The organism is Vibrio ulleungensis (assembly GCF_016900875.1).
In the GTDB taxonomy this organism is placed as follows: Bacteria; Pseudomonadota; Gammaproteobacteria; order Enterobacterales; family Vibrionaceae; genus Vibrio; species Vibrio ulleungensis.
The window spans coordinates 737,274-794,944 of sequence record NZ_JAFEUM010000001.1 but is presented as its reverse complement, the minus strand read 5'-3'; the positions used below and the strand labels follow the sequence as shown (position 1 = coordinate 794,944).

50 protein-coding genes (1 of these 50 only partly in view) are annotated in these 57,671 nt (G+C 44.2%); 18 read left to right on the top strand and 32 right to left on the bottom strand.

The features are described 5' to 3' along the window. Positions 1-679, bottom strand: the 5' portion of a protein-coding gene (locus JQC93_RS03650) for a LysR family transcriptional regulator (protein WP_205157089.1). It extends 233 nt beyond the left edge of the window; 679 of the gene's 912 nt are visible here — the first part of the coding sequence; it begins with the start codon at positions 677-679; its stop codon lies beyond the left edge, outside the window. Positions 680-830: 151 nt separating this feature from the next. Between JQC93_RS03650 and gntH the strand changes: the two genes are divergently transcribed. The 3 genes from gntH (at position 831) to JQC93_RS03635 (ending at position 4,064) form a co-directional block, all read left to right on the top strand. Next, positions 831-2,279 carry a guanitoxin biosynthesis MBL fold metallo-hydrolase GntH gene (gntH, locus tag JQC93_RS03645; protein WP_205157088.1) on the top strand — a complete coding sequence of 483 codons (1,449 nt, stop codon included), beginning with the start codon at positions 831-833 and terminating at the stop codon, positions 2,277-2,279. Between the two features lie 58 nt (positions 2,280-2,337). After that, positions 2,338-2,772, top strand: a complete 435-nt coding sequence (locus JQC93_RS03640; RefSeq protein WP_205157087.1) for a hypothetical protein — start codon at positions 2,338-2,340, stop codon at positions 2,770-2,772. Positions 2,773-2,867: 95 nt separating this feature from the next. Beyond that, positions 2,868-4,064 (top strand): DUF3179 domain-containing (seleno)protein, encoded by a 1,197-nt coding sequence (locus tag JQC93_RS03635; RefSeq protein ID WP_205157086.1) that lies wholly within the window; start codon positions 2,868-2,870, stop codon positions 4,062-4,064. A gap of 172 nt (positions 4,065-4,236) precedes the next feature. Here JQC93_RS03635 and JQC93_RS03630 read toward each other — a convergent pair whose 3' ends face one another. The 4 genes from JQC93_RS03630 to JQC93_RS20490 all read right to left on the bottom strand — a co-directional run bounded on the left by JQC93_RS03630 (position 4,237) and on the right by JQC93_RS20490 (position 7,162). Beyond that, the gene (locus tag JQC93_RS03630; protein WP_205157085.1) at positions 4,237-5,160 is read right to left on the bottom strand and encodes an arginase family protein; all 924 of its coding nucleotides are present in this window, start codon (positions 5,158-5,160) and stop codon (positions 4,237-4,239) included. A 105-nt stretch (positions 5,161-5,265) separates the two neighbouring features. Then, entirely contained in the window at positions 5,266-6,051 is a 786-nt protein-coding gene (locus JQC93_RS03625) for a hypothetical protein (protein WP_205157084.1), read from the bottom strand. A gap of 69 nt (positions 6,052-6,120) precedes the next feature. Beyond that, positions 6,121-6,678, bottom strand: a complete 558-nt coding sequence (locus JQC93_RS03620; RefSeq protein ID WP_205157083.1) for a hypothetical protein — start codon at positions 6,676-6,678, stop codon at positions 6,121-6,123. A gap of 265 nt (positions 6,679-6,943) precedes the next feature. Then, complete coding sequence (locus JQC93_RS20490; protein WP_205157082.1) at positions 6,944-7,162, bottom strand: hydrogenase/urease maturation nickel metallochaperone HypA; 219 nt, start codon at positions 7,160-7,162, stop codon at positions 6,944-6,946. 154 nt (positions 7,163-7,316) lie between these two features. Here JQC93_RS20490 and JQC93_RS03610 point away from each other — a divergent pair, with 154 nt between their 5' ends. Continuing rightward, complete coding sequence (locus tag JQC93_RS03610; RefSeq protein ID WP_205157081.1) at positions 7,317-7,955, top strand: TetR/AcrR family transcriptional regulator; 639 nt, start codon at positions 7,317-7,319, stop codon at positions 7,953-7,955. 20 nt (positions 7,956-7,975) lie between these two features. On the opposite strand, the gene JQC93_RS03605 is transcribed toward JQC93_RS03610, so the two are convergent. The 8 genes from JQC93_RS03605 to JQC93_RS03570 all read right to left on the bottom strand — a co-directional run bounded on the left by JQC93_RS03605 (position 7,976) and on the right by JQC93_RS03570 (position 19,898). After that, positions 7,976-8,452: a GNAT family N-acetyltransferase gene (locus JQC93_RS03605; protein WP_205157080.1), complete on the bottom strand. Its 477-nt coding sequence runs from the start codon at positions 8,450-8,452 to the stop codon at positions 7,976-7,978. A 41-nt stretch (positions 8,453-8,493) separates the two neighbouring features. Then, positions 8,494-8,862, bottom strand: coding sequence for a VOC family protein (locus JQC93_RS03600; RefSeq protein WP_205157079.1), 369 nt, complete (start codon positions 8,860-8,862; stop codon positions 8,494-8,496). A 192-nt stretch (positions 8,863-9,054) separates the two neighbouring features. Beyond that, positions 9,055-11,178 (bottom strand): Ig-like domain-containing protein, encoded by a 2,124-nt coding sequence (locus tag JQC93_RS03595; RefSeq protein WP_236009277.1) that lies wholly within the window; start codon positions 11,176-11,178, stop codon positions 9,055-9,057. Between the two features lie 11 nt (positions 11,179-11,189). Continuing rightward, complete coding sequence (locus JQC93_RS03590; RefSeq protein ID WP_236009275.1) at positions 11,190-12,257, bottom strand: glycoside hydrolase family 16 protein; 1,068 nt, start codon at positions 12,255-12,257, stop codon at positions 11,190-11,192. A 107-nt stretch (positions 12,258-12,364) separates the two neighbouring features. Continuing rightward, positions 12,365-14,272, bottom strand: a complete 1,908-nt coding sequence (locus JQC93_RS03585; RefSeq protein ID WP_205157078.1) for a hypothetical protein — start codon at positions 14,270-14,272, stop codon at positions 12,365-12,367. 100 nt (positions 14,273-14,372) lie between these two features. Beyond that, positions 14,373-16,724, bottom strand: coding sequence for an immunoglobulin-like domain-containing protein (locus tag JQC93_RS03580; RefSeq protein ID WP_205157077.1), 2,352 nt, complete (start codon positions 16,722-16,724; stop codon positions 14,373-14,375). Between the two features lie 171 nt (positions 16,725-16,895). Further along, positions 16,896-18,260: a carbohydrate porin gene (locus JQC93_RS03575; RefSeq protein ID WP_205157076.1), complete on the bottom strand. Its 1,365-nt coding sequence runs from the start codon at positions 18,258-18,260 to the stop codon at positions 16,896-16,898. Between the two features lie 75 nt (positions 18,261-18,335). Then, a complete protein-coding gene (locus tag JQC93_RS03570; RefSeq protein ID WP_205157075.1) occupies positions 18,336-19,898 on the bottom strand; it encodes a glycoside hydrolase family 16 protein in 1,563 nt (520 codons plus the stop codon). Between the two features lie 790 nt (positions 19,899-20,688). Here JQC93_RS03570 and JQC93_RS03565 point away from each other — a divergent pair. Together JQC93_RS03565 and JQC93_RS03560 are read left to right on the top strand one after the other, a co-directional pair. Then, positions 20,689-21,693 carry a LacI family DNA-binding transcriptional regulator gene (locus tag JQC93_RS03565; protein ID WP_205157074.1) on the top strand — a complete coding sequence of 335 codons (1,005 nt, stop codon included), beginning with the start codon at positions 20,689-20,691 and terminating at the stop codon, positions 21,691-21,693. Positions 21,694-22,198: 505 nt separating this feature from the next. Then, on the top strand, positions 22,199-23,203 hold the full coding sequence (locus tag JQC93_RS03560) for a LacI family DNA-binding transcriptional regulator (protein WP_205157073.1): 1,005 nt from the start codon (positions 22,199-22,201) through the stop codon (positions 23,201-23,203). A 28-nt stretch (positions 23,204-23,231) separates the two neighbouring features. Here the strand turns inward: JQC93_RS03560 and JQC93_RS03555 are convergent, their stop codons facing one another. Next, positions 23,232-23,828 carry a pentapeptide repeat-containing protein gene (locus tag JQC93_RS03555; RefSeq protein WP_205157072.1) on the bottom strand — a complete coding sequence of 199 codons (597 nt, stop codon included), beginning with the start codon at positions 23,826-23,828 and terminating at the stop codon, positions 23,232-23,234. A gap of 150 nt (positions 23,829-23,978) precedes the next feature. Here JQC93_RS03555 and JQC93_RS03550 point away from each other — a divergent pair, with 150 nt between their 5' ends. Beyond that, the gene (locus tag JQC93_RS03550) at positions 23,979-25,061 is read left to right on the top strand and encodes a mechanosensitive ion channel family protein (protein WP_205157071.1); all 1,083 of its coding nucleotides are present in this window, start codon (positions 23,979-23,981) and stop codon (positions 25,059-25,061) included. A gap of 63 nt (positions 25,062-25,124) precedes the next feature. On the opposite strand, the gene JQC93_RS03545 is transcribed toward JQC93_RS03550, so the two are convergent. Beyond that, positions 25,125-25,760 carry a DUF3299 domain-containing protein gene (locus JQC93_RS03545; protein WP_205157070.1) on the bottom strand — a complete coding sequence of 212 codons (636 nt, stop codon included), beginning with the start codon at positions 25,758-25,760 and terminating at the stop codon, positions 25,125-25,127. Between the two features lie 239 nt (positions 25,761-25,999). Here JQC93_RS03545 and yghU point away from each other — a divergent pair, with 239 nt between their 5' ends. After that, entirely contained in the window at positions 26,000-26,854 is an 855-nt protein-coding gene (yghU, locus tag JQC93_RS03540) for a glutathione-dependent disulfide-bond oxidoreductase (protein WP_205157069.1), read from the top strand. Positions 26,855-26,911: 57 nt separating this feature from the next. On the opposite strand, the gene JQC93_RS03535 is transcribed toward yghU, so the two are convergent. Then, positions 26,912-27,787, bottom strand: coding sequence for a DMT family transporter (locus JQC93_RS03535; RefSeq protein WP_268980141.1), 876 nt, complete (start codon positions 27,785-27,787; stop codon positions 26,912-26,914). 23 nt (positions 27,788-27,810) lie between these two features. Then, the gene (locus tag JQC93_RS03530) at positions 27,811-28,797 is read right to left on the bottom strand and encodes a zinc-binding dehydrogenase (protein WP_205157067.1); all 987 of its coding nucleotides are present in this window, start codon (positions 28,795-28,797) and stop codon (positions 27,811-27,813) included. Positions 28,798-28,988: 191 nt separating this feature from the next. On the opposite strand from JQC93_RS03530, the gene JQC93_RS03525 reads away from it, so the two are divergent. Further along, a complete protein-coding gene (locus tag JQC93_RS03525; RefSeq protein WP_205157066.1) occupies positions 28,989-29,888 on the top strand; it encodes a LysR family transcriptional regulator in 900 nt (299 codons plus the stop codon). On the opposite strand, the gene JQC93_RS03520 is transcribed toward JQC93_RS03525, so the two are convergent. From JQC93_RS03520 to JQC93_RS03470, 11 genes are all read right to left on the bottom strand, one after another. Further along, complete coding sequence (locus JQC93_RS03520; protein WP_205157065.1) at positions 29,885-31,843, bottom strand: sensor domain-containing diguanylate cyclase; 1,959 nt, start codon at positions 31,841-31,843, stop codon at positions 29,885-29,887. The two genes, JQC93_RS03525 and JQC93_RS03520, sit on opposite strands and share 4 nt — an antisense overlap. Beyond that, the gene (locus JQC93_RS03515; RefSeq protein WP_205157064.1) at positions 31,840-32,376 is read right to left on the bottom strand and encodes a YfiR family protein; all 537 of its coding nucleotides are present in this window, start codon (positions 32,374-32,376) and stop codon (positions 31,840-31,842) included. Before JQC93_RS03515 ends, JQC93_RS03520 begins: the two co-directional genes overlap by 4 nt. Continuing rightward, positions 32,366-34,459 (bottom strand): TonB-dependent receptor plug domain-containing protein, encoded by a 2,094-nt coding sequence (locus tag JQC93_RS03510; RefSeq protein ID WP_205157063.1) that lies wholly within the window; start codon positions 34,457-34,459, stop codon positions 32,366-32,368. Before JQC93_RS03510 ends, JQC93_RS03515 begins: the two co-directional genes overlap by 11 nt. Positions 34,460-34,548: 89 nt before the next feature. Further along, the gene (locus JQC93_RS03505) at positions 34,549-36,918 is read right to left on the bottom strand and encodes a putative bifunctional diguanylate cyclase/phosphodiesterase (protein ID WP_205157062.1); all 2,370 of its coding nucleotides are present in this window, start codon (positions 36,916-36,918) and stop codon (positions 34,549-34,551) included. 62 nt (positions 36,919-36,980) lie between these two features. Beyond that, a complete protein-coding gene (locus JQC93_RS03500) occupies positions 36,981-38,000 on the bottom strand; it encodes a polyamine ABC transporter substrate-binding protein (RefSeq protein WP_205157061.1) in 1,020 nt (339 codons plus the stop codon). A gap of 118 nt (positions 38,001-38,118) precedes the next feature. Then, complete coding sequence (locus JQC93_RS03495; RefSeq protein ID WP_205157060.1) at positions 38,119-39,324, bottom strand: hypothetical protein; 1,206 nt, start codon at positions 39,322-39,324, stop codon at positions 38,119-38,121. Positions 39,325-39,331: 7 nt separating this feature from the next. Further along, positions 39,332-40,033, bottom strand: a complete 702-nt coding sequence (locus tag JQC93_RS03490; RefSeq protein WP_205157059.1) for an ABC transporter ATP-binding protein — start codon at positions 40,031-40,033, stop codon at positions 39,332-39,334. Positions 40,034-40,052: 19 nt separating this feature from the next. After that, positions 40,053-41,285 (bottom strand): ABC transporter permease, encoded by a 1,233-nt coding sequence (locus tag JQC93_RS03485; protein WP_205157058.1) that lies wholly within the window; start codon positions 41,283-41,285, stop codon positions 40,053-40,055. Further along, complete coding sequence (locus JQC93_RS03480) at positions 41,275-42,504, bottom strand: ABC transporter permease (RefSeq protein ID WP_205157057.1); 1,230 nt, start codon at positions 42,502-42,504, stop codon at positions 41,275-41,277. Before JQC93_RS03480 ends, JQC93_RS03485 begins: the two co-directional genes overlap by 11 nt. A gap of 19 nt (positions 42,505-42,523) precedes the next feature. Continuing rightward, positions 42,524-43,213: an outer membrane lipoprotein-sorting protein gene (locus JQC93_RS03475; protein WP_236009351.1), complete on the bottom strand. Its 690-nt coding sequence runs from the start codon at positions 43,211-43,213 to the stop codon at positions 42,524-42,526. 92 nt (positions 43,214-43,305) lie between these two features. Continuing rightward, on the bottom strand, positions 43,306-43,962 hold the full coding sequence (locus JQC93_RS03470; protein ID WP_205157055.1) for a TetR/AcrR family transcriptional regulator: 657 nt from the start codon (positions 43,960-43,962) through the stop codon (positions 43,306-43,308). 378 nt (positions 43,963-44,340) lie between these two features. Here JQC93_RS03470 and JQC93_RS03465 point away from each other — a divergent pair, with 378 nt between their 5' ends. Then, positions 44,341-45,243: a porin gene (locus JQC93_RS03465; protein WP_205157054.1), complete on the top strand. Its 903-nt coding sequence runs from the start codon at positions 44,341-44,343 to the stop codon at positions 45,241-45,243. A gap of 54 nt (positions 45,244-45,297) precedes the next feature. Here the strand turns inward: JQC93_RS03465 and JQC93_RS03460 are convergent, their stop codons facing one another. Then, entirely contained in the window at positions 45,298-45,804 is a 507-nt protein-coding gene (locus JQC93_RS03460; RefSeq protein WP_205157053.1) for a DUF3087 domain-containing protein, read from the bottom strand. A 307-nt stretch (positions 45,805-46,111) separates the two neighbouring features. Between JQC93_RS03460 and JQC93_RS03455 the strand changes: the two genes are divergently transcribed. After that, complete coding sequence (locus tag JQC93_RS03455) at positions 46,112-46,735, top strand: glutaredoxin domain-containing protein (RefSeq protein WP_205157052.1); 624 nt, start codon at positions 46,112-46,114, stop codon at positions 46,733-46,735. A gap of 305 nt (positions 46,736-47,040) precedes the next feature. Further along, positions 47,041-48,951, top strand: coding sequence for a methyl-accepting chemotaxis protein (locus JQC93_RS03450; protein ID WP_205157051.1), 1,911 nt, complete (start codon positions 47,041-47,043; stop codon positions 48,949-48,951). Between the two features lie 44 nt (positions 48,952-48,995). Here the strand turns inward: JQC93_RS03450 and JQC93_RS03445 are convergent, their stop codons facing one another. Continuing rightward, the gene (locus tag JQC93_RS03445) at positions 48,996-49,868 is read right to left on the bottom strand and encodes a LysR family transcriptional regulator (RefSeq protein WP_205157050.1); all 873 of its coding nucleotides are present in this window, start codon (positions 49,866-49,868) and stop codon (positions 48,996-48,998) included. A 165-nt stretch (positions 49,869-50,033) separates the two neighbouring features. Between JQC93_RS03445 and JQC93_RS03440 the strand changes: the two genes are divergently transcribed. Together JQC93_RS03440 and JQC93_RS03435 are read left to right on the top strand one after the other, a co-directional pair. Next, positions 50,034-50,747 (top strand): NAD(P)-binding oxidoreductase, encoded by a 714-nt coding sequence (locus JQC93_RS03440; RefSeq protein WP_205157049.1) that lies wholly within the window; start codon positions 50,034-50,036, stop codon positions 50,745-50,747. Between the two features lie 204 nt (positions 50,748-50,951). After that, positions 50,952-52,145 (top strand): MFS transporter, encoded by a 1,194-nt coding sequence (locus JQC93_RS03435; RefSeq protein ID WP_205157048.1) that lies wholly within the window; start codon positions 50,952-50,954, stop codon positions 52,143-52,145. Between the two features lie 11 nt (positions 52,146-52,156). On the opposite strand, the gene JQC93_RS03430 is transcribed toward JQC93_RS03435, so the two are convergent. Continuing rightward, positions 52,157-53,185, bottom strand: a complete 1,029-nt coding sequence (locus JQC93_RS03430) for an aldo/keto reductase (RefSeq protein ID WP_236009272.1) — start codon at positions 53,183-53,185, stop codon at positions 52,157-52,159. A gap of 321 nt (positions 53,186-53,506) precedes the next feature. Here JQC93_RS03430 and JQC93_RS03425 point away from each other — a divergent pair, with 321 nt between their 5' ends. From JQC93_RS03425 to JQC93_RS03410, 4 genes are all read left to right on the top strand, one after another. Further along, on the top strand, positions 53,507-54,268 hold the full coding sequence (locus tag JQC93_RS03425) for a polysaccharide lyase (protein WP_205157047.1): 762 nt from the start codon (positions 53,507-53,509) through the stop codon (positions 54,266-54,268). 154 nt (positions 54,269-54,422) lie between these two features. Beyond that, positions 54,423-55,337: a lipid kinase YegS gene (gene yegS / locus JQC93_RS03420; RefSeq protein ID WP_205157046.1), complete on the top strand. Its 915-nt coding sequence runs from the start codon at positions 54,423-54,425 to the stop codon at positions 55,335-55,337. A gap of 78 nt (positions 55,338-55,415) precedes the next feature. After that, the gene (locus JQC93_RS03415) at positions 55,416-56,222 is read left to right on the top strand and encodes an AAC(3) family N-acetyltransferase (protein WP_205157045.1); all 807 of its coding nucleotides are present in this window, start codon (positions 55,416-55,418) and stop codon (positions 56,220-56,222) included. A 143-nt stretch (positions 56,223-56,365) separates the two neighbouring features. Further along, positions 56,366-57,007 carry a GyrI-like domain-containing protein gene (locus JQC93_RS03410; protein ID WP_205157044.1) on the top strand — a complete coding sequence of 214 codons (642 nt, stop codon included), beginning with the start codon at positions 56,366-56,368 and terminating at the stop codon, positions 57,005-57,007. Positions 57,008-57,164: 157 nt separating this feature from the next. On the opposite strand, the gene JQC93_RS03405 is transcribed toward JQC93_RS03410, so the two are convergent. Continuing rightward, positions 57,165-57,596, bottom strand: a complete 432-nt coding sequence (locus tag JQC93_RS03405) for an MAPEG family protein (protein WP_205157043.1) — start codon at positions 57,594-57,596, stop codon at positions 57,165-57,167. Positions 57,597-57,671: the final 75 nt, after the last annotated feature.

Genomic DNA, 57,671 nt, shown 5'->3' with positions numbered 1-57,671 from the left:
TTGAGTCGCATTTTACCCACACTTTACGCGGCTCAAGTCGATGCTCAGTGAGTGAATTGATTTCATGTAATCCCGAGCGGTTCTCTTTAATCCCGACATGTACCTCTTCATAATACTGCGTCAAACTGATATTGCCTTGCACTCGGGGATGGTCGTTTGCACAGGTTAGAAGCATCCTCTCTTTGTGGATCGGCTGTACATGAAAAGAGTGGTGGTTGACACTACCGACGGTGATAGCTAAATCAGCTTTTTGTAGGCTGATTTGATCCAGCATCTCGTGCTGATCGGCTGGGGCTAATACAAACTGAATGTTGCATGCCCCCAAGGATTTATCTTCGTTTAGAAGGGGTTGAAGTAGCATTAGCATAGGTTCAGTGACAAAAATGGTAAACAAGCGAGGCTTGGTTATGTCGAAGGTTTTAACGTTTTCGAGCGCGCTATTTATACCATGCATTAAAGGCTGAATATCGCTTGCAAGTTGGACGGCCACGGCCGTAGGCCGGATGCCTCTACCTTCACGAATAAACAGTGGTTCATCTAACTGCTCAGTTAACCTTTTTAAGATATTGCTGACCACTGGTTGTGTGGTGTCTAGAGCTTCTGCTGCCTGTGTTATTGAGTTTAATCGGTACACTTCCATGAACACCGACAGCAAATTCCAATCTATTTTATTAAGCATATCTCATCCTATTACATCGCCAAATACATATTAATTCTACATGTATCACATTCCTTATTCATTATTTTTCCACATGCAAGTTGCGTTCATAATTCAACCATCAAATAGCAAAGGCTATTTATACGCTCCGATTAACCGTTAGGAAAAGATTATGAATAAGGTCACTCAATCAGTATTAATCAGCATGCTGCCACTCATGTCGGGAAGTGTGCTTGCCAACTCAGCGGTGGTGCCAAAGCAAACGCCCTCTTCACCAGAACAAATACAGACCGTATTGTCAGGAGGGATATCTGGCGACCGCTGGACAGAAGGGTTGATGTATGAAGGTGTCATGCCCATGCCATGGCTTAAATCTGCAGCCAATTGGTTTCCGCGTACAGAAGATGTGCAACCCGAAGAAATGCGCGTTACCTTTATGGGGACCTCGCCTATGATTCGTCCAGGGCAGATGAATACGTCGATATACGTCGAGCTGGGGAATGGCGACAATTTTGTGTTTGATATCGGTGAAGGATCGGTCGCAAACTATGTGGCCGCGGGAGTCGCACTAAACGAAATCAAGCATGTATTTTTGACTCACCTGCACGTCGACCACTTTGGCGGTCTACCTTACCTATGGATGTTTGGTACTTGGAATGGCGGCTGGCATGAACCTCTCACTGTACATGGTCCAAGCGGTAGTGAACCTCAATACGGTACACAAGCCATGGTCAATGGGATGACCGACATGCTTGCATGGCATAAGGACTCGTTTAGCCTATTTCCCGTTGGGTCAGGCCATGACTTACAGGTCAATGAATTTGATTTTCGTAATAACGGTGGCGTCGTGTATGAAGAAAATGGCGTCAAAATCACTCATTGGCAGCGCTCACACGGAAAAGACGGTTCATCGGCATACCGATTAGACTGGAACGACATGTGTTTTACATGGACTGGTGATGGTCGCCCAACTGAGCTCGATATTCAGTACGCGGAAGGGTGTGATTTATTCATTACCGAACTGCAAACCGAGCTGGTAGAAATTGGTTCAGCCGTTCAAGGCGTACCACCATTTCTTACGCGCTACACCATTGATACCCACCACACTCCTGCATACGGAGCTGGATACTTGGCCAACGCGATACAGCCTCGCATGTTTATGACGACTCATATGAGTTACGACCCGTACCAAACAGAAGAAACGGTTGCCGAAGTACGTGAGCACTGGAAAGGGCCGTACCACTTTGGGGCACCGGACGGCATCGTCGTTAACATGACCAAAGATGCAGTATGGGTACGAGAAGGCGTACTGCCTGATTACCCTAACTCAAAGCCACCACAATTTGACTTCACAAACGGTCAACTTGTCATACCTGAGCCGCCAAGAAAACAAGTAGATATTCAAGAGCAATTTATTCGTGACCAACACATTGAGCCAAGCAAATATTACCCTGAGGGCATGATGCCAGACATGATTGTCGAATGGCCTGTTGATGGAGATTTAGTTGTCCCAGAAGAGATGCTACCCGACAACCTTCGTAATTCGATGGGTGCTAATTGGGACCTACAACAAAAACGCGATGAGTACTTTGATAACAAAACGAAACAACAATCCAAATAACCGTTTTTTACTTAAAAGCACTCACACGTATCACCTGTTAACTATTAGGACTATCACAATGAATTCGACCACTAAAACACTCACAGCCATACTCCTATCTGCTGCTATCTCGACCGCCGCTTTCGCCGGCCCCGGACACGATGATGAATTTGCCTTGGAGTCTGATAACACCCAAACAATCTCATTTTGTGCAGCGGCATCGCTGCAACTACCAGGAATGACCAATGACACCAATATATTCTACAGCGCACTGCAAGCAATTACCGACAACGCACACGCCACTGATCGTCAAGCCGGTATCGTTGAAGGTGTAGGCATTGGCCAAGTTGGCGTATTTGTCGCTGAAGGGGGCAATGTGTTGAGCAACTATTACCAAGGCTATTGCCAGCCAATGCTTGAAAAATTGGACGAGTTTGCCAAACAGATCGACACCTCGTTTATTGAAAATGAAATTTTTGTCACTGAAGACTCGCACCACGGTCATCACCACTAAAGCCTGACGGTATTCATCTGCAACAGCTAATGAATACCGCGGTTCTCCTCTTTATTGGTATCACACCTAATCAAAATTTTATAAAGGTACATTCTATGGAAGCTCTATTCTGGATTGCCCTCATCACCGCAATGGTGGCAAATGTTCGTATTTTTTGGGACTTATCTGACTTTAGTCAATTGCTTAATATTCGCGCATTCCCCCGCTCTACATTTATGAAAACGTGGTATATGCGTAACTCATTAAAATGGACATCAATTGTTGGTGGCTTAGTGGCCATTGGCATCAATTTTCAGGCTCACATAATGCCTTGGACGTTGCTGGGAAGCATTCTTTTCGTTGGTTTTCTGTTCTATTACGCTGGACTCATCAACCCTAAATTCATGATGCCGCAGAAAATGGATGACGGCCAATTTGTCGACATTAAGCAAGGTGCGAAGAAAATTCGCCCGCACAATGAAGTAATGGTGATGGTCAACAACGGTCACGCGCGAGCACACGCCGATTTCGAAATGTGGCGCCCACACATTGCGGGTAATAAAGAGAAAGGTTTGGGTGGTGAAGATATTGTAATGACCTACTGCTCTTTATCGAACGTTTGTGTGGGAGTTCGCCCCTACATCGATGGTGAACGCTTGGATCTTCACGTCGCTACGCAGTTAGAAAATAACCTGCTCATGGAAGACAAATCGACCGGTGAGCCAATACAGCAACTGGGTTTAGCTAGGGAGTGTAACTTAGGGTCCTCGATGAAAGAGTTCCCAACCTTTAAAATGCCTTACAGCAAGTTTTGCGAAGCCTACCCTGACGGCGAAGTATTTATTGAGTCAAGACCTTCGTTTTTTCGCAACCCGTTAGGGTTTCTCCATGAAGTCGTGATGGATGGATTGTTTTACTTACACGTCAACAAACAGAGAAATAATGATGAATTCTTGTTCGACACTTGCAAAAATCATGACCCGGATGAGCGCCTACATAAAAAGGAGCATGTTTGGGCACTTAACATGGGCGACGTATATACTTGTTTCGATATGGCTTTTCTTAAATCTCATCATAACCTTGCGAACGTTATCGTAGGCGGTAAACGCCTAGTTATTCACTACGATGAGCAATACGAATCTGTCGGAGTTTGGTACAACCCTTCCGAAGAAGATGTCACAAAAATTAATTTCTTTGGCGAGTCTAACCACGGGCAGCTAGAGCGGGTAGAGTCGGTTAAAGCGGGTATTTTTTATGGGGTATGGTACAACTTCTATCCACAAACCTCCGTCAATTTAAATGAAGCTGCGTAATTGCTATAGAGCCACATTGCGTGGCTCTTTATTCACCTTTCGCAATAGCTGATGCTATAGGCAAATTAACCGGTGTTTGGCTTAGTTCGCTAGTTGCGAATAAAGGTCGCCTCATTCTAGATTCGAAAACATAAACACTTGTTATTTTACCTATAGAACTCTCGCTAATCACTTATGACCTAAACCCACATACCGCATCGATTAATTTGATCATCAGCTCTTTTGACACTCCATCGATATCAAGCTCTGGTAAATACTCAACAAAATCCGCACCAACAAACTTAGGGCTTGAAGCTATTGTATGTACAAGATGTATGGCTTCTCGTGCTGACAAACCACCTACGTTTGGGGTTGCGCACGCTCGGAACACACTTCCATCTAACGCGTCGTAATCGAACGAGAGATAAACGCGGTCAAATTCACTTTCAATGGTCGTCATTAATTCAGTCAACACAGTTTGAATACCTACTTTGTCAAGGTAACTCATTCCAAACTGAGTAATTCCTTCCCGCTCAATAAACTGATGCTCATTTGGCATTAGATCGCGAACACCGATATAGAATATGCTGCTTGGTGGTAATGCCAGTTCTGGTGCGACAAACCAACCATTTTGGGTGAACTCGTTGGTCAGCAGCGCTAAAGGTTTGCCATGCAAATTACTTTCTAGGCTACTATTGCAATCCGCATGAGCGTCAACCCAAACGACCGCCACCTTTTCATCGTGTTTATTTTGAAAATGATCGAGAGTAGCTAATATAGTGCCCACAGCGATCGAATGATCGCCGCCAATTGTAATAGGCGTGTTCCCAGCTTGGTAACTGTCTAATACCTTCGATTTGAGCTGATTGGTGTACGTTGTTAAGGCCAACTCTTTTTGATTATTTTCTATAAGCTGTTTGACACTTTTAGTGGGTAGCACGTCACCTAGATCACGAACGTGTGTTCCCCAACTCATCGCTCTAATGTTCATCCAATCGGACAGCCCAACCCATGATCGCTTATCCAATTTACGTAAGCCTTCCACGGTATTTTTTGTCGTGGTTACATGGCCTAATTGGTTAAATGGAGCACCAATAATGTCAAAGTGTCTTTTCATAGTTAGCTACCAAAAACCCATTAGTTATACTTTCATCGTAAGCAATAGGGGCAATTTCGAAAAAAGTATCCATGCTCCAAACCTACCTCTATTTTCACGAAACCTTCAATTGATCATGTTGAAGTATTTAATCGCGAATTCTTTAAGCACCCGCGCATTATCAGCCGTTTCACTATCACCACACACCTCACCATCCACTATTAAATTTGGGCTAGAATAGGCTGGTATAATATCCGCCGCATACGACATAACGGTGCCTCGCTCAGCACACCTGGCTCCAAAAGAATACGCTTTCTTCATTGGATAGTGCCCCGTCAAGTAGCCCGAGATAGTATCTACCCCATCAATGGTCAATAACGTGTGTTTATCGTGGCTCGCGCCACTGAGATGGCCTAATTCATGTTCAAAAGTGACATCGCGGCAATTAATGGCGATGGCAAAGAAATTGGAATGATGAGAGGCAAAACCGCAGTACTTTGAGTGATAACTGTCTAGCCAACTCTCAAATACAATGCCCGTGAATACAGGAACGCCTTGGGCTGATTGTTCAGCAATAGGTTCCGCTAAATGATATTGCAATAATTCTCTAGCAGCCTCAAGATCTTGAAACCAATAAGAATCGATCTCCGAGTTATAGGTCACTTTAGTGATTTTGCGCTCGATAGGTATGCACGAGTTAGACAACACCAAATTAGCGTATGACTCCCATACCGCAAGCTTGGCTTCGACATATTCTTCGGAGTATTGGTCAAGCACGCTGGCATCGATATATAAATGAATCTCTGTTTGTAGTTTTGTTGCTGCCTCACAGGTCGGAAACTCGGTTTGGCTCGCCACGGTGGCACTGGCGAACAGCGCTAACCCCATCAACAACCAATGTACTGTCTTCATAGTGTCCTAATAATTGCTGGTTTTAAGAAACCGCCTATGTGTGGTGGCACCAAAATGCGTTATTTGCTCTTAACTAGCCATTTTTTTGGTTATCACTTTATAAGCGAGAAAAATTAATAAAGCGATCAGACCCAAAAAGTAGGTCATAGTTAGGAGGCTTTTCACTAGAGTGAAAAAGCTTGTCACAGATATTAATGATTCAGAAATGGAAGGGTACTGCGTCAGCATCATCCCAATGCCAATGTTTTCAGAATAGTCAAATAGGCAAACAAACAGGGGCAACCTAGCGATGCTCTGCCAAAATTGATGGTTAACCTTTCCAACCGTCATGACCCATTGGGTTAAGCAGAAGTAACACAAGCCAAAAAGCGCTGGATAAAACAGATCCAACACCAGCTGAAGTGTCAGGTACAAGTGCCGCCCTTGCTCTCCAAGTTGGTCCAATAACGCCATCGCATCACTATAGCTGTAACCCATCGGTGACATATCGAAAAGTGGCAAACCACCTGAAAACGCCATAACCTTTGGAATGCTATAGGCCAACATAGTGATATATATACCGTTGGCGGCGATAAACAGCAGTAAAACGGTTTTTCCGTTACTGCGTGACTTAAAAAAATTAATCATGTTATGTCCCTAATAACTTAAGTCCTTTAGACCAAACGTTTAGGCACCAGTATGACCGTTGAAGCCTATTCATCAGTAGCAAACAATCTCAGCGGTAAACTTTTTTGCACTCACTCACATCTTATTACTTGTCACTCACCATACATTGTAAGTAACTAATATTTCAACAAATGATTAATCTCGTTACACATTGAGGCGTTGCAAGTTTTACTTTGGCAAAACCTGCCAAAATTCACTAGGTGGGCATTGCAAACAGGTAACATCATCAATGGGCAATGATCTCTTTGACCATAAATTCCTTCCCCGACAACAGTCCCCACTTATTCTGCTCACAACTCGGGCAGATTGAGCGATGTTTTAGTATTTCAAAGCTTTCGCCGCAATGATGACACAAGCCTGTTTGGGTTAGTGTGTTGTGATTGGCTTCGCAAATCCATTGGCGCAGTGATTTGGCATTTGGGGTTAACCGTTGGTTTTGCGACAATGGTCAACACCTCAGTGATACAACAGTCGTACAGTGAGACCCCAACAAGACACTCTCTACAAATCACTATTGGCTAGTCATGATCGACAAATAACTATCGACCTGGACGTAAACACCTAGAAGTATCGACATGGAAGTAAGGTAAGTTTCTAATATGAAAACGAAAGATAGAATTGTTGTAGAAAGCTTAAAGCTATTTAATGAACAGGGCGAAAGAGACATAACCACCAACCACATCGCGGCTTATATCGGGATTAGTCCAGGGAACCTGTATTACCATTTTCGAAACAAACAAGACATTATCCAGTCCATTTTTGGAAAATACATAGACCACATGCGCAGCTCATTTCAGTTAGAGTCGGTTCACGACAACGCTGAGGTGTTTTTACAGCAGTACTGCGACGACCTGTTTGAAAGCTTATGGCAATTTCGGTTTTTTCATTCCAGTATGCCGGGAATTCTGTTGCGTGACGAAACCTTACATCAGCAATACTTAGCGGCCCACGCCCTATTAACAGACAGAGCCAAAATGGCGGTGTCTAAACTCAATAAAGATGGCATCATCGAGATTGATGAGCACGACATTGATGATTTAGTCGAATTAATGCGAATGGTTGGCTCTTTTTGGACCAGTTACCTGATGGCCAACTCAGTCAACCAACCTCTAACTGAACTAGAGGTGTATAGAGGGATCAACAAAATAATTATGCTGTTGTGGCCTTACGCGACAACGGAAGGAAAAGTGAGCCTTAGTCCGCTACGTGAAAAATACGAGGCATTGTCAAAGCCTTAACAACATCACCAAATAACAGTTCACCGAGTGTGTTCTGTTCGTGGCAGCAAGTACGCCATCACTTGATGTCCCTCTTGCGCATCGGCATCTACTTTGGAAAAACCAATATTGGCATACAGCCTTGGAACATCCGTGTAGACATAAAGGTGAGATTGGGGGTACTGCTTGGGGTTTGAGGCAACGTTTATAATTGCTTGTTGAATCAGTTGACTCGCAACGCCTTGCCCACGATAGGCAGCATCGACCGCTAATGCGTTTACCCAAACGACGTCCTGATCACCATTGGGCGCTTTGAAGAAGGTATACGCAAGTCCGGCAACAAGTTGTTGTTCGTAAGAACCACTCGATCCTCTTTCAATCGTTGCAGCTATAGGCGCGGGTAGATCCCCGTGGTAGCCTGTAAAGCTAAAATCTGTCCACTCAGCGCTAAGTAGTGACTCAACTTGCTTCATTAATGTTGAATTGAACTTAGGATAGTTCAGTAAAATATCGGTCATCGTTTACCCCATTCTCACCATTTAATATGGCACAGTAATCGCTAGTTAGTCACTCGTTCCATAATTTCAATGCGGTTGCCAAACGGATCACGTATATCAAATCGCTTGTATCCTTCAATTTCGGCATTTTCAAAAATAGGGACTGAATGTTGAGTAAATGCCATTCTCCAATGCTCAGCACTAGTTACATTTAAGGCGACATGAGCTTTGGAAATTTGTCGATTTGATAGCGCTTCACAGCCTAAGTGAAGTTGAAGATCACCAATACTAAACCAAACCCCACCATTTGCCTTCAAGTGTTCTGGTTTTTGCAACTCGGTTAAGCCAAGTAATTCACCGTAGAACTGGCGCGCTGTAGGTTCTTCACCAAACGGCATGGTTAACTGAACATGGTTTATCCCTAAAATCATAGCTTTCCTTCATTCTACCCATCAAAATTACGTAGCATAGACTAACACTAGAGTTTGCTTATACAAGTATGTCTTCAGCTATGGGTGGAATATAGATGATGATTTTTAACAGCCAACGCCACTTTGTTTTTATTACGCTTAGAAAGCAAAAGCGGCCACTATATTGTGGCCGCTTTGGTTAGATATAAACGCTTAGTAGAAGTAAATATTATCTAAGTAAACGCTATCACTACTGCTTCCCCACAACGCCATACCTAGTTGAGTCATGGTACTTTTATTAAAACCAGACACCGCGCTAGGGGTATCAGACAAATCAAAGTCAAGTTCGACACTCACCCACTCTCCAGTCGCGATATTGTCAATCGTATAAATAAGCGGGCCACTTGTAGAGAGCAGTTGGAACTGAGCTCGTGTCACTCCGGCCGTGGCGTAAAAGTCGAACCTTAACCCTGTCATCGCAGAGGCATCAACTACCTGGGAAATACCATATTGAATACCGGTGACACCGCCAGCCACACCATCTGGGGTGATGGTGAACTTGGCAGTATTGTTACCTTCAATTTGAATTTCTTCATGCGTTGGAGCATTCCACCAATTATCGGACCAATAGGTGATCCAATGGTCACTGGTAAGCGCATCACTGTACAAGGAGATCACATCATCACCGTCTACAATGGGTGACGGTGCAGCAGCGGTAGGCCCTGTACTAAGTGCCGTTAGCTCTAGTGTGAGCTGATTAGAACCTGCCGTCACTATGGTGCTAGCTTGATTAATGCCGTAACCTTGAGCCATTCCTTTAATTTTTTGCTTACCTTCTACTAGCATCAGCGTAGCCACGCCTGAAGAATCCGTAATGCTCGTATTGGCTACATCGTATTCTCCATCTACACCAACACTAACTTCTGCATTGCTAATGGGTTGCCCTACACTATCCACAACTTCAACCTCAATTGCGTGCTTTGATGACTGCCCTGAGAAATAAAAATTATCGACAAATATAGAACGTCCAGCCTCCCCATATAACTGAATGCCAGCCATCTGCATCTGCGCCGTATTTAGCGTACTTTCGCCATTAAGGGACATATCGGCAAAGGGAATTGACAAACTTACCCACTGTTCAGAAGGTAGGTTGCTCACTGTATAACTCGCTGAGCCATCGGTAGTTACCAACTGTAATACAACCTGACTAATTCCTGGTTCCAGATAAAGATCAATGTTCCAAGTGTTATGTTCAGACACGTCAACACTGCCGTATTCAATCCCAAACTGTATGCCAACTACGCCACCCGCGGCACCAGCTCCTTGAATTTCGTATCGCGCATAAGTGTTCCCATCGACTTCGTCTTGAGAATAAAATGGGGCGTTCCACCAGTTTTCATTCCATAGAGAAACAAACTTGTCTTCGTCTAAGCTATCACTAAAAATAGAGAACACATCGCTGTTCAATACCGATGGCGTCGGCGCGGGTAAATTTGGTGCAGAACGTTCAATCTCTTTAGTTATAAAAGAAACATTGCTCAATTGTATGCTGCTTGGTTGATCAGCTAGAAAGACGAATCCCAACCATCGCATCTGCGATGTTGTTGTAATTGGAACGTCAAACTGATACCAGCCATTACCTATATCGGTTCCAGATGAAGTAGAAAAGCTCGCTTGATAGTTTGGAATATCAAAACCTTGTACATTGACTTCAATAGTGTGAAACCCTTGGGGTTTTAAGTTAAATCGCACGTGTGTGTAACGTGACGCATCGATTGCATTGGCTTCTTGATTTCCCCATGCCAATCCAGCACCGTTGCCCCAACTATTACCGCTAGAGATTTCTAGCACTTTGCTAAAAACAGGATCTGTCGTAATGTTTTCAACACCAGCACCCGAGCCCCAGTCATCACCCCAATATTCCATATAAAAAGAGTCATCGTTATCCGAATAGAAGACGAAGCCTTCTTCAGGGGATAGTTGCGTAACATCTTCTTCAAGTTCAAAAGTGACACGAATATCTTGGCCTGTAACGCTCACTGATTGTTGTTGGTCCAGATAATCGGTGAGTCTTGATGAAATGGTGTAGGTGCCCTTGGCGAGATTGTACGTAACCTCGCCCAGTGCGCTTGTGGTTTTATAGTTTCCATCAATGTTGATAAATACACCGGCCAGCGGTAATTGGCTATTTGCATCATTAACCACTACGGTGACCGTGTGTTTTTGTTGTGCGACAGGCTCGTCAGCTTGACCACCATCACTATTGCTATCATTACCACAACCAAAAAGCAGAGCACTGAACATCAATATAGCGGCATGTTTAATCCATTTCGTCATTATGTAGTCCTTTAAGCATTAAGAAATCGAGATCGACGACGCAGGCAAAACAGCATAAAAAGGCCAACTATTAAGCCATAACTGTTACTTCCTGCCTCAGGTGTCGATGGACTTTGATCATCGTTTGTTGGGGGGGTCGTTGGTGTGGGAGGCAGCTCAGCGTCATCGTAAGGCAGTGACTCATCGCAAAATGCTGCGCTATTACTGTCACTGATTTGACAATGCGCTATGTAATCGACTTCCATCACTACTTGCGACAGATTAGGATCAATGGCACCTCCTAGGTTGCCACCCATAGCGACATTTAGTAACGCAAACATTGGCTCTTCATAGCGGGAGCAGCGACTCATATCACGTGAAACAACTAAGGTATCGTCGATATAAAAGCTAATTAGATCTTCCGTCCATTCAACAGCGTATCTATGCCAATCAAGAACATCTTGCCCACCATTTGGGTAATGGTATCGGTATTCTGCTCCGCAACTTCCTGGGAGCGTATTAAAGAAGTTCGTAATATAAGTGTCTGGTTCATTAGAAAACCACTCCCAAACATCAATTTCGCTGGCACCTCTATTGGGCCAATGAACAAAGTCATCATCACCTTTTATTGGTTGTTCCTGAATTCGATTTTCTAACATCCAAAACGCCGGCCAACTGCCCGCCTCTAGGTTATGGAAGCGGATCCTTGACTCAAGTCTGCCGTAAAGAAACTCGCGTTTATCTTTTGTGTTTATGCGCCCGGAAGTCCAACCTTTCGTCGCACCATTCAGGGTTACACAACTGTTGATCTCTCGACGCGCAATGATTTTTAGCGTTCCGTTAGAAACGTCATAGTTACGTCTATCAGAGTAATCATCGTCGGTATAACATTGAACTTCGTTGTTGTAGTTCGCTTGTGTCTGCGCGGTCCAACTTGACCAGTCGACACCGTCACCATCAAAGGTATCGATCCACTGAACCTCCCAACCGGCATAGCTTGTTGGGCTCAATGTAAGAATAAAAAATCCAATAAAGCAAAAGGCAGATTTACGCATCACACTAAAAAGCTTTATTGGGAATAAAAAGTCTGCAGCAATCATGATGTCCCTTAACAAAAAACGTTGTTTTGTGCTTAGAAAGTTATGGGTTGGAGCTCGAAACCCCCTCGAGCCTTCCAACCCTTTTTCATTTAAATCAGCAGGTTAAATCACTCAAGCCAAGAGATATTACGCACTTCAATATTACTCTTAAGTGGTGCACTCCCACCGGAGATGGCGTATTTATCGGCAATGGTAAACGGCGAGGTGACAGCGCTTAAATCGGCATTCTCGTACTGAGAAAATTGACTAAGTGGTATAGAGATCGTTTGCCAATCACTGGTGATTACGTAGCCTTGGCCTGCGTTAAATCTCACCCAATGGTCTCGTCCTGCTGTTGTTTCAAATCCAAGGTAGAACGGGAATGTGGCTAAGGCACTGTCGGCGTTATCGATCCCACGGATTTCGAACGTCATTGTTTGCGAACCAGACAAGTTAACTGGACTTTCACCATTGCCAATCCCAGCACCCCAACCCCAATCTTTAGCCATAGCAGGATCGGTCACCACTGTCATCACGCCAGTATCGGCGTTAACACCCGCCCACGCAGTCAATGGGTTATCCCAGCCATATACGACTGAATTGGCGTAGGCTGTCGAACCTAATACGACAAACTCGCCCTCTGCTGGAGGTGTTGCAATTGGAGCGTATGGAGGTGGTAGCAGATCATCAAGAAGTGTGGGTAAATCACCGGAGTAGCTGGCATTTAGGGTTTGAACCGTGCCACGCGACAAACCTGTCAATGCGTCAACTTTATCCCACGCGACGTATTTCACATTGCCGGTAATATCAATCAAACCAAAATGTTGTTCAGAATGTGATGGGTTTGCATTATCGCCTTTCCATGGCTCATCAAAGGCTTGGAAAAAGAACAGCGATGCACCGAAGTCATTTGAGAACTCGCGCATATCGTCATAAAAAGACTTTTGTTGGTATTCACCCGCCGCTTGCGTGCCACCTTCACCCATACCGTCGGTTGACACAGTCGTCCACCCAGTTTCACCAATATGAATAGGTTTTGTCGCATCCACACTGTTAACAAAAACTTGTGCAGCTTTGAATTGAGACAAAGTATGTTGGTAAGCACGTTCCATCGCAGAATCGACTTGCTCTTGCGTTGTTAAGTCTTGCTCACTTTCAGGCACCTTCCACTCTTCTGAAAACGCTGGATGATAGTGAGTGTCATGCATTGCGTAAGTATGTAACGAAATATAATCCACGGCTTCGATCAACGCCTTCAAGTCTGCTTGTTCACCGTTGTTGCCGTTGGCGTCATCGCCAGCCCAGACAGCATGGTTATCGGAAGACGTTATCCAAATATCTTGGGTGGCTAGGTCTAGTTGTTTCCATGTTTGAAGATCCTCAACATGTTCTAGGATAATTCCTGGTACAACGTGGTAGGGAGCCCACTCAACCATCGCTTCGTTACCAACCGCAATAACTTTCACAATATCTGGGTATTCGGACGCAAGTTGCTTCGCCATATCCATTTCGTCAAAATTACTCGGATTGTTCTGAAAAGGATCGGGCGTCTGGTCGCTAAATGAGTTTAACGCGTCTATCCACACTCCCAACATTACGTACATTTCAAAGCTAGGATCGTCTTGTTTAAGTTCCGCTATAGCTTGCAATAGATTTTCGGTATTACTTTTTCCATCGAGCCCTATAAACCCTTGTGTATTGTACGTGCGTATCATTTTGATACCCATCGCCGCCAATATTTGCATATCCTCCTTTTGCATATCGACGCTCGGTACATCAGCGCCATCAGCACGCACTGTACTTCTCCAAGCACCATACGAAATGGCAGGGTAATCGGCATTACCGAGCAAAGCATCGCCATTGTCTGCAGTCGGAAAACGGGTCGGCAGAGGTTGAGCAACCAATTCAACGTCTGTATTTCCCGTACCAGAAGTTGGGTTTTGAGGGGCTTCGACAGTAAGCTGTTCTTCGCCACATCCAAACATCGCTAATGCGCTTGATATTAGCAATGTAGATTTTAAAATTTGTGTTCTCATATTGACTTCCCTTAAGAACGATTATTACCAATGACTATTTGCTTGATCGTCGTGATCAGCACTTAAAGGGGCTCCTCAAAAAGAAGCCCCGCGGGTTAAATTAGTTTTTTTCAACGATTTGAATGTTGTCGACAAAGACGTTGGACTCACAACCTGCGACCGCACCACAAACTGGGCCAAGTAGCAGATTAAAACCCCAATCTATAGTGTTTCCAGACGTGAAGTCGTATGACATAGTTTGCCACTCAGTGGTTGGTACAAATGCATCTATCACTGTAGTGCTTGATACACCCGTTGATGAAAAGCTTTGCACGTTGCCATTGAAAATAGCGCCATTTAACGCGGTTCCCTTAACATCAAAAGACAACGTATATTGAGTAGAAGGCAACGCGACACCTTCAGCCATGCGTTGTTGTCCGATAAGTTTTTCACCACCTACAATGACAATATTCGCCGCACCATCGACAACTTCGTAGTCACCGTTCCACAAGGATTTGCCTAACGAGAAGTCGCCATTAGGAACAAGGTTGCTCTCATCTGAGGCTTCCACCACCGTTACCGTTCTCGCTACTTGTTTGGCAACATTTCCATCATTATCAGTGACGTTATAGGTCACAATGTAAACACCGGCAGTTGAAGTATCGACTGGGTTATTGGTCACAACATAAGAAGTTACATCGCCGTCTAGGTTATCCGTTGCGGTTACTCCTGCGTCAGTGTAAATATCACCTACAGTTAACTGAACTGACGAGTCACCAAGTAATGTGATTTCAGGGGCAATTTCTGCCGCGGTAACTTCAGCAATTGAAATGTTGTCGAGTGTTACAGTGGTTGCAACACCCGCTCCCAAAGCAAATATCAAGTGACCTGGATTAGCAGCGTTTGAGTTGGGAGTAACAATTATTTCGTAAGACTCCATGCTGGTAGTCAGTGCAACTGGCTTGTCATTCATGAACGGGTTAAACCATGGTGCACCAGACAATAATTCACCAAGTTGGATGTGAATCGTTCTGGCTTCATCTACCATTGCGTCGAAACGGATTACGTATGGGAGTCCTTCCGTCAGTTCTACACCAGATTGAACCAGTCTAGGCTGATATGGTGCACCAGGAGAAATGCCTTCTACTACCAGTTCACCATTGACTATAGTGATGGTTCCCGCGCCTTCTTGAAGTTCCCATTCGTTACTCAATGGTGCCTCAAAGTCACCATTAGTAATAATTGCATCCGCATCTGGATCAACAACTCTTACCAAACGAACCACTTGCTCAGCCTCGTTTCCAGCCATGTCTGACACGGTATAGATGATTTGATAATTTCCCGCCATCGTCATGTCTAACGCAGAGTCGTCTATCACGATGTCAGCTGACACATCGCCATCGACGTCATCATTCGCCGTCGCTCCATATTCGATATAGCTTTCATTGAGATAGAGAGTTAATGAAGCGTCACCAACCAATGAAATTACGGGAGCTTGAATGTCATCAGAGCTGACTATGACTGTACGTGTAACTTCATTTGCAACATTACCCGCGCTGTCTACAACGTTATAGGTAATGGTGTAGCTGCCATCGACATCGACATCCACAACATCACCACCTATATCAGCGACTAGGCCAGTATCGACAGCATCATAGATTGTGACCCCAGCATCAACGTATGAAGTACCATTTTGAATAGTCACAACAGCATCACCAATAAGTGTGATTACTGGAGGGGTTGTATCGCTGACTTGTCCCTCATTGGCGTAAAATCCAACATTATCGAGTTGATATACTGCCCCTGCACCTGTTTGCCAAGCCGGTGCAATAAGTACGACAGCAATATCAGAGAGATCGATAGGTGATAGCCCTAAGTCAAGTGCCCACTGTGGTAACTGCGCTGCAGCCATATCTGCCAACGGAATACTCACGTGGGACCAAGTGTTACTTGGAGCAAACGGAAGCGAGACTTCAGCAAAATCGCCATTCGTCGCTTCAAACTTAACAATCCAACCCGTTGGTGCTGGCGTATCAGTGATCACTTTAATGTCAAATTCAAAGGTGCCATTTTCTGCCAGTAAACTTGCGTCAAATGGTGTACCGTCTACAGCACTGTGCCCGTCGTTAGTCGTTTTACTGGTAAATCCACCGACCGTTTCTCCATTATCTGCAATCGTAAACTCTGTTACGACAGAGAAGCGTTCATCACTGTCAGTGGCTAAGGTGACTAGACCGATGTCAGAACTGTTATACGGAGCCCACTTCGGTTTTACGATATCTCTAAAAATAGTGAGTGTCGCCGAATCTAGATCCGCGATTGGGGTTGGTTGTACAATTGGGGTGGTTCCATCATCAATAGGGGTCTTTGCATCCCCACCATTGTCATCACTCCCACAGCCAGACAAAGCGACGGCCATAGCACTCACTAATATGGTGTGGGAGAGTTTAAACTTGTTGTTTATAGCCTTCATAATAAATCCTTTCATTATATATAATGTTTATTTAGGTAAAGCGGTACCCCACCTATAAAATCTAGGTGTCACTGATTAACTTTTTATTTATAGGTTTTTATTTATTGAATGCGATATACAATCAACTCAAGCAAAACACATCAACCACATTCAAATATTAGTCATTGACTATTACCACCAAACATCAACTTGGAAACCAAGAATAAAGTCATCAGAAGGTACAAGTTTACCTTGCGACTCATCAAATTCTTCATTAGTCCACGACTCTGGCAAATAAGATGCTAATAATCGGATTTCAGGCGCAATTCCATAAGAGGTCGGCAAAATAAATGTTGGAGCGACAGTTAATTTAGATTGTGTCCAAGATTCACCACCCCAATTATTATAGACATAGCCAATTTCACCTTGCATATAAAAGTGCTGGCTCACTGGCATTGTTGCCCGTGTCATTGCCGACATCCAATAGTTGTAATCACTTTCTAATCGGTTATCCCCTTCAGCCATATAATTATATTGGCCTTGTAGAGATGGAAATAGATTAATACCATTATCAAACTTGTAAGCACCCCACAAAAGAACGCGACCAGACACATCCTCTTCTTCTAATTGAGTTAACAAGTAAGTCGCTTCACCGGCGTCTCCCCAGTCGTTGTGCTGACCTTGTGCTAGAGAGCCCGGCGCGTATGCGTTGTATGCGGTGATCGTGCCACCCAAAAGATTGCCCGCACCGAGTCCCTGACCGCCTTGTACTATGATGTTAGAAAAGCCATTTCCAAACCCAAAGAAATCGTACATGCTGTACGTTAGCGTTAGGTCGTAGCCTAACTCCGCCCATTCTCTCCCTTCTCTATCCCAGTTGTCTGGCATTGCTTTAAGTAACGCCGAAGCTTTAAAGTCGCCAAACGTGGAGCCCAGGTGGAGAGCATGCATTATGTTATTTAGATTCGTTTCGTTATTGCCAACTTCAGCCGGCGACTCTGCCCAGCGGTCAATATCTTCATCCACTCTATCACTGGCAATATAGGCGATGTCTACTAAGGATGTGCCCATCTCTATACCGTTTAATCCAATCCCCATCCCAGACATGTCTGTATAGAAGAAGTCAGTCATAAAGATGTAATTCCCCTCTTTACCGTACTCTCGTCTGCCAGCCCAAAAAGTGCCCGAAGGTGAAACGCCATTGAATTCGACGAATGCATCATTAATACCCGCGTCGACACCATCGGCACTGGACGTTAACGCCGCTTCCGCGCCTTTGGCTCCAATACCAAAGTGAATTTTAAAGTTACGCCCGTCATCAAAATCCCAATTACTGATCAGGTTTGCTTTATAATCATTATCCATTTCCAATCCGAGACGTCCAAGAGTCTCTTTTTGGCCAGCAAAATTTGCACGCTTAAAATCATTAGCTGCACTCACTAAATACCCAGCGCGGAAATAGCCGTGAAATTCAAAACTTTCTTGCTGAGCGGCCTGTGCGGTTGAAACCATAGCTAAACCAGCTAATACGCCAAACGCTAACTTAGATACTTTCATGTAAACTCCATTTAAATGAGAGCTTTTATTAGAATATGAAGAAAATAAAAGCTCATTAAGTAATATTAACTATGTCTATTTTCTTTCTAATCGAATATTGTCTAATAGCACTGTCATTGGACCGGTTGGTTCAATAATCAATATATTAGTTACCTTTTCTAAATTAACAGTCGATCCTGGTGCAAATCGGTTGCCATTGCTGACTATATCTGAAATATTTAGCCGTACTTCTTGCCAATCACTGTTTTTCGAATATGGAACTTCAATATCGCCCGCCATTGGCCAACCGCTGTCCATCTTAACTAGCAAATCTGATTTATCAGCGCCATCTATTACTTTAAGGTCGAATACAATCTCGCCCGACTCTTTCCAATCTCTTAAATCAACTTCAGGAGAAATAAAATAAATATTACCTGCCTCTCCTGACTTCTCGATTTTTAATACTTGGCCTCTGCCTGGTTCACTGACAAACTCTGAGTCCACTAAATCTTCGGGATCGTAACTGCCTTTAGATAGGTACTCATGTAACTCATCATCAAATAAAACCAATTCATTTCCTTTACCATAGTTTTCATCTGCAACTACGATGGCTGGTGCTGAGTTACCTTTGACGTATTCCGCGGTAGTCGACTTAGTAGCACAACCTTTGCCAGACCAGCGGTCAACGGTGCATCGATAAACGCGAACATAGTCCACTGCCATAGTCTGTGGGAAAGCACTCGAGTCGATTCCACCTTCGTTGGTGTTGCCTGCCCATGAACCACCAACGGCTAAGTTCATAACTATATGAAAGTCTTCATTAAATGGCGCTGCAGGTGAAGCCGTTGTTAAAACACCATCTTTTTCATATTGTGCATACCAGCCTTCTTGGGTTTGCGTAGCATAATGAACATTGTCCACATACCAACGAATCTCACCTTCTTCCCATTCGATTGCGTAAGTATGAAAACCGTCTGCCGGGTTCACTCCGTCTGGTAGCTGATAGTGCGTGCCCGAGTTAGTATTGTTTGGCCATTGACGGCCATAATGGAGAGTACCGTGAACGCGGTCTTCGAGCTCCCCTTGAGGAGCGCCTTTTCTATCGCTTTGTGCCTTTAAGTTCACAGCTTCTACAATATCAATTTCACCCGAAGCAGCCCATGTACCGTATTTGTTGTCCGTAGGCAACATCCATATAGCTGGCCACGTTCCTTGGCCATGGGGCAATAAGGCTCGAATCTCAAAGCGACCGTATTTCCAGTCGCCTTTATGCTTTGAGTTAAGTCGTGCTGATGTGTAAGGCAGTGTTGTTTTGGTAGCGTTATTCCCTTCAGCATTATTCGCTCCAGTGAAACTGCCTTTGATCGCAACAAGATGCAGTACACCATCGGAAACAAAAGAGTTAACTGCTCGGTCGGTATAACATTGCTGTTCATTATTGCCCCCACCCCAACAATTTTCTTCGTGGTTCCAGTGTCGCTTATTGATCTCATCACCATCAAACTCATCTTGCCAGATGAGTTTCCAATCAGGTGAAGGCGTCCCAGTTGGGTCAACTAAATCCTGTTGGGTTATAACTAGCGGCTCATTAGTCGACGAACATCCCACTAACGCTGTTGATAGCGCAAAAATGGCTAAGTGAGTTCCGTTTACATTCATTACCATGTCCTTTTGTCTACAAAGCTCTAAACTCTATTCCAATAACACCCTAAAAGTAACCGGTTACTTTTAGGGTTAAATTTAACACCACCGCAACAAAGATGTGCTACAAAGTGGTTTTATCTCAAATCATTCCCTTCGACTGCTGACTGTTCGCCGAGAATCTACGTGTGCAGCGTTTACCTGAGTGTATAAATCAACCAAAAACCCAACGTTTCGACTCAAAAGTAAGCCCAAAAGAAACCGGTTACTTTTGGGGTCAAATAAAAAGAACATCGTGAATTCGCTGTTCTTCTCTCAAAACTTGTTTAGTTAAAATATTGTCTTACACTGCACACATTAGGTCACAAGCCCCATAATGTATAGCTCTAAGCTAAGGGTTAGTTTTGAAAATAGACAGCCATCACGAAAAAAACGCACCAATTTGAGTCAATCGTGGTTCCTGTCACAGAAATATGTATACCCTATTTTTTTTACAGATTCAGGGTGAAAGTGTCAATCGTAGTGCAATCTCGCCGCACGAACACCACTAAAAGTTACATTTTATTAACAAAACAATAAGATCGATATCTAAAACCCTCTTTCTACGTCCAATATGGTTATGCAATGAGTGAATAGACAGCTTTAAATGAAAGAAACCATCGGAATCTAAGTAACCGGTTACTTTATTTGTATGTTTATTTGCTCGTTCTAGAGGGGGACTTGGTGCTTTGCTTGAATTATCAGTATGAAGCAGTAACAATAGAGCTATCTTTATTTCGTTGAGTTCAATAAACAAAGGAAGTTTGAATTGCCTACCATTAAAGAAGTGTCATTACTCGCTAACGTGTCGAAAGCTACCGTTTCGAGAGCCTTAAATGGACACCCATCGGTAAAAGAAGCCAATCGAAAAAAGGTGTTTGACGCAATTGAAGAGCTTGGATTTAAACCAAACGCCTTTGCCCAGGCATTGGCATCCAATCGTTCAAACAGTATTGGTATGCTTGTAGGATCACTGGACGGCTCGTTTTATGGTCCATTGATGCACAATGTAGAGTGCATTGTAAGAGAGAAAGGTAATCACTTAATAGTAACAAGTGGGCAGGAATCAAGGGACATTGAGAAAGAATCAATCGAGTTTTTGCGCTCTCGACTTGTTGATGGCTTAATCATTCACTCAGATCAACTTAGTGATACTGAACTCATCGAAACAGTCGAACAAAACGATTCAACCATTATATTAAACCGTTTCATTCCTGAGATTGGTGGTCATTGCGTCGTTATTGATAATGAGCTTGGCGGCTATATCGCCACGAAACATTTGATCGATATGGGACATACTGAGATTGCGTGTATCACCGGCCAGTTAAGTAAAATTGATAGTCGTGAACGTCTGCAAGGTTATAGAAAAGCGCTTGAAGAATCAGGATTGCCATTCTCTGACTCTAAGGTCATTGAAGGTCGCTATGATCATCAGGGTAATCATGCCGTAGCAAGACGACTGCTCGACAGGTGTCCCAACATTACTGCACTTTTTTGTCAAAACGATAACATCGCACTTGCCGTCTATGACATTGCCGCTGAACGTGAGCTTAAAATTGGCGTGGACCTATCTATTGTCGGCTTTGATAACGATAATCACGCCCAGCATATCCGCCCTAGCCTAACCACCGTCGATTTCCCGGTTCCAGATATGGGCATAGAAGCTGCGAAGCGCTTATTTACAATAATAGAAAACAAGAGTTGTACTGAGGCCGATCCAATAAAACTACTTCCACGATTAATTGAGAGACATTCAGTTCTGTCGATTCAGTAGCGTTATTGCAATCATTTTATAGAGCGAGATTTGGCTTTCGCTTTATGACGTTGGTTTGGCCTCGCTCAATTCGTAGTAATGTGTAGGCTAACTATTGCCACCCACTTGTTTAAAATAAGAGCGCATCACAATTTCATTTTGGTTACCTAACGCTATTGGGCACTTCTCGTGCTTCCTTGGTTTTGTTTCTATGGCAACCGTAAAGGAAACGCTTTCTTTGGTGGCGGTAGTTCTTTTACGTTTCGATTGTAGATATTGTCACACAGTGAGCGAACAACATGTACAAATATACGAATAAAACCATTAAAAACAACCACTAAACAGAAGCCGAACGAGCCCACCTCCCTGGTATACGGTAAAAGTTTTTATCATCGCAAACACACCAAAAAGAAACCGTTTCCTTTCCGGTGTGACTGATCGCAAGGATTTCACCCCTATATTGCAGTATCCTTGCAATATCTTGATAAACTCAGCGTCCCACTTGGGTCATTTACAGGAAGTTAACGTGTCCACCATTGATGAAGTTGCCAAATTAGCCAATGTTTCCAAAACCACGGTATCGCGCGTGATCAATCGCCATACGACGGTTAAAGAAAAAAACCGCCAAAAGGTGTTGGCTGCAATGGAAGAGCTTAATTTTAAGCCAAACTCATTTGCTCAAGCGCTTGCCTCTTCGCGCTCTAACAGTATCGGTATGTTAGTCGGCTCGTTAGGTGGACCTTTCTACGGAGTGTTAATGCATCAAGCTGAAATAGAACTTCGTCGTGAAAATATTCACCTTATAACATCAAGTGGACAAGAATCTGAAGAAATAGAGCGTGATGGCATACGCTTTTTGCAGTCAAAGATGGTCGACGGAATGATCATTCATTCCGATACTCTCCATGATGATGAATTGATCGGCATCGTGAAGCGCCACCCTAAAACAGTGATTCTGAACAGAAACATCCCTGAGATTACCGAACATTGCCTATTTTTGGATAACGAGTTGGGCGGTTACTTAGCCACTAAATACCTTATTGACACAGGGCATAAGCAAATTGGTTGTCTTACTGGCCAATTAAGTAAAGCAGACAGTCGCGACCGTCTTTTTGGATACCGAAAAGCGTTGAGTGAAGCGGGCATGCCTTACAACCCTAGCCTAGTCGTTGAAGGTCGTTTTGACAGCGAAACGCCTATTGATGCAGGTAAACGATTATTTGAACGAGATTTGGATGTTGATGCTGTATTTTGCCAAAACGACCAATTGGCCTTATCGATGTACACTATTGCCGCTGGGTTTGGCAAAGTTGTCGGTCAGGATATTTCCATCATTGGATTCGATAACGACCATTACACCAAGCACTTGCAACCAAGCTTAACGACAATGCATTACCCGCTGCAAGACATGGCGATGCTGGCGGTCGATAAAGTACTGGCGATGGTTAACGGCGATAAGATTTACCCCTCAGACATGCTTAAACCTTGGGTCGTTGAGCGTAATTCAGTGAATACGCAAAACAAGGCTTAGTAGTTTGGCTTTGAGTGTGTATTTGCTCTTAGTCCACCAGTTTAATGTTGAGTGAATTGAGCAACGATAACGCTTCGAGCCTTGAGAATTGAGCGCCACTTAATCGATTATTAAGCACATCAATCTCAAAGTGATAGCTGTCGGTAAGATTGCTTTGCTCTAAATTGGTTCTCGAAAATTGCGCACCAGACAGATCGCACTCAGTAATTTCGGATTGCGATAGCGATGCTTCTCTAAAGTCGACGCCGACTAATTTACACTTGTGAAGCGTGAGGTAATCGAGGAACAAACCAAAAAACGAACAATCGTTAAGTATGCACTGTTCAAAAGAAAGTTCTGAGTCCATATCAAATTGAGGCCATTGAGCCTTAGTCCAATCCATCCCCACCAGTTTACTGCTGGTAAACTTGCACTGGGCAAATCGGCTTAAGCTTGGGTCAACCAAGCTCAGATTGCATTGTTCAAACTCACACTCGACAAACCGACAGCGGCTAAACACCGTTTCGGAAAAGTCGCACTGCACAAACTTACAGCCTTCAAACTCAGTCTGATTGAGCTCTTCATAACTAAAATCGATTTGGGTAAACTCGTGTTCGGTGTATTGGGTGCGATTGTCGAAACTCATTGGATTGCCTAGGAAAATTTTAACATGGTAAGACTACCACCCTCTTGAGGTATTTATCTTGTGATAAAACACACTTTGTGAAGCTTTTGCTTTGACCCTCTACCGTCAACACTGCACACTGACATCATCAAACATTGCAGCTTGAGTAAAATGGACAGAATCGAGTTTTTTACCTCTCACCCCGACTTTCTTTGGGTCAACGAAGTGTTGACCATCACCTTATTCAGTAGTGTTGCTTGGATCGTATGGCGATTATTTATAGGACGCTTAGAGCGTCACACCTCCGACAGTGCTGAAAGTCGCGTACACGCAATCATTCATTCGATTAAAACGCCGATCAGTACACTAATATGGCTATGGCCTGGTACGATTTCACTGGGACTCATTCTCGGAAATTACTTTGACTATTCACTTAATTTCTTAGACACCACCAAACATGCTCTCGTGGTCTTTACCCTTGCATGGATCAGTTATCGCCTTTCGACCAACATAGAAATTAATGTCATTGCTCGTGGCAAACACGACGCAACGACCATTAATGGTATTGGCAAATTGAGCCGAATGATCATCATAGTTATTGGCCTGGTTAGTGTTTTGCAGTCTATGGGCCTGAGTCTCTCGGGTGTAATGACGATGGGCGGCGTCGGTGGTTTGGTGGCTGGTTTTGCGGCAAAAGATCTGCTGTCCAACTTCTTTGGTGGCTGGATGATTTATTTTGATAAGCCATTCAAGGTTGGAGATTGGATCCGCTCACCGGATAGAAGTATCGAAGGTACGGTTGAACGTATTGGATGGCGTATGAGTGTTATTCGCACCTTTGACAAGCGACCACTCTATATTCCTAACGCCATCTTCAGCAGCATTGTCGTAGAGAACCCTTCTAGGATGACTAACCGCCGAATTAAAGAAACCATCGGTATTCGTTATGACGACGCAGAAAAAATGCACACCATCATTAAGGCGGTCAAGCAGATGCTACGCAACCACCCTGCGATCGATACGCGCCAAACCATGATTGTCAATTTCGACAGCTTTGGGCCTTCTTCATTGGACTTTTTTATCTATACGTTTACTAAGACAGTCAACTGGATAGAATTTCACGAAGTGAAACAGGATGTATTACTTAAGGTTATTCAAATCATTCATCAGCAAGGCGCTGATGTCGCGTTCCCAACGCAAACCCTTAAAATCGATCCCGCTGCAGAACCAGAAATAAGCAATATCGTCCGGTAGTCGCGAGATACAGCTGCCTAAGGCATTGCGCGTTAGGCAGCGTTCATTGTTTTTTGGCAACAACTATTGGACGGTATAAATTTCTATTTTGTCGGCATCCATGGTGTACGCAGATTCAATCCCATTAGCACCGTCTGAGTACATGACATCTTGTACGTTAGCTTCAACGTTAAGTGTGCCTTCGATCCAGACGGGCGTGTACATTGAGGTCAATTCGTAACCTTGTGGATAATCGACTAAAATAATTTGATTGGGTGGCGGAGGTGGTGTGTGTACGCAAGCGCCACCTGACGGCACGATAAAGAACTGGGTGATTTTATTATCGTCAAACTGAATCGGCGTGATAAAGCCTGGGACACGAACCTTTTCGCCATTTAACGAAGCTTTAGGCACCGTTGCTGCAATGCGGCGCTGTTCACTGACGGCGGCTCTAATGCCAAACAAGTATTCGACGTCAATCCCCTGGCTTTCGAGATCATCATTGAGGCTTTTCCGTTCTAATTGTTCCTCTTCTGTGAGCGTCTCTTTCATATCGAGACGAGCAATTCTGCCTAAATCGAACAATTGGTCGCGGCTGAGCTCCATAAACGGATCTTTAATGTTGCTTACATCTGGACGTAAGTCTTCCCATTGAAGTTGCGTCGCGGCGAACGAATGAAATGCCACTAAAAGAGACGCTAGTATTGCCAGTTTTTTCATAAAAATCCGAATCGAAATTATAGTGCTGTTTTAAGGGGGCTAAGGATGACAAATTCACACTGGTGCGACAAGTGACATTTCTTTGAATTTCGAGCCTGATTGCACAATGACATACCAATTTATAACCTGATAGATCAATGCTTCAACAAGCTGTACATTAAATCTATAAACACGGTCCCTTTAAAATCCGATTAAACATCCCAATAACACATGATGTAACCCAACATTAAGGAGTCACAATGGGCGAAAATTACACCCCACCTAAAGTATGGACACACGACACCTCTAACGGTGGCCAATGGGCCAGCATTAACCGTCCAGATTCAGGTGCACGTCATGAACAGGTACTCGAACAAGGTCAGCACCCTTTCCAGTTGCATTCGTTAGCGACCCCAAACGGACAAAAAGTTACAATCCTTTTTGAAGAGCTATTGGCGGCAGGTGTTAAAGATGCCGAATACGATGCCTACCTCATCAATATTGGTGATGGTGACCAATTTGGCAGTGGCTTTGTTGAGATTAACCCGAACTCAAAAATTCCTGCGTTGCTAGACACTACAACGGGCACACGCGTATTTGAATCTGGCTCTATCTTGCTCTATCTAGCAGAAAAATTTGACCATTTCATTCCAAAAACGCTTCCAGAGCGGACAGAAATGATGAATTGGCTATTTTGGTTGCAAGGCTCTGCTCCGTACTTAGGAGGCGGTTTTGGCCATTTCTATGCTTACGCCCCAGAAAAGTTCGAATATCCTATCGACCGCTTTTCGATGGAAGCTAAACGCCAATTGGATGTATTAGACAAGCAACTAGCCAATAACGAGTTTATTGCTGGCGATGAGTACACCATTGCAGATATGGCGATTTGGCCTTGGTATGGCGGTTTAGTGTTAGGTCGTATGTATGATGCAGCCGAGTTCTTGGACGTTGCAAGTTACAAGAATGTCGTGCGTTGGGCTAAGCAAATTGACGAGCGTGAAGCTGTGCAACGTGGGCGCATGGTCAATCGTGGATGGGGCGAAGAGTGGGAACAAGTTCCTGAACGCCACAGCGCGGCAGACATTGATGCTGCTCTTGCCAAAAAGCCTAAGTAAAAGCGATCTCATTGGGTCATCACTCAGCTCTTGAGGCGATGACCCAATATTTTTTCGCTAATTTTTCGAATCCCTACGTGAGGGTAATTGAGTCACAACAATACCTGCTAAAGTTAAAACGCAAGCCAATACTTCTAACGAGTTCGGAATTTCGTTTAGCCATATAACCGCACCCAAAAATGTTAGTGCGGGTACGGACAACTGATATAACGCAGCACTAAATCGACTAATGAGTGGCAAAAGGGCATACCAAGCAGCATACGCGCAGGCCGACGTCACCATTCCCGAAATTAACGCCAGCAATAGAGCTTTATCCGTTGCGGCAGTGTCAAGCCCAATAACGCTAGAGCCTAACAATACAAATCCTGTCGCAACAATAAACGCAAAACCGGTTCTAAACAGCGGTTGTGTCGATTGGCGACCAAGCAAGGTATACCCTCCCCACCCAACGCCGGCTAGGACAGCACACACCATCCCTATAAACGTCGCTCCCATCACGCTTAACGAAGGCACGACCAATGAAGCCATACCTGCAATGGTAATGGCATAGCCGATACACTGCAGTTTTGTAGGGCGTTCACCCATGCGAATACTGCTTACCAATAACACCAATTGCACCGTGGAAAACAGCAACAGCGCGCCTAGCCCAGCGTTGAGTGATTTATACGAATAGCTAAAACCTATCATATACAGTGCAAGGAAAGCGCCACTTAACCAGTTTTCTTTAAGCTTCCATTGAGACGGATCTACCAACTGCAATGCATGTTTTCGGTTAAACACCAACAGTAACAGACACAACATAAGTGCGCCGCTAGCGGTTCGGTAAAGTGCAAATAATGAGGGATCCATTCCCTCAGTGAAAACGGCAACGCGGCTCAACAACGAGTTGGCCGCAAATGCCATCATAATTAGGAGTGCGACTAAGTACTTCAATGTATTGTGGTGTTAGTGGGATGTTACTCAATTTTTACCACAATTTTACCGACAGTTCTTTGGTTTCTTATATCTTTTAACGCATTAGCTGCGTGCTCGAGTTCAATAACCTCAAGCGCAGGAACTCGGATGTGTCCATTTTCAAGTAATTGATTAAACTGAACGCCCGCATCAGTAATACCTGTACGCCCAGAATGATCATTGACATGACCTGATCCTAAACTCAATTGATGGAAGCTCAACCCTCGTAAAAATGCGTCAGGGTATTCACTTGGTCTAACCGTTTGCACCAGTTCCACCATCTCGCCTTCAAATGCCAGTGCGGTAGCTGCAATTATATCGTTGTCGCCACCGACACAATCCAATGCCACATCTACACCATGCCCATCAGTAATGGCCATAATCTCTTTAACGATGTCTTGCTTTTGATAGTCAATAACGTGTGTTGCACCCAAGTCTCTGACGTAATCATGATTTTTTTCAGAGCAACTGGTAATGATCTTATCCACCCCAAAGTATTTGGCGATTTGAATAGCAAATCCCCCCACTCCACCAGAACCACCTACAATGTAGATTGAGTCACGGGTTTCAATATCCAGCTTATCGACCAACGCACGCCACGCTGTCCAACCAGCACATGGTGTGGCCGCCGCCAATTCATGGCTGACTTCGGGGTGAGAGGTCAATGTACGAGCGTCATGTACGGCAAACTCAGCGCAGCCGCCGCGAGTTCGGCGCATATTACCGTGGTATAGGACTTTGTCACCTATATCCCAAGACTCTACGTTGTCGCCCACTTTAACCACCGTTCCTGAGACATCGAGACCACCTACAAAGGTATTATCGATATCGGGTACTAACGCTTTCCAAAAGTTCACTTTAGCGTCGACAGGATTAAGCCCTACCGCGTGCACTTTCACCACAACATCCCAGGCGTTTTCTAGTTCTGGCTCGACAAGTTCCGATAAGTAAAATTTGTCCATTTGCAGGTGATAAGTGAGCGCTTTCATGGTGTATGTCCTTATGATTGGTCGCACTTTAATTATAGAGCGCCATTCTAAAATGTCATACTGTAGGGAGCATAATTAAAGCGTAAAATCAGTGGCTTATTCCCGATTTATTTGGAGCCACCACTGCCCGACACAGTGAAACACTTTCTGCTATAATTTATTCAAACCAACCACATTCATTATATTTAGTTATGATAAACCCTAAATGGCTCACCACCTATATTGCACTCGTTGAAGAAGGGCACTTTACCCGCACGGCAGAAAAGCTCTATATGACTCAGCCAGGAGTGAGCCAGCATATCGCTAAATTGGAGCAAGAATGTGGTACACCGCTACTTCAGCGACAAGGTAAAACTTTTGAACTCACACCTGCAGGCGATAAGCTTTATCAGTTTGCGCTAGAGCAGCTAGAACTGCATGAACAGTTGCTCGACACCATTACTGTTGACGACCCAAACAAGGGGCTGGCGCGCGTTGCCTGTTCGGGAGCGTTAACGCAGCAGTTGTACTCTCGTTGCATCAATATTCAAAAAGACTATCCCGAGTTACATTTTGCGTTTGAGTCTTGTTCTAATCAAGGGGCAATGAATCGTGTCTTAAATGGGCAGTCAGATGTGGCGTTGATAACGCAACAAGCGGTCAATCCTTTGCTCAGCTATCAGCAAATTGGGTTGCAGAAATTAAGCTTGGTTGTGCCTCAGTTATCTGATGCCAAAACGGTGAGCGCAGAATATTTGCACCAGCTAGGGCTCGTTGCTCATCCAGACGCCCTTCACTACTTGTCTCTATATAGACACTCTTCACAGCACTCACTATTGTCAGATATGGACATTGCGCATATACCGCAAGTTAGCTTTGTGAATCAGCTCGAGCAAATCCTTGCCCCGATATCGCTAGGGGTAGGATTTACGGTGTTACCCAGCAGTTGTGTAGAGTTGTCTCCGTACAAGGATCGGCTGTCGGTCATCAACGTTGGTTTGCCAGTCGTAGAAAAAGTGTACTTGGTGACTAAGATCAGCAAGCCCTTGCCAAGCTTTTATCAGCACTTTGTCGAACTGTGCAAAAGGACTTTACAGGCCGACACTGCTTAACTTGATGATTGCGCAAATTGCCCTTTACCAAGAAACTTAGCTCGATACATCGCTTTATCCGCTTGCTTAATTACCGCACTGGCTTCGGTTTCATCATAATGTTTGTCAGTCATATGAATGCCTATACTAACCCCAATTTTAAGCACATTACTTTCAAAATTTATTGGCTCTGCAATCGCATTAAGCACCCGCTCCGCCAACGAACTGCACAAGGCATTTGTGGACTGGTTAACCAGGATAACAAACTCATCGCCCGCAAGACGGCACACTAGGTCATCATCTCTAACTACGCTTTGTAATCGCGTTGCTACTGTCTTTAGTACAAAGTCACCGACGTCATGACCCCATTGGTCATTGATCGATTTAAACCCGTCGAGGTCTAAAAACAGCATACCAAACTCCCCTTGATGACCGTTATCAAGCAACTTTTGTGTTTGAGATAGGAGCTTTGTTCTGTTTGCCAATTGAGTCAAAGGGTCGTGGGAGGCGATATGCTCAAGTCTTTCCATCTCTTTTTGATCCCGTAAATCTTTGCATATCAGCACCAAGTCACTGTCTACGTTCACATCACTAACACTGCTAGAAATCAATCTAGCCTGAACCTTTACAGGAAGTGCAGTTCCATCGCGATGGTATTCAACAATTTCTCCTTCCCAACTGCCATGCTCCATCGCAGCCTTACGAATACTGTCAACACTGCGTCGGCACTCATCACCATTAAATACTTTATAGATTAACTCATTGATTAGATGGTCTTCTTTATAGCCAGATAGCTTCTCTAAAGCAGGATTCACCATTATTATTTTGCCATCTTTATCGAGCACCATGATGCCGTCTTGACTGTTTTCAAATATCCCAGTGGCCAATTGCTGTTTATAAGTTCTAGCGAGCTCATCGGTAATATCAAATATCGAAAACAACACCATTTTGGAATCCGTGGTCTGTAAAGTAGTCACACGTAAAATTCGAGATTCTTTTGACGGTGTCGTCACGGTAAATAACGCATCGTTTAGATGCTCGCGACCCAACAGAGCCATCAATATCTTGCTCTTATCTGGCATATCAAAATATTGATTGATATTGGTGCCGACCATTGAGCCCACCACACCAAACTGCATACCCGCATGTTGGTTGTCTTGCTTAATGAGGCCTTTGTCATTCACTACAAGCAAGCCATGGGCGATGGATTCAATCAGTTCGTTCGCAAAATTTCGCTCACTTTCTAACTTGTCCATCGACGCAGCTATTTGTCGATCGCGCGCTCTTATCCTCGAGATCATGGTGTTATACCCATCAACCAAGTCGCCGAGCTCGTCATACTGCTTAATATTGATGGGTTCAATATTGCTACTGTTCTCCAGCAGCGCAGCCATGGCTTCTTTGATTTGGTAAACAGGGACAAGTATGAGTCGACTCAGACGACCATAAAGGTAGTACAGTATACCGATGCCTAAGAGCACGATCAGACTACCACCCTCAATGATGTGCTGGATCTTACTTTTATCGAAATTGACATCAGATACGATTTTTAGTTTTCCGACTAACTCATCGTCAACGTTAATTGGAATATACACAAATAGTTTACCTGACGACGCGACAGCACCTTCTAGCTCCCAATTAAACTTAATGCTTTGAAACCAATCTTTATCGGTATTGGGTTGATACATGGCAACCATATTGTCCATCGCATCGTGAAGAAATACGGACAGAATAGATGGATCTGCTTTGAAGGTATCTATTTGCTCTTGCGCCGCCTCAACATCTTCAAATAACAGCGGCGCTTCTAAATTGTACGACACTGTTCTACCTAGCGTTTGCAGATGAGTAAGTTGCGAATCGCGGTACAAGGTGTACTGGAAAAAGTCGGTGATCCCTTGGAAAAACACAAAAATCACGACAATACTCAGGAATAAAGGCGCGAGAATCTTTTTCTTGATTGAACGATACCTAATCACGATGGATCCTCAATGATCGTCGCAATTTTTAGTAACTTGGAACTCAACCTGATATCGCTCTCTTTTACCGATGGATAATTCACGATAAGTTCGAGTTTGTTCTTGTTTTGTTTAAGTTCTATCTGCCCACCCTTAGCAGCAAATTGGTCTTTATCACCTACCGAAATTTGATAAGGAGCCAGCTCATCAATCAGAAACTTATTACCCATATACACCAAGTCGCACTCCTCGATGACGTTAACGGGCACCAACTGCTTGCCTGCGACTAATTTCTTCTTGGCGATGTCATCGAAGGTATCTCTTAGTTCTTTGTCGCCAAAAATACAGTAGTGGATCTGTACCTTGTTAGCATCGTCTGGCCATTTGATATAGTTTGCGATTTTAAACAGGTAAATGGCTTTAGCTTCAAATGGCTTGAGTTGGGCGCTGACAGCCAGACCACTGGGTAAGTACGTTAAGCAAAACATCGCTACACAGGTAACTGCGTAGCGAAATAAGTTCGATTTTAAGTGGATCTTAAACTTAAAAATCATAAGTTAAACGTGCGTACCATTTCAGTTCATTTATGTAACTAGAATAAGCCACTTCTGGGTTAAGATAACTGTAACCAGCCCCGAGAAGGTTTTGTGCAATCAGCTCTACACTTGGCCAATTTTGTTGTTTTTGCCAAGCAAGGCGTGCGTCTAAAACAGCGAAAGGATCGACTTCATAATCGGATGCACTTTCATGGAATTTTTGGTTAAAGTAGCGCCCAATTAAGTCCACATCGAATTGTTCAGTAACCGACCATAAGCTTTGAATTGTTGCTGTATGTTGTGTGTCAATGTCGTAGTAACTTTCACCATATGTGCCGACGTAAACTGCATCTTCATCTGTTCGAGCCACCCCGGACCAGTCCGAGTCGATCGTTAAATAAGCGTAAGTTGCGAACAGAGACCAATTTGAAATGGGTTGATAGTTGATAGCCAGCTCTGCGCCTAATGTTTTGGCATCATAATCTGAGTTTAAATATGAGGTGTAAGATTCGGAGATTAATGGATCATAAATATCAGATTGTTCAACTCTGCCTGGATCGCTGTATCCCCAGTCCATATAACTCACACCGCGCAAGTTTTTATATTGGGAGGCAAACAACACTGTGTCTACTCCAATAGTCGCGCTTGGGTTGTAGCGATAACCTAATTCAGCAGTAATCACAGACTCGTTTTCTAACTCTGGATCAGATAGATACAGATCCGGAAAGCCATATAAGCCGTTCGCTTCGTCCATTTCAGTATCAAGGTAGCTAGGAAGCATAACGGCCCGAGCAACACCGCCCCAAATAGAGTGATGACTGTTAATGTTATATAGCCCTCTTAATTGAGGGGAAAGTTCAGTGCTATCATTTTGCGAAAAATGCTCTGCCTTAGCGCCTGCAACTAACTTAAACTTGTCACTGAGCCACACTTCGACTTGCCCATAAAGGTTATAAGCGTAGTCTCTATGTTTCGTGTCATTTACCGCAGCTCGTTGACCAAGCAAAAAATGCTCATAGTTGTAATTTGATATGTGATTTTCGAAGTTGATAGTGACCGCTCGAATACCACCACCAAAGAGTAGAGATGTGGTTTGAGAAAGCTCAGTATTCATGTAGCTATCGAGCTCGGCATGTAAATAATCACCTTCTGCAAATGGATCATTATCAGCGTCATAGTTTACAAAGATCGAGGTGTTGAAGTTTGTCTCAGAAGATGCCGCAAATTGGTGGCGTACGTTTAAATTCCAGGAGTGGCTATTTAATGTGGATGGGTTTTCGCTTTCACTGTAGTAATAGTAATCACCTATAGGATCGTATTCTGACGTATACCAATACTCTACAGAGCCCTCTGTGGACGACTCTCCACCTACCTGCACCAACAGAGTATGTTTATCAGCATACAACTCGTACGCAGCACCGTATTGATGACTTTCTCTGATCAGCGCATCGTCTTCTAAAGTACTCGGTGAGTGTTTGTACTTATAAAACACCTTTGCAAACGAGTATTCGCCAAACGAAAATCCATGACGTACTTCTGCACTGCGATTGGCGTAATCTCCTGCGTACGCCGAGACGTGCGTTCCTTGCGTATTTTGCGCAGATTTAGTGATGATATTAACCACACCGTTAGCAGAGTTAGCCCCCCACATAGTACCTGCGGGACCACGGACCACTTCGATCTGCTCAATGTCAGCGATTAAATAATCAAGATCGGCCATGTATGTGCCCCCATAAACGGGACTGTACACACTTCGGCCATCGACCATAATTAATAATTTGTTGTAGAAACTGTCGTGAAAACCTTTGCTTGAAATATCGGAGCCATTTTCACTGTATTTAGTGGTTAAGAAACCTGGAACTAACGAGAGAAGTTCAGAAATAGACGTGTAACCGCTTCGAACGATGCGTTCGTTACTGATCACGTATACTGAAGCAGGTATGTCATTTAGAGACTGGACGTTTTTTGCCGCTGTTTCCATTTCAACGTCAAACCCTGACAACTCGTCAAAGTCCAAATCCAGCAATGCATCCAAATCGTCTGCGACACACTGCCCAGAGATCATTAGAGCGATACAAAGCTTAAGAATATCCCTTTTCACTAGTACTTTTCCATTACATTACGCTTTCGCACATTGTACGGTATAGTTACCTGCTTAACAATATTAGGATATGCATTATTAGCAAACTCTTAAGTTGTTTCCGCGACAGAGTCCTCGATTTTTTCAACAAGTTCATCAAACCCTACTGGTTTTGACAAATAGTAGCCTTGTAGATACGTACATTTAGCTCTTGTTGCTTCACATTCTTGTTCAGTTTCAACACCTTCTGCCACAGTATCCAAACCATAAATGGTCGCTAGTTGTACTATCACATTAAACATCGTCTGCTGGTTATCGTTATCTGTAGTGAGATTAGAGACAAAAGAACGATCAATTTTTAGCGTATCTATTGGGTACTTTGCTAACTGTGAAAGGCCAGTAAAGCCAGTACCAAAGTCATCCAAAGCAAGATTGACACCTGTCCTTTTGATCGACCAGAGTATTCTTTCTGTTTTTTCACCGCTGTCGATCAAACTGGTTTCAGTAATTTCTAGTTCGATAGTATGAGGGTTGATTTGATACTGAGTAAGTAACCTTTCTAGCTCTTGTGGGAAGTTAGGGTTGTTAAGCTCTAACGCTGAAATGTTTATCGCCGCTTTACCTTTGTAACCCTGCTCTACAAGTCGATTATGTGCTTTAAACGCATTTTCAATCACCCATAAATCAATCAATCTAATTAACCCTGTGGCTTCTGCGATTGGAATAAACTTATCTGGCCCGATACCGTGAACAGCAAGCATTGGGCAACGTAATAGAACTTCATAGCACACAATTTCCATGGTTTTGCTGTTAAACAATGGTTGAAATGCCAACTCAAACTTATCACCATGGTAGCTCTTGACCAATACCGATTCGATAAACTTTCGCAACTCTAGGTTATCAGCGATTTCCTTGGTAAATACCTGAACTTGATTTTTGCCCCGATGCTTGGCTTGATGCTTTGCTTCATCGCTATAAAGCACCAACTCAGCCTGACTTTTCGCAACCTCTGGATAAATAGCGACACCAATACTCACTTGCACATCAAGCAGTTTCCCCTGAAGGTTAAAACCTGAGCTAAAGTACTGATTAATTTCCAACGCAATGGTTTCAGCTGAATCGCTGTCCGCAACATTATTGAAAATCACTCCAAACTCATCACCGGCTAATCTGGCAATGTAATCAACCTTTCGACGTTGACTTACGGTAACTATTGCGTCTTTGCTATCAAGAAACTCGAGCAACCGCGTCGAGAAATCGGTTAATAGTTCATCACCGAGCTGATGACCAAAGTGGTCGTTCACTTTTTTAAAGTTGTCTAGGTCAATGTGCAAGACCGCAACGACAGTTTGGCCTGCGTTTGCGCGCGTAATCTCTTCTTCCAAACAGAGATCAAAACTTTGACGATTTCCCAATTCGGTAAGGCGATCTGAGTTTGAAATGTATTGCACTCGATCGACCAAATCGACATACGCATTATTCAGCCTAGCGACCTCACTATTGCCCGACAGTTTCTCGATTTGGGGTACATTATGTGTAGTTTGAAGTGAATTCACCAACTGCCTTATAGGCGTAATAACCTGACGACGAATGCCAAACCAAATAGCAATGTAGCAGCTTATTGTGAGACTCAAAATGACGACCAATAATTGCCATCGAAGGGTCGACAAGGCCGTTATCATGTTGTTTTCATCAATGGTCAGTTCAATCGTAAACCAGTCGTTAACTTTACGTACAAATAGATCATCGCCCACCTCAAATGCACCAAAGGTATGTACGACAGTGTCACTACCTTGAAAGTTGGGCTTTATCGTAAGCGCAAATCCGTGTTTAAAATCTTGACTCAGCGCTTCAACCAAATGCTGATACGACACCGCTTTAGCATCGTAAATCGCTTTATATGTGCTACTATTTTTTGAGATTTTGTCTTGTAGTATCAGTTCGGATGAAAATCGTCGAATGACACCTAACGACAACTCCCCACCCTGCTCTGAATAAAGGATATGTTGCTCGATGGGCAGTGTATAACTCCCACCACTGCCTACGTGGCGATCGAGTATTTTTTTAGGAAAATTAGGCCAGCTCGGGTCCTTAAATGGGTCTTCATCACCCGCCGATATAACAATGTTGTTCATGTAATCAGCAATTTGAATGGAGCGCACACCAGGTAACCTTTGCTGAACTAGTCGCAATTGGTTATTCAGCATTACGTGCAGCATATGCGCGGTGTAGGAGTTTTCCGCTTGATTTAAGAAGTCTATTAACTCGTTACTGCTTAATACTAAGTCTAATGCAGACTGCGCAGACGTTAGTTCAAGCTGATACTCTTTATAGAAGAAATCGAGAAATGTCGACACTCGTTGATACTCGCTATCAACGTGTCTATCAAAAACAGTCTTGTAAACCAGTGCCCCAGTTATACTGAATGTGAGCAATATGATTGGCAGCAATATTAAACGTAAACGCTGAATTAAAGTCATGTGCAGTCAATACTTCCTTTCATTGACGGTGGGGGTAATTCTAGGTTTTCAAAAAATTCATATTAGTGGAAAATATCTATCATTCTTGAACGGACTTGAAGTGCGTCAAAGGTGAGAGTTTTATATGCTGTGCTCCTTTGCATAATGTCGACAGACGGATAAAGAGTGGTATCTTGACGGTGCTCTTTGCTCGACAACTCTTTAGCCTCTTTAACTGGTGTCGCAAAACCAGTTAGCTCCGCGTTTTTCGACGCTTGTTCAGGCTGGCTGATATATTGTATGAACTCAACAGTCGCTGGCTTCAGGGTTCGTCCTTTGGGAAGGACTAAGCACTCTACCCATAGAAGTGTCCCTTCATCCGGAATAGTGTATGTCCAATCACTGTAAGATGAATGTTGATTTAAATAAAACTCATCTCCTGCATAACCAAGAGCTAACGAAGCCTTGGGAAACGAACTATATATGCCTTCGCTAGCTAAGTACCCAGTACCTAGCCGATCAGCTTTGGCACCCATCATCAAATCAAAGGCCAACTTTAACTCTGTCTTGTCTTCCGTAAATGGATCTAAATTGAGCGCATAAAGAGCAGCAGCCACGGTATCAACTTCATCCATGTAAAATACCATTCTGTTACGATGTTCCACTGGAATATCAAACAGTTGCTTCCATGATGTTATGGGTGTTTTGGTGACGCTTTGGCGATGCAAAATTCCAAGTGTGCCCCACGCGTACGGATAACCAGCTGATCCACAATAATTGTTAAACGGCGCTTCAAAAAGTTGTGCTCTTGCAGTGGCAAGTGTAGGAGCTTCAGTCAAATAGCCCTGCGCCAACATGTGTTGTGCCGACATATGATCAACAATGGCTAAGTCAAACGCACTGCCCCTACCAGAAATAATGATCTGATCTCGCTGCATTTCGTTGTCAAAATGACTTAGAGATACAGTATGACCTGATTGCTGTTCAAACTGTTCGATAACGTCGGGCGCGATAAAACCATCCCAATTAAAGAATTTTATAACTTCGGCTTGCAGTGGATGGCTAGCAACAAGTACCGCAAGACAGGTTAAGCGTTTAAACATACTATGAACTCCATTTCAGCCGGTAATGTAACGTATTGCACACAAGCATACAACATTTCATACTGTTTAAGAGCGGTAGAGCACACTTAGGCTGTTTGCGCAGACCATTTTGAGTGAATTAAAAGTACCAACCAAGTTGTCCGTAGACGCTGGTGTTGTTGATGACGCCATCAAAATATTGAACAAAGCCAGATAGTGTCCAGTTATCGGCCAAGGAATAAGACAGACTGCCCCCTAAAAAGTATGTGCCGTCGTCATAGTAACTCGCTTGCGCTGTTACTCGGCTTAACGCAGTAAGATCAAACCCAATATCGGCGTATCCAGTCCATTGGGTAAAACTGAGCGTTCGTGCCGTTAAGGGCAGCTGGGATGTTGAGGTAGTATCAAGAGGGTAAGGATCAGAGAGATAAAGAATGGCGGCATTACCCATCCAATTTCGTAAGCCACCAAAGCTGTAGGTGGCTTCTGCACTCGCAACTAATGCCGAGTCTAACTCTATCCCTAGACTATCAGCGGCCTGTTCATCGTAAGGCGAAAAGTAAGACATTTCAGCTTTTAAACCTATCCCTTTAATATCGCCAGCAATGCCAGCGCCAAGGGTAAGGTCAAGATAAGATTTTCCAGCTATGATTTGCGCATCCCAACCGTCTCTATTAAACAGATAGCGCCCAGCATAACTATCGAGATCACTATTCTGATTTGGTGCATAGACGGCATTCACTTCACTCGCAAAACCGAGTTTGTAGGTAAACTCAGCTGCATCAACACCCGGTTTCTCAGGATAATCGACGTTGTAAATTGAATATGGATTAAACAGATCATTAGGATTCCATATGGTATTCATTCCCCAGTTAATCCGGTACCGACCTATGCGTCCTTTGATATTGTTGTCTTGGTAGGTCACATACAAGCGATCAAACTGCGATGTGACAATAGCGTCATCACTATTGTGCCAGTCATAACTAAGATTGAAATACCCCTTATCTTCAGTCACCGCGCTGCGATACACCTCAGAATCGAGGCTATCTCCTACCAACACTCGGTTACGGATAGAGGCGTTAAACCGCCAAGGAGAATCGAATCGGTATTCAAAATTAAGTCGGTTTTGCAACTGATGATCGTCAACCGTGCCTATTGTGTCATAACGCTGCGCAACACCGACATAACTGATGTAACCATCCAGATCCCATGGCGATTTTGGCGCAAGACCCGGAATGTTCGCATACGCATTACTCGCATAGGCATTAAAGACAATACCGATAAACATGGTGCCGTACAGCCACGCCTTAGATTTACGGGGGTGAATGACTAAGTCCTTGTCCATACGCATGCTACTCGGCCATTTCTGGCTGTTGTTGTTTGTCTGATTTTAGTTGCCCATCCTCGAACACAATCACTCGTCGTGCACGGGTGATCACTCTTGGATCATGGGTGGAGAAGATGAACGTTGTGCCCTCTTGCTCATTGAGTTGCAACATTATATCTAACAGCTCAGCTGTACTTTGAGCATCCAGATTAGCGGTCGGTTCATCCGCCATTACAAACTTGGGGCTGGGTGCCAGAGCTCGTGCTACGGCGACGCGCTGCTGCTGTCCACCAGACAAATGATTCGGTCGCTTGTGTAGTTGCTCTCCCAACCCGACGCGCTGCAATAGTTTTGTGGCGCGTTGGCGGCACTCTTCACTTGTATGTCCTTGCAACTGCATGACAAATTCCACGTTTTCTAACGCCGTTAGCACAGGTAGCAGGCTGTAGTCTTGGAAAATAAACCCAATATTGTCACGACGAAAGGCGATGATCTCTTTGTCACTAAGCTCGGTCATTGACTGACCATCAATGTGCACGGTGCCGTTTGTCGGTGTATCTATCCCGCCGAGCATGTTGAGTAGTGTTGTCTTGCCAGAACCAGACGGCCCCATCACTGCAACAAACTCGCCCTGCTCGATTGTAAGGTCCAGGTTATCCACAGCGTGGACGGGAAATTCACTGTCGGGATTATAGGTTTTGCATAATGCTTTTATTTGAATACTCATACTTCTCTCCAGCGAATGATTAATGTTTCTCAGCCATGGCATCCGCCGGCTTCTGTTTAAGAATTTGTCTCGCTGGATACAATCCTGCAAGCAAACTAACTAGTATTACTGTGGTGAACGTAGTGACGTAGTCGTTCACGCCAATTTTGGGAAAAACAACAGGGTCCATACCGAAAGCACTCAGCCCATCAGAAAAGCTGCTCAAATCGAGTCCATGTTTCAGTAGAAGAGCATTACTGCCAACGCTTAGTACCATTCCAATTAACGCGCCAACGCCGCCCATGAGCCCAGATTCCAATACGATCAATCGGCGGATCTTACTTTTATCCATGCCAACTGCCATTAGAACGCCAAACTCTTGGGTACGCTCAAACACCGACATCAATAATACATTCACGATGCCAAACGCCATTGCTGCGACAAATATTAATAAAAAGACCACATTAAACACCGCCATGCTCTCAATCATAGTTTTTAGCATCGGCTGTATTTCGGTCCAGTCCCGTATTAACACCTCTTTAGAGAAGCTTTTCGCATTGAGAGTTTGCACTAGCTCATCGACAATCATTGACGACGATTGAGCATCTATAGTGATCATGGCAATTTCATGGTCACTGTCAGCGCCACTCAATGATTGAAGATCGGCTTTTCTTACATATACATTGGCATCGTCGAAGGTCGTATTGGGTGTTTTATACAGCCCCCTCACCCGAAACGCAGCGCCAGTGACTTCTCCATGAACGTCGGTAAAAGTAAGCACAATCTTTGAGCCAACGCGTAAGCTTAATCGTTCAGCCGTTTTGCTCGAGACCAAAATGGGGTTTCGACCTTGATCATCTAGCCATTCGCCATCGATAACACTTTGATGTATGGGCGTAATACGCTGCTCTTTTTCGGGCACGATGCCGTTAATCTTAATTCCTCGAGCACTTCGCGCCGACGAAATCATACCGTTCACTATGTGTCGTGAAGACCAATGAACAACGCCATTGTTCTCATTGAGCATGGCCTCTAATTCATCTTGGCGTGACAGCGTATGTGTGACATCAGGATCGTCGGGGTAACTCACGTTATGGATCTGTGCATGGCTGGTTTGCCATAAAATGGCGTTCTCAATCATATTTTGTGAAAATCCGGTCATGAAACCCATGGTACCTGTCACACCCACAAGACCAAATATCATCGCGCCAAGCACAATGCCGGTACGAAGCTTATTACGCCATAGGTTTCGCCAAGCTAACTTAATGAGCATGTGCGCCTCCTTTAAGACCCTGTACTACTTTCAGTTTGAGAAGGCGCGCAATGGGATACACCATACAAATTGCCAACAGCCCTAGTACGATCAACACTTGATTGATGTATAAGCCTGCATCCAGCGCCACTGGCATAATAGGTTCGTACCCCATATCCAACATCATTTGCGCGGTCTCTCCGCCAAGTCGTATTGGATTAAAAAAGAAGTAAACGATGATCGGACTGGCTAATGCGATACCAATGGCTGAGCCAAGTAAGCCTATCATTGCAGACTCAACACAAATCAACGTCACCAATTTAGATCTGAGCATCCCTGTTGCGAGCATGACCGCAAATTCGCGCTGACGCTCTAGGGTCATCATGACCAAAGTAGCAAACAGTCCAAACCCTACAATCCCATACAACAAATACATCATAAACTGACCACTCACTCGGTCTAATACAATGCTTTGTTCAATCTCAGGTGCAAGCTCTGTCCAATCCCATACCGTTTGTTCTGGTTCATACTCGGCTTTTAGTTGAGTAGAGACATCATCGATGCGTTTTAACGAATCTAGTGCAATCACCCATGCACTCACCTGCTCGCCTGTGCTTAACAACTCCTGCGCCAAAGGCAATGGTAAATAAACCATGGTGTTATTGATTTCGGGTAATGCAAACTCAACAATGCCCTTAATGGGGTATAGGCCTGCAGCCGTCTGTCCCCGATAACCTTGACCATAAAATACGATTTCATCACCCACATCTAAGTCGAAGTATCGAGCTACGCCGGCGCCAATTAATACTGAGCGATCGCTTAACTCGATAAACTCTCCCTTCACCAAACGGTCTTTGAGCCCCGTATATTCTGGATCAATGTCGGGATGGATACCGCTCATCATCACGCCTTTCGAACGCTCGCCGGCTGCCGCCAACGAAAAGCTCTCCAATCTCGGAAGCAAGTGTTCTATGTGGTCAATGGATTGAGCGCTTTGGATGAAAGAGCTTGTCGAAGGTAATAAATCATCGATACTCAGCGAATCTTTATAGTCGGGATGCTGGATCTGAATCATCCCAGTGCTCATCTTCGCCGAATTCTCAATTGTTGATGTGTACTGTCCTTCTTGAAAAGAGCGCATTAACAACGATAAGAAGAGCGCCAAAGCAATCGCCGACGCCGTTAAGATTGTGCGGCGCTTCTGTCTCCATAAATTTCGCCAAGCCAATTTGATCAGCATAACGTTTCCTTATTAGGGGTTAGTCTCGTAGGTTCTTCATTTGTGACTGAGAGAAAAACTCATCGCCAATGTCAAAATCAAACTGCGAAGCATGGGTAATCATTTCGGTTTTATTGCCCGGCTTATCTGCTGGGATCATTTCCATTCTTACCGCAATTTGGCGACCGCCCATTTCCTGTATATCGTAGGTATTGAGCGTATTCACCAACTCATCAAACTCGTCATAAGATTCTACTTTGCGTTGTAGGTAGGTCTCTTGGGAGATCCACATGCGCACTTTGCTCCACACAACCGGAGCATCGGGTTTTGCGATCGCATCGATAACCCAGCTCATGTCTCCATCAAATTCTTCTTCTTTAACCATTTCATGGGTGTAATCAACAACAATCGATGACTGGTTAATTAAGTCGTTATTGGTGAAATCCGAACCCATCCAAGACTGACCAAGCATAGAAGGCGCTATTTTGATCACCTTTTCTATTGTCGGTATCCAGCTCCACATTTCATTCTGACGTTTCAGTGAGGCGCTGCCTTTGTCTTTTGCTGGCGCAGTGACAAGCACTAGAGAAAGATCAGTTCCCTTGGTCCACGACTTCATGCTCATGCTGCGGCTCCAATCGGGACGCACAATGTTCATGGTTAGCTCGCTATAGCTAGAGTCGCCTCTCATCTGCTTGTCAGACCGTTCAACGATGTCTTTGGCATCCATCGACGCAAAAACGGAGCTGCTTATGAGTAGTCCACTGGCTAATAGAGCGGCCAGCCCGTTACGGTTAAAAATTCGCATCTTCTAGGTATTCCTTATTCGATCCATTCAATAAATTCGTCAAATTGAACGGTAATGTAATCGGGTGAGTCATTGCCCAACACTCTGGCAATGCTCTGTTGTAAAGTACGGGTAAGTTCGACAAACTCAGCGCGCCTGACTTCAACATCGTCTTCGCTAAGCAATAAACTAGAAAAATGTTGACTAAAGCCTGTGATTCCATAGGAAATAAAATGGGCACATCCCAGTGCTGAGTCGAGTTTAAATACGTCTAGGTCTTTTCCCTCTTGTATTAAGCTCGCTAATAAAGGTAAAAACTTGCGTTGAATGGTTTTTTCTATTCGATTTTTAAGCAGCACATTTTCATCTTGGTCCATGGTTTTATGCAGCTCTAACAGTTGGTCTTTATGCTCTATTTTCCATTTATACCCTGCTTCGAAAAACGCACTCCACCGGCTTTTAAAATCAAGTGACGAGTCTTGCACCACCTTCTCCATTTGATCCATAGTCTGCTGGGTCAATTGATCGGTAAATTCGTCAAGCAGTGCTTGCTTTGAGGCAAAGTAGTGATAAAACGCCCCTTTAGACGCGCCTACGTATTGGAGGATGTCGTTGACTGATGTGCTCTCAAAGCCTTTGCTTAGAAACAACACTTGAGCAGCATCTAGAAACCGCTGTTTTTTTGCTTCCATTAATTCATACACCTTAGTTCAATGCCAAGACACAGAGCGTTTAGTAAGTCACTCATCATTAATAATAATATTGGCAAACCGACGGTCGGTTTGTGATGATTCTCTCACTTTAATTTGTCGTAACTAGTAATCCGCCCAACTGTTGATCCGTATCATTATCGTTGGATGGGTGTAACATCTTTTTACACCCAAACATCCAAATACACATTAGGTTTCAGCACTTTACCTAACCGCTCAAGCTTGCACCGTTTGAAATCAAACCTTCATTTTCGAGCAACACTTCATTCATACAAGCCGCTTACTATCCTTCCCAACAAAGCGAGACACAGCTCTCATTTTTTATCGAGCCTTAGCTCAGTTTCACTCAAGGAAATAATAATGAAAAAAGTACTACTAGCAGTTGCCATTACATCAGCATTCGCCTCTGCAGCTGCAACCGCAGCTACTGTGTATGAAAACGACGACACTAAACTTAGCATTGGCGGTCGTGCGGAAGTACGTGGTGTGTTCTCTGATGATTTTGAAGGAACCATGGAAGATGCGAGCCGTGCACGTATTAACTTTGGTGGCGAAACTAAGATCTCTGAAGGTCTTACTGGTTTTGGTTTCATGGAATACCAACTAGAGCCTAATAGCAAGATGTCAAACCGCTACCTTTATGCTGGGCTTGGCACAACAGTTGGTAAGTTCTCTTACGGTAAGCAAGATACGTCGAACGTTATCATTTCAGATATGACTGATATCGCTTCTGAACACTCAGGCCAACAACAAATCATTGATGCGTCAAAAGATAAGCAAGAGAACACTTTCTTATACCAGCACACTATAGCTGATATGTTCACTGTTAATGCAAACTATAATGCAGTAGACGAAAAAGACGGTGATAGCTTTGGTATTTCTGGTTTGGCTTCACTAGATTTTGGTCTTGACCTAGGTCTAGCTTACTCAAGTGAAGAGGATTTGGACCAAATTACCCTTGGTGCTGCATACACTCTAGACAACCTATATCTTGGTGCTACTTACGCTACCGTTGATTTAGATGAAGGTAGTTTTAACTCTGTGGAGCTAGCAGCTGAGTACAAATTCACTAGCGAGTTTCGTCTAATTGGTATTTATGGTTTTGCAGAGCACAGCAAAGCGGACGAAAAAGATACAGACTTCTTCGCACTAGAAGGTCAGTACCGCTTCAACAGCTCTATCCGCACTTACGCGTCATACAAAATTGATAACGTTAAAGATGCTAACAACGAGCTAATGGTTGGTTTGCGTTACAACTTCTAAACCTAAATCCTATAAAAAACCACGCTCGTAAGCGTGGTTTTTTTTGTTTAAAATTCAGAACTGTTTTAAGAGTTCTTGCCGATACTCGCTGACATCTAAAACCACACCATACTGATCAACCCACTCATCCAATTGGTTTTGCGCTTTATTCAAGCTGTCCATGGTGATGGAGTTATCGTCCAGTTGCCATAATTGACGTGACCCCTCGTAACTGTATTGCAGCGCAAGCATTGCTTGTGGGTTACCTGCTTTTGCTTCAGCCAGTAATTTTCTATTCTTTCGGTAAATCAGATTAAGTTGATGCTTTAAGTCCCACACATAAGCCACTTCTTCCATCTTGGGATGATTTTTGAATTTAAGAAGAACACTGACCACCACCAAGGCTCCTACTATCACACCTAACAAATTCCAATGAAAATGAGACCCCGACTCAGAAGGGAAACGTACAATCAACACTTGAGATACCAATAAACTCAACCCGGCTAACGAGACGATGCAGGCAACAATAATTCTATTAAGTCGTGAGCGATACGTTTGTTTATCAATCTTTTTAAACTGCATGATGATTCCAGACTAAGGGTGAGAACGATTTCGGCCGACAGTCTTACACACTTACACTTTGAAGCACACTTAAGCGTCGCCTACAAAGCAAAAAATTTGACCATGAGCCAAATATACTGTCTGAACAGCCAAACAATAGGGGTTAATAAAGTAAGCCTTAAGCGCTTACAACAACAGGTTGAGATATCCTCTTTGACTTTGATTTGCTAGTATTTAAGCCAGTTTTTGAGCCATTGACGTAATGCATTGAAAGTTTTTTTGCGCGCAACGGTTCTATTAGGGAAAGAGACTTTAAAAGGAATGCAGTATGTCCCCTCAAATAACCCCAAACACTCAAGCTAGCCCAATTAAACTCACTCTATATCGCTGGGGTGGTAGTTGGGGGCCATTTAGCGTTAAAATACCTTGTGGTGAATGTACGCTTACCAAGGACATATTAGCAGACACCTTTGCCAACGAACTTGATGGTATTCCAGTAGAATTAGAAGTGAAAGATTGGCTATCAAATTGGTGGGAACCTATGCGTTACGGCGCTTGGCACGCACCTATCTTGGTATGTGAAGGTAAAGTGATCAGCCAAGGTGAAGCGCTTAATCGCGGTGTACTGGTGCAGTCGGTCATTGCAGAATGGACCAAACGCGATCAACTACAAGGCAACATCGTTTACGGTAAAGCGACTTGCCCGTTCTGTACCAAAGCAAAAGCAGCACTCGATGAAGCAGGTATTGACTATCAGTATCACGATGTTGTGAAAGACAGTGCCGCGCTGTATAGAATGATCCCTGAGGTGAAAGCACACATTGGTGAGAAGACACCAGTTACAGTTCCTCAAATTTGGATTGATGGCGAATACATTGGCGGTCATGATAATTTGATTGAGTGGCTGGCTAAGCAGCCGGCATCGCAACCCGATAACGTCGTTAATATATAGTATATATAGGCCTCGAAAGAGGCCTTTTTTAATTCTAACAAACACCTACCTTGCTTTAGTCTCCGCACAATAGCTGTTGCTATAACCGCCATATACCAACCCTTGTTTGATTTTGTCTTAACACCACCTATCCATCAGATTTTTGCCAAACGTTTGCTCAAACTAATAGATTGACCTAGATCACACTTATTTGATACGAAGCTTCATTTTTACAGCACGATGGTCGATATAGTCTGCATGATATTCAGGGATGAATGAGACTCTGGGCACCCTGATCCAAATTGTCCAGAAATGCGGGAGCTTATATGAAATTTATTGCCACTCTATCCATTAGAGATCGGTTAATCGCTGCAATGCTATTTGCGGTGATTGTATCGACCAGTGTGGTCGCATGGGTAGGACACAGTAGTGCCAAGCAATTGCTATCGACTCGTTTAGAGCAATCTGAGATGCCTAACCTTGTACAGCGCGTACGAAACGCTATCGATGGCGAAATTAACCAAATGAAAGTGGTGACCCAATCCATTGCCAGCAACAGCCTAGCGCATTGGTGGATAGAAGAAGGTGAAAGTGCCCAAGGTGAACAAAAACTGGTTGAGTATTTGGGTGAGCTCGCGAAAGCCAATGGGTTTAGCAACGCCTCTTTTGCATGGAAACCAAGCAACAAATATTGGAATCAAGACGGATTTCTTCGTGAACTTAAGCCAGATCGTGATGGCTGGTTTTTTGCGTTTAAAAACAGTGGCAATGCCGAATCCTCCAGCATCTATCACGAAAGTAGCGGTGAAGTAAATATTTTCGTTAACTATCAAGAACTTAACGGTAATGGGTTAGCGGGTGTGTCAAAGCCGTTTAATGAAATGGTTAATTATCTCAACAGCTTTCAAATTGAAGAAACCGGCTTCGTATATTTAGTCGATGGCCAAGGCAACGTTAAAGTTCACAATGCCATTGATTATAAACAAGCAACGACCCTTAGTGACCTCTATCCAAGCATTAACAGTTCGAGTCTACTCGGTGAAAGAGACTTCTCATTTGCCGTTGCTAATGACCAGGTTATTGCATCTAGTTTTATCCCTAGCTTAGGCTGGTATGTCATTGCACAAGTACCGCAGCACGAGTTGTATGCGGGTCTCGACACCTCTCGCAACAACATTCTAATGAGCTTTGTAGTGATTGCTGCGATTTTTGTTGTGCTGAGTTTTGTACTAGGCAACAGTTTGGTTAAGCCGTTAGTCTCGATGGCAAAAACATTTGAGCAATTAGGCCAAGGTGAAGGCGATCTAACGCAGCGCATCGATGCTCATGGCAGCGAAGAGATGAAGCGACTTGCGAATGGGTTTAATGGGTTTATAGAAAAGATCCACACTGTTGTTAGCGATGTAGCAAATACCTCCCGCGATGTGAACGGCGCATCACAAAAAGTGTTTGAAGACGCTCAAAACTCAAAAGTGTCGGCGGATTCACAGCGAGACGGTGCGCACCAAGTCTCTGTTGCAATTAACGAAATGGGTAGCACCATTTCAGAAATTGCCACCAGTGCGAGCGTTGCAGCGCAAGCCACCAACGATGCCACAGAAAAAGCGAAAAGTGCTCAAGGTGTGGTCACTGAGTCTAACACCACCATCAAAGAAATGGCGTCTAATATGGAAAGTGTGTCGTCTAACATCGATACGTTGGCGGCCAAAAGTGACTCTATCTCTAGCGTGCTAGACGTTATCCGTGGCATTTCAGAGCAAACCAACCTACTTGCGCTTAACGCTGCTATTGAAGCTGCCCGTGCAGGTGAACAAGGCCGCGGTTTTGCAGTGGTCGCCGACGAAGTGCGTAACCTTGCTCAAAGAACCAGTGAGTCCACTGACGAGATCCATGCAATGATCACCGAACTTCAAGATGGCGCTAAAGCCGCAGTGTCCTCTGTGCACGAAGGCCGTGAACATGCAGAAATGGGTGTAGAGGCGTCACTTCGTACCAATCAGGTTCTTGAAGAAATTGTCGGCAATGTCCAGCACATTGCCGATCTTAATACACAAATCGCCACCGCTACCGAAGAGCAATCTGCAGTGATCAGTGAGATTAATCAGCACGTTGTCAATATTGGTGATAGCAGTGAACATAGCGCTGAAGCCTCTGCAAGTATTGAAGCATCAAGTGAGTCGCTTAAATTAATGGCGCAAGACTTAGACAAACTTGTTGGTCGATTTAAACTGTCGTAACCCACAATATTAACTCAATAAAACCGGGCCACAGCTCGGTTTTTTTATATGTTAGGCTCAAGGCGTTTGTTCAAACGCGACGCAATAAAATCAAACACACGTTTTACCTTGCGGTTATTTCTGAGCTCGTGTGGCGAAACCAACCAAACTGGCAGCTCCATCAATGGCTGCTCAAACCCTGGCACTTTATGAAAGTGTGGCAGTGAATTGGCGACATCTTCTGGCATAAACAGAACACCAAGATCCTTTTCGCACAGTGCTATTTGCATGGGTTGATAGTTAGTCACTAACCCAAAATGACTCTCATCAAGCTCCCAGCCATGGTGTGACAACAGCGTAATGATTCTGTCAATTTGATTGAAGCCCAAGATCTGAACCTGTTTATAGTTATCAACTAACGCTTCTACATAGCGTTTTGTGCCATACAGCCCGATATGCTCTTCACCCAATTTTTTCGCAATGAAATCGTATTCTGTCGGTCTAAAACTACGAATTGCGATGTCAGCCTCTCGACGCTTTAAGTCGCTTACTCCGTTAGTAACAACAACTTCAACTCGTATTCCAGGCTCATGCTGCCTAAGTTCATCCAATATACTTGGCAAGCGATACACGGCGTCCATTTCGCACACAGACACAACAACCTGCCCCTCAAGACTTTGTGATTGCCCACTGGCCACCATGGTAAACGCCTGAGCCGCTTCATACATCTTTCGTGCTGGCTCTAACAACTCCAACCCGGCTTGGGTTAACTCAATCATCTGTCCATTTCGCTCAAAAAGAGTGACGGCTAAGTCCGCTTCAAGTGACATTACTTGGCGGCTTAAGGTAGGTTGCGTCATTGACAACTTGCGAGCCGCTGCCGAAAAACTCCCCTCTTCTGCAGTAACCACAAAAGCACGCGCCTTGTTCCAATCCATAGTTTTCCCTTTATTTGCCCGCTCACTCGATCTGTTTTCTATCTTAGCAAGCTTATACGTCACCCTAGCTATACGCAAATGTATAGACGTATTCGTTTTTAGGCAATTTATAAATCATTTAAGTATAGCTAAAGTAGTTGTGTATTCAGTTAGGAGGAGACAAACATGAACGTATTAGTATTAGGCGCAACCGGCGCAACTGGACAACTAGCAACACAATTATTGTTGGAAGAGCATCACCACGTAATGGCCATTGTGAGACCAACAAGCGAGCTAGACAGTGAAGTAGCCAACCATAACAACCTTTCTGTGGTTCGAGACAACATTGATGCGATGAGCGACGAGATGCTGTGTCATTACCTATCTAAGTGCGACGCAGTGGTAAGTTGTTTGGGTCACAACCTTTCATGCAAAGGCCTCTTTGGACACCCTAGAAACTTGGTGAGTGATACTGTGGCTAAAGTTAAGCGATGTGCCGAGTTATTGGAGCGTGAGACACCGTTAAAGTTTGTTCTAATGAGTTCGAGTGGTGTTGCTAATCGAAACATTGACGCCCCAATGTCTTTCGCCAGTCGTTGCGTCATTGGGACTTTACGAGCACTTTTACCGCCACACGCCGATAATGAACGTGCAACCGCCCAATTACAGCAACAGCAGACCCAAGCTTTAGAGTGGGTCAGCGTTCGACCCGACGCATTGGTTAACTGCAGCACAATCTCGCCTTTTGAAGTGCACGACAGCCCGCAACGCGACCCTATTTTTAATTCTGGTGATACGAGCAGAATCAACGTCGCTAAATTCATGGTGGACCTTTTGATGTCGCCATCACTATGGCGTCAATGGCGAGCACAAACGCCGGTTATCTATAACCGCTCATAGATTCAATCCTTAGTTTTCGCATAGCAAGTAATTTTAAGGATAAGAAACGTTTAAAGAGGCAGGTAATGCATTAATTGCATGAGCTTCTGGTAATTTTAAGCACCATTATCGCTATAGCCACCAACTAACCATTGGTGGCATTTTTTTATTACTGCATAGCTTTGGTCGTGTACAATCATGCCTTTCTCATTGCAGACAACTCTAATGCGCAGATTGACTCCCGTACAATGGATTGCTTTATTGTCAGTCCTTCTTATTGCTTTAAACCTACGCGGCCCATTTACCAGCCTTGCGCCAGTGTTAGAGCAAATTATGGAGTCGCTTCACTTGTCTGCGTCGATGGCAGGCATTGTTACAGCCTTGCCTTTAGCTGCGTTGGCTTTCTTCTCGCCTATCGCCCCTAAAGTCGCTCTTAAAATTGGCCTAGAGCGCGCACTAATATTTGCGCTAATGTGTATTGCAATTGGCGTAATGGTTCGCTCTATGGGGAGTGTATCGCCGTTGCTCATCGGCACAGTATTACTCGGAGCAGGCATCGCATTTGGCAACGTGCTCTTACCGGCCGTGGTGAAAGAAGAGTTTCCACTGCAAATTTCGGTGATCACGTCGTTTTATATTTTTGCGATGGGCATCGGTTCGACGCTCGCCTCTAGTGCGATGGTGCCGCTGTCTCAACTTGCCCCAGACCAAATAAATGGTTGGCAGTTTGCGTTACTGTTTAATCTTCTATTTCCCGTTGCGGCGCTTGCGTTTTGGTTGCCTAAAGTATTTAAAAACAAGACTTCGGCAAGCCATACAACCGAAATCAACACCGCCCCACCAGAAGGAATGAGCTCAATTCTACGTTCGCCTGTGGCCTGGCAAGTTACATTGGCACTGGGAATCAACTCGTTTACTTTCTATTCTCTTGCCGGTTGGCTACCTAAGATCTTAAACGATTTGGGCTATAGCGAACTGGAAGCGGGTTATACCTATGGATTTTTGCAGTTCTCGACGATGGTTCCCGGGTTGTTGCTGATGCCCATATTAGCCAAAGCAAAAAACCACATTCTCCTTATCACGATCTGTGCCGGCGGTGTGGTTGTGAGTTTGGTTGGATTGATAGTAGCTCCGCAATGGGCGGTATTCTGGGTTGCCATGTTTGGGCTGACAAACTGCTCTACATTTATTGTGGCCATCTCGTTTGTCGGGCTTCGTACCAAAGACAGCAAACAAGCCGCGTTATTGTCTGGCATGTCTCAGAGCCTTGGTTATTCGCTGGCGGCGACGGGACCGTCGCTCATTGGCTACTTGTATACTCAAACACAAGGTTGGACTACTCCGCTGCTGACGATTGCCGGTTTTGGAGTAGTGTGTACCGTGTTTGCTGCGCTAGCAGCAAGAGACAAACAGGTCTAAGTTCCCGGCCTTTAACTGGAGCTATGCGCGGTTAATATTGCACGAATCGCTTGCTGCTCTGACTCACTAAACTCAAGTTTCTCGGTTGAAGCTACATTTTCCTTGAGTTGCTGCGGAGAACTCGCACCAATTAAAACGGACGTCACTCGCTGATCATTGAGCAACCAAGCTAGCGCCATTTGTGCAAGCGATTGACCGCGCTGATGCGCAATCTCTGCCAACGCGACAACGGTTTCTTGATTGTCTAACACCAAACTCTCACTTAAGTACGAATGTTGATTACTCGCTCGAGAGTTTTCCGGGATCCCTTTTAGATAGCGATCCGTCAACATTCCTTGCTCTAGCGGTGAGAAGGCAATCAACCCTAAGTCGTGCTCTCCAACGCAATCTAACAAGCCCTCTTCTATATGGCGATCTAACATAGAATAACGAGATTGATGGATAATAAAGGGCGTACCTAGCTCTTTAAATAACGCGTGAGCTTTGGCGGTTTGTTCTTCACTGTATCGAGAAACCCCGACATACAATGCTTTTCCTTGTTTTACCAAAGAATCTAATGCGTAGACCGTCTCTTCAATAGGCGTATCAGGGTCAGGCCTGTGATGATAAAACAGATCCACATAGTCCAAATCCATTCTTTTCAATGACTGGTTGAGGCTTGCTGTAAGAGATTTCCTAGAGCCATTATTGCCATAAGGGCCTGGCCACATGTCGTACCCTGCTTTGGTCGAAATAAAGAGTTCATCTCGGTAGGGAACAAAATCCATATTTTTAATACGACCAAACACCTCCTCAGCAGAACCGTAAGGTGGTCCATAATTATTCGCTAAATCCCAGTGGGTGATCCCTAGATCTAATGCTGTTCGCAAAATCTGACGCGCATTAGCAAAATTGTCATATTGACCGAAGTTGTGCCACAGCCCTAAAGAAAAACAAGGCAGCATGATGCCACTGTTTCCACAGCGGCGATAAGGCATCGAGTGATATCGTTCTTTGTTAGGTACATAGACCGGTATTGGGGCGTGATCGTTGATATCCATGGCGTAACTCATTGAAAAATTAATGCATCACTATAGCGCCAGTCACATGTTCCTTCTGAGGTAACGATCGAAAAAGACAGTTTTTGTGGTCGTAAAAATCTCAAAAACTCTCGTCAATCGCTAAATCAATTTTGCGAAGTTCTGCTTTGCTAGCAAAAGTCCACCACGTGGTAGTTAAGACCTTTTAATACTACGCATGTCGAGTTCGTCTAAACTCAATCCTATGGTAGGAATCACACTAATTGATTGAGATGTTTAAAAATCAAGCAAGCTGCAATACTATCGAGAATCACACTCATTTTTAGTCAAGGAGAGACGAGTATGCACATAAATAGTGGGATAGCCCTTGCGAAAGCAATCGCCATCATGACTTTAGTTAGTGGTTGTGCGAGCACTATCGACCGCGGAAACTTCGGACCCTTTCAACGTTCGCTAAACAACACCAGCCATGGCTACCAGGTTGTTACAGATCCAACGGGTACCGCAAACAGCGAGTACGTCGAACGTTTTGAAGTTCGTAACGGTGACTGCACAGGTAACGAAGACTGGAGTGACTGCGATAATGATCGTGAGCGTAGTGAACTGAGTGAGAAAAACAAAACCACGACGCCAGGCAAAGAATATTGGTACCGTTGGGATATCTACTTCCCAGAAGATTATGTCAATATTTATCCGACCAAAACTGCCTTAGCTCAGTTCCACCAAAAAAGTGGACACGTTGTGTGGATGTTTCAAAATTCAGACGGTGGTTACCATCTAGATCAGCAGGTTACTGGCAGTACCGAGCGTTACTACGAGCTAATATCTGAGGAAGATTTACGGGGCAAGTGGCATCAAATTGAGGTGCATGCCAATTGGGAAAAAAACGATAGCGGCTTTCTAAAAGTATGGGTAAATGGGGAGCAGAAAGTTGACTATTCAGGTCGTACTATGACCGCAAAAGCGGTCTATTTTAAGTACGGTATCTATCGCTCATATATGTCTCGATACAAAAGTTGGAACAATACCGATACGGTACCAACACAAACCGTCTACTACTCCAATGTAGCACGAGCGACAGACAGGCAGTCACTGGCCAACTAACATGGTTTGAATAACTAAGCCCTTTTTACCAACCGTAAAACAGGGCTTTTTGTTGATTGCTCCATACTTGTTGCACCTAATTGCAGTTGTTACTTCTCTATATCCGTCGTTTATTGTTACAGTATCCTTAGTTATAGAAAATAGGATTTAATCCATGCCCACTCGACTACTGTTAAATGGTAAAAAAGCTGGCCAACAAGATGTTCGCGACGCAGTCTATCAGCTACGTGAGGAAGGGCATGATCTCGAAGTCAGAACAACCTGGGAAGGCGGCGATATTGAGCGCCTTATTCTGGAAGCAGAACAACAAGGAATACATCGAATCATTGCAGGCGGCGGCGATGGCACGGTCAACGAAGTTATCGATGCCCTACTCAAACACTCCCTTGCTCATATTCAAGTAGCCATATTGCCATTGGGTACAGCCAACGATTTCGCGACTGCTTGTGGCATACCAACAGCCTCTCCTTACCAGTCTTTATTACTAGCACTAAAAGGCAATGCCTATCGTGTTGACGCTGCACGAGCTAACGAGCGACACTTCATAAACATTGCGACGGCCGGGTTTGGTGCGCAAATTACCGCAAAGACTCCAGTGACACTAAAAAACCTATTAGGCGGTGGCGCTTATGCCCTGTCCGGAATGGTTCAGGCATTAAACTTTCGACCTTTCAATGGCACCGTGTTGATTGATGGTAAACAACATAAAGCCAACATCGTCGTTGGGGCTCTGTGTAATGGTCGATTAGCAGGCGGTGGACAACCTCTTGCGCCTGAGGCGTTTCTCGATGATGGGTATTTAGATGCATTTTCACTGCAAGGCTATACTTTGGCTGACATTTCAAAAGTGGTCGAAGAAATTCAAAACCCCAACTTTGAAGGCGTTGGTTTCGTCAACCGAAATAAGGTGACGCGCTTGGAGTGGGACTCGCAACAAGAGATGCCGATAAACCTCGACGGAGAACCAATAGCTTCTCTTAAAGTCGTCATGGAAGTATTACCCAAGGCTATCAAGCTCGTTTTGCCAGAAAACACAACGATCCTTAAGCACCGTGAGCTCGCCGACTAGTTGTCCACTTGAAAGCTCAACATTGGTTTTAGAGAAGAGTATCAGATATTAACCATCCTCAATCTAGGATACGATTGAATGCTAACTTTAGACGAGCTAAAACAACAGATTTTGCAGGCCGGGCTAGACAACAGCACCCTTTGCCTGCATTCCTCTTTCCGGTCTTTTGGACCGGTTGTCGGCGGTGCTCAAACAGTGATAGACGCATTGGTTCAAAGCGGTTGCACCTTGGTTTGCCCTGCTTTTTTCTATCAGTCTCAAACCTACCCTTCAAGAGTTAACTACGCCAACAATGGCGTCGACTACTCAAAAATTGGTCGGATGTTGTCGGTTAATTATACTGGGTGCACTTCGCAAATTGAACCTTCAATGGGTGCTGTTGCCAGTCTTTTATTGAAGCAGCCTAACGCCTCACGAACACACCACCCTGCCAACGCGTTTTCCGTTTATGGGCACTTACATCAATCGCTTCTAGCCAATCAGTCGATGCTTAATGCATACTCCGTGTACAAAAATATTTATCACTCTTCACAGCCTGCCTATGTCGTACTTGCAGGTGTTAATTTTACCTCTTGCACCCCAATACACTATGCCGAAGAAGTTTCGGGGAGACGCTTGTTCCGTCGTTGGTCTGTATACAACGGGCAAGTTGTTGAGACAGAAGAAGGCTCCTGCTCTAACGGTTTTGAACAGCTTCGTCCGCAGGTCAATCATTTAGAAAAGGTGATCAAGCTAGGACAAAGTGAAACAAGAATTTATCCGTTTAAACCGTTCATCGACACATTGTCAGAGTCAATTAAAGCCCACCCCCAATCGACCCATTGCGGTGATGATGAGTGTGTGAGATGCAATGATATGGCACTTGGCGGCAGAGCAAGCGAGTAGTCAAAAATTCAAACGAGTGCGGGAAATAGGATTGGCATTAGTATCCTAAAATAATGGTGATGGAACATCGGAAACCCACAACTGCCGACCCACGTTTAAAGTCACTCAACCTCTATTAAAAATCGAACACACAAGGAAAAATCGTGACCACAAAACATGAATGGCGTAAGCACGAAAAATCGCTCTATTTGCCTAAATCCAAGCCACAACTCATTGATGTACCTGCGTTTAACTTTATAACTATCAGCGGTGCTGGAAACCCAAACAGTGAAGGTTTTAGCGATCGGGTGACCGCCTTATATTCCCTAGCGTACGGGCTAAAGATGCACCTCAAGAAGTTGGCGTCAAAGCCTGAAGGGTATGTTGATTTTACCGTATACCCATTGGAAGGAGTTTGGGACATTAGTGAGGAAGCTAAAAAGACCTTCACCGGGGTTATTAATAAAGACGACTTAGTTTATTCGTTAATGATTCGCCAGCCGGACTTTACAAGCGAAGCGCTTTTTCTCGATGTCAAAAAAGAGGTTGAAATAAAAAAGCCATCTCCACTTCTGTCCTCCGTATCCTTTCACACTCACACTGAGGGTTCGTGCATTCAAATGCTGCATTTAGGCCCTTTTGACGATGAGCCTCAAAGCTTGTCTCAAATGGAAAAATTTGCAGACGAGCACCAATTATTACGTGTTTCTAAAATACATCGTGAGATCTATTTATCAGATGCTAGACGCGTTAGCCCCGACAAATACAAAACGGTTTTGCGCTTTAACGTTAAACCAAAGGGTTAGTTAGACTGGGCTCTTGGCTGAGTACACATTCGCCGTAATCACGCAAATTCTGCGCTTTTGCAAAGCGGATTTCGCAAAGAGCCTGTTACTACCTCATTTAATCCACAAAAAAAAGCCAGCCCTATTGGCTGGCTTTAGAATAGTTGAGAACTCTAAGCTATATGAGTGCGGCTGCGACCAATAGGATCAAAACCAAATTGGCTAAGTAGCCCACCATATAAAAATAGCTTCGAGGGCTCGGATTGGTATCTGTTGCGATCTTGTAGTACAGCACCATATGCGCCAATCTTGCGAGTGCATATACCCATACGACGACAGCCAACCAAAAGGCGTCAACACCCGCAAACAATCCAATAAATACAGGCACTGCGAACGGTACGATATTTTCGAGAGAGTTTTGGTGCGTACGATGACTGCGAAATACAAAAGAGTCGTGCCCTAAATTCTCGTCCACTACCCCAGGAATCATGTGCTCTTGCTTACGGTGTGCACGAATGGCAATGAAGCTTTGTACGTAAATGGTCGCCACGATAAAAAGTAACCCTAACAGCGCTGCATGATAATCAGAAAATTGAACGTCAGCTAACATTTTGCTCTCTCCATAAATCAAAAAGTTGATAATTAAGTTGTGCACAATATATATGATTCAGTGTAGCGTCGCAAC

Excerpts from the sequence above, each read along its gene's own strand:
- JQC93_RS03460 (WP_205157053.1), bottom strand. The coding sequence starts at position 45,804 with ATGCAGTTTAAAAAGATTGATAAACAAACGTATCGCTCACGACTTAAT.
- JQC93_RS03570 (WP_205157075.1), bottom strand. The coding sequence starts at position 19,898 with ATGAATGTAAACGGAACTCACTTAGCCATTTTTGCGCTATCAACAGCG.
- JQC93_RS03610 (WP_205157081.1), top strand. The coding sequence starts at position 7,317 with ATGAAAACGAAAGATAGAATTGTTGTAGAAAGCTTAAAGCTATTTAAT.
- JQC93_RS03605 (WP_205157080.1), bottom strand. The coding sequence starts at position 8,452 with ATGACCGATATTTTACTGAACTATCCTAAGTTCAATTCAACATTAATG.
- JQC93_RS03555 (WP_205157072.1), bottom strand. The coding sequence starts at position 23,828 with ATGAGTTTCGACAATCGCACCCAATACACCGAACACGAGTTTACCCAA.
- JQC93_RS03625 (WP_205157084.1), bottom strand. The coding sequence starts at position 6,051 with ATGAAGACAGTACATTGGTTGTTGATGGGGTTAGCGCTGTTCGCCAGT.
- JQC93_RS03425 (WP_205157047.1), top strand. The coding sequence starts at position 53,507 with ATGCACATAAATAGTGGGATAGCCCTTGCGAAAGCAATCGCCATCATG.
- JQC93_RS03575 (WP_205157076.1), bottom strand. The coding sequence starts at position 18,260 with ATGAAAGTATCTAAGTTAGCGTTTGGCGTATTAGCTGGTTTAGCTATG.
- JQC93_RS03580 (WP_205157077.1), bottom strand. The coding sequence starts at position 16,724 with ATGAAGGCTATAAACAACAAGTTTAAACTCTCCCACACCATATTAGTG.
- JQC93_RS03495 (WP_205157060.1), bottom strand. The coding sequence starts at position 39,324 with ATGGACAAGGACTTAGTCATTCACCCCCGTAAATCTAAGGCGTGGCTG.
- JQC93_RS03635 (WP_205157086.1), top strand. The coding sequence starts at position 2,868 with ATGGAAGCTCTATTCTGGATTGCCCTCATCACCGCAATGGTGGCAAAT.
- JQC93_RS03590 (WP_236009275.1), bottom strand. The coding sequence starts at position 12,257 with ATGATTGCTGCAGACTTTTTATTCCCAATAAAGCTTTTTAGTGTGATG.
- JQC93_RS03480 (WP_205157057.1), bottom strand. The coding sequence starts at position 42,504 with ATGCTGATCAAATTGGCTTGGCGAAATTTATGGAGACAGAAGCGCCGC.
- JQC93_RS03505 (WP_205157062.1), bottom strand. The coding sequence starts at position 36,918 with ATGACTTTAATTCAGCGTTTACGTTTAATATTGCTGCCAATCATATTG.
- JQC93_RS03550 (WP_205157071.1), top strand. The coding sequence starts at position 23,979 with ATGGACAGAATCGAGTTTTTTACCTCTCACCCCGACTTTCTTTGGGTC.
- JQC93_RS03500 (WP_205157061.1), bottom strand. The coding sequence starts at position 38,000 with ATGTTTAAACGCTTAACCTGTCTTGCGGTACTTGTTGCTAGCCATCCA.
- JQC93_RS03585 (WP_205157078.1), bottom strand. The coding sequence starts at position 14,272 with ATGAGAACACAAATTTTAAAATCTACATTGCTAATATCAAGCGCATTA.
- JQC93_RS03485 (WP_205157058.1), bottom strand. The coding sequence starts at position 41,285 with ATGCTCATTAAGTTAGCTTGGCGAAACCTATGGCGTAATAAGCTTCGT.
- JQC93_RS03450 (WP_205157051.1), top strand. The coding sequence starts at position 47,041 with ATGAAATTTATTGCCACTCTATCCATTAGAGATCGGTTAATCGCTGCA.
- JQC93_RS03415 (WP_205157045.1), top strand. The coding sequence starts at position 55,416 with ATGCTAACTTTAGACGAGCTAAAACAACAGATTTTGCAGGCCGGGCTA.
- JQC93_RS03440 (WP_205157049.1), top strand. The coding sequence starts at position 50,034 with ATGAACGTATTAGTATTAGGCGCAACCGGCGCAACTGGACAACTAGCA.
- gntH (WP_205157088.1), top strand. The coding sequence starts at position 831 with ATGAATAAGGTCACTCAATCAGTATTAATCAGCATGCTGCCACTCATG.
- JQC93_RS03430 (WP_236009272.1), bottom strand. The coding sequence starts at position 53,185 with ATGGATATCAACGATCACGCCCCAATACCGGTCTATGTACCTAACAAA.
- JQC93_RS03525 (WP_205157066.1), top strand. The coding sequence starts at position 28,989 with ATGATAAACCCTAAATGGCTCACCACCTATATTGCACTCGTTGAAGAA.
- JQC93_RS03405 (WP_205157043.1), bottom strand. The coding sequence starts at position 57,596 with ATGTTAGCTGACGTTCAATTTTCTGATTATCATGCAGCGCTGTTAGGG.
- yghU (WP_205157069.1), top strand. The coding sequence starts at position 26,000 with ATGGGCGAAAATTACACCCCACCTAAAGTATGGACACACGACACCTCT.
- JQC93_RS03600 (WP_205157079.1), bottom strand. The coding sequence starts at position 8,862 with ATGATTTTAGGGATAAACCATGTTCAGTTAACCATGCCGTTTGGTGAA.
- JQC93_RS03445 (WP_205157050.1), bottom strand. The coding sequence starts at position 49,868 with ATGGATTGGAACAAGGCGCGTGCTTTTGTGGTTACTGCAGAAGAGGGG.
- JQC93_RS03455 (WP_205157052.1), top strand. The coding sequence starts at position 46,112 with ATGTCCCCTCAAATAACCCCAAACACTCAAGCTAGCCCAATTAAACTC.
- yegS (WP_205157046.1), top strand. The coding sequence starts at position 54,423 with ATGCCCACTCGACTACTGTTAAATGGTAAAAAAGCTGGCCAACAAGAT.
- JQC93_RS03490 (WP_205157059.1), bottom strand. The coding sequence starts at position 40,033 with ATGAGTATTCAAATAAAAGCATTATGCAAAACCTATAATCCCGACAGT.
- JQC93_RS03515 (WP_205157064.1), bottom strand. The coding sequence starts at position 32,376 with ATGATTTTTAAGTTTAAGATCCACTTAAAATCGAACTTATTTCGCTAC.
- JQC93_RS03475 (WP_236009351.1), bottom strand. The coding sequence starts at position 43,213 with ATGGATGCCAAAGACATCGTTGAACGGTCTGACAAGCAGATGAGAGGC.
- JQC93_RS03470 (WP_205157055.1), bottom strand. The coding sequence starts at position 43,962 with ATGGAAGCAAAAAAACAGCGGTTTCTAGATGCTGCTCAAGTGTTGTTT.
- JQC93_RS03630 (WP_205157085.1), bottom strand. The coding sequence starts at position 5,160 with ATGAAAAGACACTTTGACATTATTGGTGCTCCATTTAACCAATTAGGC.
- JQC93_RS03465 (WP_205157054.1), top strand. The coding sequence starts at position 44,341 with ATGAAAAAAGTACTACTAGCAGTTGCCATTACATCAGCATTCGCCTCT.
- JQC93_RS03620 (WP_205157083.1), bottom strand. The coding sequence starts at position 6,678 with ATGATTAATTTTTTTAAGTCACGCAGTAACGGAAAAACCGTTTTACTG.
- JQC93_RS03640 (WP_205157087.1), top strand. The coding sequence starts at position 2,338 with ATGAATTCGACCACTAAAACACTCACAGCCATACTCCTATCTGCTGCT.
- JQC93_RS03595 (WP_236009277.1), bottom strand. The coding sequence starts at position 11,178 with ATGACGAAATGGATTAAACATGCCGCTATATTGATGTTCAGTGCTCTG.
- JQC93_RS03545 (WP_205157070.1), bottom strand. The coding sequence starts at position 25,760 with ATGAAAAAACTGGCAATACTAGCGTCTCTTTTAGTGGCATTTCATTCG.
- JQC93_RS03435 (WP_205157048.1), top strand. The coding sequence starts at position 50,952 with ATGCGCAGATTGACTCCCGTACAATGGATTGCTTTATTGTCAGTCCTT.
- JQC93_RS03530 (WP_205157067.1), bottom strand. The coding sequence starts at position 28,797 with ATGAAAGCGCTCACTTATCACCTGCAAATGGACAAATTTTACTTATCG.